This window comes from Granulicella tundricola MP5ACTX9 (genome assembly GCF_000178975.2).
Classification (GTDB): domain Bacteria; phylum Acidobacteriota; class Terriglobia; order Terriglobales; family Acidobacteriaceae; genus Edaphobacter; species Edaphobacter tundricola.
In genome coordinates this window covers 288358-343674 of sequence record NC_015064.1, presented here as the reverse complement: position 1 = coordinate 343674, position 55317 = coordinate 288358, and the positions used below count along the sequence as shown (strand labels likewise).

At 60.4% G+C, this 55317-nt stretch carries 59 protein-coding genes, 1 tRNA gene and 1 pseudogene (2 of these 61 cut by a window edge); 29 read left to right on the top strand and 32 right to left on the bottom strand.

Annotated features, from left to right (window positions below; all coding sequences use genetic code 11):
- Together rfbA and rfbB are read right to left on the bottom strand one after the other, a co-directional pair.
- Positions 1-317, bottom strand: the beginning of a protein-coding gene (gene rfbA, locus ACIX9_RS01390; RefSeq protein WP_013578680.1) for a glucose-1-phosphate thymidylyltransferase RfbA. The gene continues 559 nt to the left of window position 1, outside the view; 317 of the gene's 876 nt are visible here — the first part of the coding sequence; the start codon lies at positions 315-317; its stop codon lies beyond the left edge, outside the window.
- Positions 314-1414: a dTDP-glucose 4,6-dehydratase gene (rfbB, locus tag ACIX9_RS01385; protein ID WP_013578679.1), complete on the bottom strand. Its 1101-nt coding sequence runs from the start codon at positions 1412-1414 to the stop codon at positions 314-316. Before rfbB ends, rfbA begins: the two co-directional genes overlap by 4 nt.
- A 52-nt stretch (positions 1415-1466) precedes the next feature.
- Here rfbB and ACIX9_RS01380 point away from each other — a divergent pair, with 52 nt between their 5' ends.
- The gene (locus tag ACIX9_RS01380) at positions 1467-1727 is read left to right on the top strand and encodes a hypothetical protein (RefSeq protein ID WP_157477207.1); all 261 of its coding nucleotides are present in this window, start codon (positions 1467-1469) and stop codon (positions 1725-1727) included.
- Between the two features lie 177 nt (positions 1728-1904).
- Here the strand turns inward: ACIX9_RS01380 and ACIX9_RS01375 are convergent, their stop codons facing one another.
- The 7 genes and pseudogenes from ACIX9_RS01375 to ACIX9_RS01350 form a co-directional block, all read right to left on the bottom strand.
- Positions 1905-2207, bottom strand: coding sequence for a hypothetical protein (locus ACIX9_RS01375; RefSeq protein ID WP_198152134.1), 303 nt, complete (start codon positions 2205-2207; stop codon positions 1905-1907).
- Between the two features lie 392 nt (positions 2208-2599).
- A complete protein-coding gene (locus ACIX9_RS01370) occupies positions 2600-3559 on the bottom strand; it encodes an IS5 family transposase (protein ID WP_041597274.1) in 960 nt (319 codons plus the stop codon).
- A gap of 559 nt (positions 3560-4118) precedes the next feature.
- Positions 4119-4949: a hypothetical protein gene (locus ACIX9_RS01365; protein WP_013578676.1), complete on the bottom strand. Its 831-nt coding sequence runs from the start codon at positions 4947-4949 to the stop codon at positions 4119-4121.
- Positions 4940-5677, bottom strand: a complete 738-nt coding sequence (locus ACIX9_RS01360; protein ID WP_013578675.1) for a hypothetical protein — start codon at positions 5675-5677, stop codon at positions 4940-4942. Before ACIX9_RS01360 ends, ACIX9_RS01365 begins: the two co-directional genes overlap by 10 nt.
- A 24-nt stretch (positions 5678-5701) precedes the next feature.
- The gene (locus ACIX9_RS01355; RefSeq protein WP_013578674.1) at positions 5702-6418 is read right to left on the bottom strand and encodes a recombinase family protein; all 717 of its coding nucleotides are present in this window, start codon (positions 6416-6418) and stop codon (positions 5702-5704) included.
- Between the two features lie 419 nt (positions 6419-6837).
- Positions 6838-7020 (bottom strand): annotated as a pseudogene (locus ACIX9_RS24420) (SOS response-associated peptidase family protein); the annotation flags it as partial.
- Positions 7021-7271: 251 nt separating this feature from the next.
- A complete protein-coding gene (locus ACIX9_RS01350; protein WP_013578673.1) occupies positions 7272-7487 on the bottom strand; it encodes a helix-turn-helix domain-containing protein in 216 nt (71 codons plus the stop codon).
- Positions 7488-7579: 92 nt separating this feature from the next.
- Between ACIX9_RS01350 and ACIX9_RS01345 the strand changes: the two genes are divergently transcribed.
- The 4 genes from ACIX9_RS01345 (at position 7580) to ACIX9_RS01330 (ending at position 9408) form a co-directional block, all read left to right on the top strand.
- Positions 7580-8191 carry a hypothetical protein gene (locus ACIX9_RS01345; protein WP_198152133.1) on the top strand — a complete coding sequence of 204 codons (612 nt, stop codon included), beginning with the start codon at positions 7580-7582 and terminating at the stop codon, positions 8189-8191.
- 1 nt (position 8192) lies between these two features.
- Positions 8193-8660, top strand: a complete 468-nt coding sequence (locus tag ACIX9_RS25525) for a hypothetical protein (RefSeq protein ID WP_041596877.1) — start codon at positions 8193-8195, stop codon at positions 8658-8660.
- The gene (locus tag ACIX9_RS27605) at positions 8570-9322 is read left to right on the top strand and encodes a tyrosine-type recombinase/integrase (protein WP_083808359.1); all 753 of its coding nucleotides are present in this window, start codon (positions 8570-8572) and stop codon (positions 9320-9322) included. The genes ACIX9_RS25525 and ACIX9_RS27605 overlap by 91 nt, the downstream gene beginning before the upstream one ends.
- Before the next feature lie 9 nt (positions 9323-9331).
- Positions 9332-9408 (top strand) — tRNA-Ile (locus ACIX9_RS01330).
- Positions 9409-9573: 165 nt separating this feature from the next.
- On the opposite strand, the gene ACIX9_RS01325 is transcribed toward ACIX9_RS01330, so the two are convergent.
- The 3 genes from ACIX9_RS01325 to ACIX9_RS01315 form a co-directional block, all read right to left on the bottom strand.
- Positions 9574-9999, bottom strand: a complete 426-nt coding sequence (locus ACIX9_RS01325) for a hypothetical protein (RefSeq protein ID WP_013578671.1) — start codon at positions 9997-9999, stop codon at positions 9574-9576.
- A gap of 124 nt (positions 10000-10123) precedes the next feature.
- Positions 10124-11299 (bottom strand): PAAR domain-containing protein, encoded by a 1176-nt coding sequence (locus ACIX9_RS25355; RefSeq protein ID WP_013578670.1) that lies wholly within the window; start codon positions 11297-11299, stop codon positions 10124-10126.
- A 92-nt stretch (positions 11300-11391) separates the two neighbouring features.
- Positions 11392-11649 (bottom strand): surface exclusion protein PrgA, encoded by a 258-nt coding sequence (locus tag ACIX9_RS01315; protein ID WP_013578669.1) that lies wholly within the window; start codon positions 11647-11649, stop codon positions 11392-11394.
- A gap of 101 nt (positions 11650-11750) precedes the next feature.
- On the opposite strand from ACIX9_RS01315, the gene ACIX9_RS01310 reads away from it, so the two are divergent.
- The 10 genes from ACIX9_RS01310 (at position 11751) to ACIX9_RS01260 (ending at position 23879) form a co-directional block, all read left to right on the top strand.
- Positions 11751-13025 carry a Zn-dependent hydrolase gene (locus tag ACIX9_RS01310; protein ID WP_013578668.1) on the top strand — a complete coding sequence of 425 codons (1275 nt, stop codon included), beginning with the start codon at positions 11751-11753 and terminating at the stop codon, positions 13023-13025.
- A gap of 452 nt (positions 13026-13477) precedes the next feature.
- Positions 13478-14824, top strand: coding sequence for an NAD(P)-dependent oxidoreductase (locus ACIX9_RS01300; RefSeq protein ID WP_013578666.1), 1347 nt, complete (start codon positions 13478-13480; stop codon positions 14822-14824).
- Complete coding sequence (gene preA / locus ACIX9_RS01295; protein ID WP_013578665.1) at positions 14811-16280, top strand: NAD-dependent dihydropyrimidine dehydrogenase subunit PreA; 1470 nt, start codon at positions 14811-14813, stop codon at positions 16278-16280. The genes ACIX9_RS01300 and preA overlap by 14 nt, the downstream gene beginning before the upstream one ends.
- Positions 16281-16377: 97 nt before the next feature.
- Entirely contained in the window at positions 16378-17433 is a 1056-nt protein-coding gene (locus tag ACIX9_RS01290) for a LysM peptidoglycan-binding domain-containing protein (protein ID WP_013578664.1), read from the top strand.
- Positions 17434-17436: 3 nt separating this feature from the next.
- Positions 17437-17841 (top strand): hypothetical protein, encoded by a 405-nt coding sequence (locus ACIX9_RS01285; RefSeq protein WP_013578663.1) that lies wholly within the window; start codon positions 17437-17439, stop codon positions 17839-17841.
- Positions 17842-17895: 54 nt separating this feature from the next.
- Entirely contained in the window at positions 17896-19308 is a 1413-nt protein-coding gene (hydA, locus tag ACIX9_RS01280; RefSeq protein ID WP_041596875.1) for a dihydropyrimidinase, read from the top strand.
- Positions 19305-20759, top strand: a complete 1455-nt coding sequence (locus ACIX9_RS01275; protein ID WP_013578661.1) for an NCS1 family nucleobase:cation symporter-1 — start codon at positions 19305-19307, stop codon at positions 20757-20759. Before hydA ends, ACIX9_RS01275 begins: the two co-directional genes overlap by 4 nt.
- A gap of 2 nt (positions 20760-20761) precedes the next feature.
- A complete protein-coding gene (locus ACIX9_RS01270) occupies positions 20762-22183 on the top strand; it encodes an aminotransferase family protein (protein ID WP_013578660.1) in 1422 nt (473 codons plus the stop codon).
- A 231-nt stretch (positions 22184-22414) separates the two neighbouring features.
- The gene (locus tag ACIX9_RS01265) at positions 22415-23182 is read left to right on the top strand and encodes a hypothetical protein (RefSeq protein WP_013578659.1); all 768 of its coding nucleotides are present in this window, start codon (positions 22415-22417) and stop codon (positions 23180-23182) included.
- Between the two features lie 133 nt (positions 23183-23315).
- Complete coding sequence (locus ACIX9_RS01260) at positions 23316-23879, top strand: DinB family protein (RefSeq protein WP_013578658.1); 564 nt, start codon at positions 23316-23318, stop codon at positions 23877-23879.
- 33 nt (positions 23880-23912) lie between these two features.
- Here the strand turns inward: ACIX9_RS01260 and ACIX9_RS01255 are convergent, their stop codons facing one another.
- The 6 genes from ACIX9_RS01255 to ACIX9_RS01230 form a co-directional block, all read right to left on the bottom strand.
- Positions 23913-24542 carry a DsbA family protein gene (locus tag ACIX9_RS01255; RefSeq protein ID WP_232298765.1) on the bottom strand — a complete coding sequence of 210 codons (630 nt, stop codon included), beginning with the start codon at positions 24540-24542 and terminating at the stop codon, positions 23913-23915.
- Between the two features lie 90 nt (positions 24543-24632).
- Entirely contained in the window at positions 24633-26189 is a 1557-nt protein-coding gene (locus ACIX9_RS01250) for a CoA-acylating methylmalonate-semialdehyde dehydrogenase (protein ID WP_013578656.1), read from the bottom strand.
- 48 nt (positions 26190-26237) lie between these two features.
- The gene (locus ACIX9_RS01245; protein ID WP_013578655.1) at positions 26238-26741 is read right to left on the bottom strand and encodes a hypothetical protein; all 504 of its coding nucleotides are present in this window, start codon (positions 26739-26741) and stop codon (positions 26238-26240) included.
- Positions 26742-26812: 71 nt separating this feature from the next.
- The gene (locus tag ACIX9_RS01240; RefSeq protein ID WP_013578654.1) at positions 26813-27304 is read right to left on the bottom strand and encodes a YraN family protein; all 492 of its coding nucleotides are present in this window, start codon (positions 27302-27304) and stop codon (positions 26813-26815) included.
- The gene (locus ACIX9_RS01235; protein WP_013578653.1) at positions 27304-27804 is read right to left on the bottom strand and encodes a hypothetical protein; all 501 of its coding nucleotides are present in this window, start codon (positions 27802-27804) and stop codon (positions 27304-27306) included. Before ACIX9_RS01235 ends, ACIX9_RS01240 begins: the two co-directional genes overlap by 1 nt.
- A 5-nt stretch (positions 27805-27809) precedes the next feature.
- Positions 27810-28088 carry a hypothetical protein gene (locus tag ACIX9_RS01230; RefSeq protein WP_013578652.1) on the bottom strand — a complete coding sequence of 93 codons (279 nt, stop codon included), beginning with the start codon at positions 28086-28088 and terminating at the stop codon, positions 27810-27812.
- Between the two features lie 123 nt (positions 28089-28211).
- On the opposite strand from ACIX9_RS01230, the gene ACIX9_RS01225 reads away from it, so the two are divergent.
- Positions 28212-29876: a CTP synthase gene (locus tag ACIX9_RS01225; protein WP_013578651.1), complete on the top strand. Its 1665-nt coding sequence runs from the start codon at positions 28212-28214 to the stop codon at positions 29874-29876.
- A gap of 27 nt (positions 29877-29903) precedes the next feature.
- Here the strand turns inward: ACIX9_RS01225 and ACIX9_RS01220 are convergent, their stop codons facing one another.
- From ACIX9_RS01220 to ACIX9_RS01210, 3 genes are read right to left on the bottom strand one after another with little or no spacing between them, the layout of a single operon-like run.
- Positions 29904-30314 (bottom strand): TA system VapC family ribonuclease toxin, encoded by a 411-nt coding sequence (locus tag ACIX9_RS01220; protein ID WP_049789182.1) that lies wholly within the window; start codon positions 30312-30314, stop codon positions 29904-29906.
- Position 30315: 1 nt separating this feature from the next.
- A complete protein-coding gene (locus tag ACIX9_RS01215) occupies positions 30316-30549 on the bottom strand; it encodes a hypothetical protein (RefSeq protein WP_013578649.1) in 234 nt (77 codons plus the stop codon).
- 34 nt (positions 30550-30583) lie between these two features.
- Positions 30584-33073: a glycoside hydrolase family 31 protein gene (locus tag ACIX9_RS01210; RefSeq protein ID WP_013578648.1), complete on the bottom strand. Its 2490-nt coding sequence runs from the start codon at positions 33071-33073 to the stop codon at positions 30584-30586.
- 57 nt (positions 33074-33130) lie between these two features.
- On the opposite strand from ACIX9_RS01210, the gene ACIX9_RS01205 reads away from it, so the two are divergent.
- Both ACIX9_RS01205 and ACIX9_RS01195 read left to right on the top strand, forming a co-directional pair.
- Positions 33131-33451, top strand: coding sequence for a helix-turn-helix domain-containing protein (locus ACIX9_RS01205; protein ID WP_013578647.1), 321 nt, complete (start codon positions 33131-33133; stop codon positions 33449-33451).
- Between the two features lie 623 nt (positions 33452-34074).
- On the top strand, positions 34075-34560 hold the full coding sequence (locus ACIX9_RS01195; RefSeq protein WP_157477201.1) for a YybH family protein: 486 nt from the start codon (positions 34075-34077) through the stop codon (positions 34558-34560).
- Between the two features lie 19 nt (positions 34561-34579).
- Here ACIX9_RS01195 and ACIX9_RS01190 read toward each other — a convergent pair whose 3' ends face one another.
- Entirely contained in the window at positions 34580-35623 is a 1044-nt protein-coding gene (locus ACIX9_RS01190) for an acyltransferase family protein (protein ID WP_013578645.1), read from the bottom strand.
- A gap of 91 nt (positions 35624-35714) precedes the next feature.
- On the opposite strand from ACIX9_RS01190, the gene ACIX9_RS01185 reads away from it, so the two are divergent.
- The 3 genes from ACIX9_RS01185 to ACIX9_RS01175 all read left to right on the top strand — a co-directional run bounded on the left by ACIX9_RS01185 (position 35715) and on the right by ACIX9_RS01175 (position 37724).
- Positions 35715-36356, top strand: coding sequence for a hypothetical protein (locus ACIX9_RS01185; protein ID WP_013578644.1), 642 nt, complete (start codon positions 35715-35717; stop codon positions 36354-36356).
- A gap of 50 nt (positions 36357-36406) precedes the next feature.
- Positions 36407-37060: a DUF4230 domain-containing protein gene (locus ACIX9_RS01180; protein ID WP_013578643.1), complete on the top strand. Its 654-nt coding sequence runs from the start codon at positions 36407-36409 to the stop codon at positions 37058-37060.
- A 373-nt stretch (positions 37061-37433) separates the two neighbouring features.
- Positions 37434-37724: a hypothetical protein gene (locus tag ACIX9_RS01175; protein WP_013578642.1), complete on the top strand. Its 291-nt coding sequence runs from the start codon at positions 37434-37436 to the stop codon at positions 37722-37724.
- Between the two features lie 314 nt (positions 37725-38038).
- Here the strand turns inward: ACIX9_RS01175 and ACIX9_RS01170 are convergent, their stop codons facing one another.
- From ACIX9_RS01170 to ACIX9_RS01160, 3 genes are read right to left on the bottom strand one after another with little or no spacing between them, the layout of a single operon-like run.
- The gene (locus ACIX9_RS01170; RefSeq protein ID WP_157477197.1) at positions 38039-38188 is read right to left on the bottom strand and encodes a hypothetical protein; all 150 of its coding nucleotides are present in this window, start codon (positions 38186-38188) and stop codon (positions 38039-38041) included.
- Between the two features lie 35 nt (positions 38189-38223).
- A complete protein-coding gene (locus ACIX9_RS01165; RefSeq protein ID WP_013578640.1) occupies positions 38224-38577 on the bottom strand; it encodes a hypothetical protein in 354 nt (117 codons plus the stop codon).
- A 10-nt stretch (positions 38578-38587) separates the two neighbouring features.
- A complete protein-coding gene (locus ACIX9_RS01160) occupies positions 38588-39157 on the bottom strand; it encodes an RNA polymerase sigma factor (RefSeq protein ID WP_013578639.1) in 570 nt (189 codons plus the stop codon).
- A gap of 110 nt (positions 39158-39267) precedes the next feature.
- Between ACIX9_RS01160 and ACIX9_RS01155 the strand changes: the two genes are divergently transcribed.
- From ACIX9_RS01155 to ACIX9_RS01150, 3 genes are all read left to right on the top strand, one after another.
- On the top strand, positions 39268-40290 hold the full coding sequence (locus ACIX9_RS01155; RefSeq protein WP_013578638.1) for an ACP S-malonyltransferase: 1023 nt from the start codon (positions 39268-39270) through the stop codon (positions 40288-40290).
- A 28-nt stretch (positions 40291-40318) separates the two neighbouring features.
- Complete coding sequence (locus tag ACIX9_RS25520; protein ID WP_013578637.1) at positions 40319-40609, top strand: hypothetical protein; 291 nt, start codon at positions 40319-40321, stop codon at positions 40607-40609.
- A 130-nt stretch (positions 40610-40739) separates the two neighbouring features.
- Positions 40740-41225 carry a peroxiredoxin gene (locus tag ACIX9_RS01150; RefSeq protein ID WP_013578636.1) on the top strand — a complete coding sequence of 162 codons (486 nt, stop codon included), beginning with the start codon at positions 40740-40742 and terminating at the stop codon, positions 41223-41225.
- A gap of 444 nt (positions 41226-41669) precedes the next feature.
- On the opposite strand, the gene ACIX9_RS01145 is transcribed toward ACIX9_RS01150, so the two are convergent.
- Complete coding sequence (locus tag ACIX9_RS01145) at positions 41670-42500, bottom strand: hypothetical protein (RefSeq protein WP_013578635.1); 831 nt, start codon at positions 42498-42500, stop codon at positions 41670-41672.
- 82 nt (positions 42501-42582) lie between these two features.
- Here ACIX9_RS01145 and ACIX9_RS01140 point away from each other — a divergent pair, with 82 nt between their 5' ends.
- Complete coding sequence (locus ACIX9_RS01140; RefSeq protein WP_013578634.1) at positions 42583-43308, top strand: polysaccharide deacetylase family protein; 726 nt, start codon at positions 42583-42585, stop codon at positions 43306-43308.
- A 245-nt stretch (positions 43309-43553) separates the two neighbouring features.
- On the opposite strand, the gene ACIX9_RS01135 is transcribed toward ACIX9_RS01140, so the two are convergent.
- Positions 43554-45425, bottom strand: coding sequence for a M14 family metallopeptidase (locus ACIX9_RS01135; protein ID WP_232298764.1), 1872 nt, complete (start codon positions 45423-45425; stop codon positions 43554-43556).
- A gap of 211 nt (positions 45426-45636) precedes the next feature.
- Here ACIX9_RS01135 and ACIX9_RS01130 point away from each other — a divergent pair, with 211 nt between their 5' ends.
- From ACIX9_RS01130 to ACIX9_RS01120, 3 genes are read left to right on the top strand one after another with little or no spacing between them, the layout of a single operon-like run.
- Positions 45637-46776, top strand: a complete 1140-nt coding sequence (locus ACIX9_RS01130; protein ID WP_013578632.1) for a glycosyltransferase — start codon at positions 45637-45639, stop codon at positions 46774-46776.
- Positions 46773-47132 (top strand): hypothetical protein, encoded by a 360-nt coding sequence (locus ACIX9_RS01125; protein WP_013578631.1) that lies wholly within the window; start codon positions 46773-46775, stop codon positions 47130-47132. The genes ACIX9_RS01130 and ACIX9_RS01125 overlap by 4 nt, the downstream gene beginning before the upstream one ends.
- Before the next feature lie 4 nt (positions 47133-47136).
- On the top strand, positions 47137-48399 hold the full coding sequence (locus ACIX9_RS01120; protein WP_013578630.1) for a glutathionylspermidine synthase family protein: 1263 nt from the start codon (positions 47137-47139) through the stop codon (positions 48397-48399).
- A gap of 7 nt (positions 48400-48406) precedes the next feature.
- Here the strand turns inward: ACIX9_RS01120 and ACIX9_RS01115 are convergent, their stop codons facing one another.
- The 4 genes from ACIX9_RS01115 to ACIX9_RS01100 form a co-directional block, all read right to left on the bottom strand.
- Complete coding sequence (locus ACIX9_RS01115) at positions 48407-48937, bottom strand: hypothetical protein (RefSeq protein WP_013578629.1); 531 nt, start codon at positions 48935-48937, stop codon at positions 48407-48409.
- Between the two features lies 1 nt (position 48938).
- Complete coding sequence (locus ACIX9_RS01110; RefSeq protein WP_013578628.1) at positions 48939-49268, bottom strand: hypothetical protein; 330 nt, start codon at positions 49266-49268, stop codon at positions 48939-48941.
- A 173-nt stretch (positions 49269-49441) separates the two neighbouring features.
- Positions 49442-50554 carry a phenylalanine--tRNA ligase subunit alpha gene (gene pheS / locus ACIX9_RS01105; protein WP_013578627.1) on the bottom strand — a complete coding sequence of 371 codons (1113 nt, stop codon included), beginning with the start codon at positions 50552-50554 and terminating at the stop codon, positions 49442-49444.
- An 18-nt stretch (positions 50555-50572) separates the two neighbouring features.
- Positions 50573-51844 carry a class I SAM-dependent rRNA methyltransferase gene (locus ACIX9_RS01100; protein ID WP_013578626.1) on the bottom strand — a complete coding sequence of 424 codons (1272 nt, stop codon included), beginning with the start codon at positions 51842-51844 and terminating at the stop codon, positions 50573-50575.
- A gap of 59 nt (positions 51845-51903) precedes the next feature.
- On the opposite strand from ACIX9_RS01100, the gene ACIX9_RS01095 reads away from it, so the two are divergent.
- Positions 51904-53100: a BaiN/RdsA family NAD(P)/FAD-dependent oxidoreductase gene (locus ACIX9_RS01095; RefSeq protein WP_013578625.1), complete on the top strand. Its 1197-nt coding sequence runs from the start codon at positions 51904-51906 to the stop codon at positions 53098-53100.
- On the opposite strand, the gene ACIX9_RS01090 is transcribed toward ACIX9_RS01095, so the two are convergent.
- Positions 53101-55317, bottom strand: partial view of a choice-of-anchor D domain-containing protein gene (locus ACIX9_RS01090; protein WP_013578624.1) — the 3' portion only. 1998 nt of this gene lie beyond the right edge of the window; 2217 of the gene's 4215 nt are visible here — the last part of the coding sequence; its start codon lies off the right edge, out of view; it ends in the stop codon at positions 53101-53103.

Genomic DNA, 55317 nt, shown 5'->3' with positions numbered 1-55317 from the left:
AGGACGAGGCAGCAGCCCTCACCGGCGAGGAAGTCCTTGCCGATGAGGAAGGCCTGGGCGAGGCCATCGGGCGAGGGCTGGACGGCATAGGTGAGGGAGATGCCCCAGCGTTTGCCGTCGCCGAGCAACTGCTCGAAGCGCGGGGTGTCCTCCGGCGTGGAGATGATCAGGATCTCGCGGATGCCGGTGAGCATAAGGGCCGAGAGCGGGTAGTAGATCATGGGCTTGTCGTAGACCGGCAGGAGTTGCTTGGAGACGGACTGCGTGACCGGGTGAAGCCGCGTGCCGGAGCCTCCGGCGAGGATGATTCCCTTCATTTGCTGCCCTCTTCTGTCCGGCTGCCGTAGTTCTGCGCCATCCAGTTCTGGTATGCGCCGCTGGTGACGTTGTCGACCCAGGGGGAGTTTGCGAGGTACCACTCGACGGTCTTGCGGAGGCCGGTCTCAAAGCTTTCCTGGGCGTGCCAGTTGAGCTCGGATTCCAACTTGCGGGCGTCGATGGCGTAGCGGCGATCGTGGCCGGGGCGGTCCGTGACGTACCGGATCAACTGCGCGTGGGGGGCATGGGGCGAGTCTGGGCGAAGTTCGTCGAGGATCTCGCAGAGACGGTTCACGACCTGGAGGTTCGAGCGCTGGTTGCCGCCACCGACGTTGTAGGTTTCGCCTACGCGGCCGGTGGCGAGAACCGTGCGGAGGGCGGAGCAGTGATCGCGGACGTAGAGCCAGTCGCGGATCTGCTGGCCGTCGCCGTAGATGGGCAGCGGCTTGCCTTCAAGGGCATGCGTGATCATCAGCGGGATCAACTTCTCCGGGAAGTGGTACGGGCCGTAGTTGTTGGAGCAGTTGGTGATGATCGTGGGCAGGCCGTAGGTGTGGAACCAGGCGCGGACCAGGTGATCGCTGGCAGCCTTGGAGGCGGCATACGGGCTGTTGGGGGCGTAGGGCGTCTTTTCATGGAAGGCGGGGTCTTCGGGTGCGAGGGTGCCGTAGACCTCGTCCGTGGAGACGTGGAGGAAGCGGAAGTCTTCCTGCCGCTCAGGGGTGAGCGTCGCGTAGTAGTTCTTTGCGGCCTGCAGGAGGGTGAAGGTGCCGTCGATGTTGGTCTTGAGGAAGGCCTCCGGGCCGACGATGGAACGGTCGACGTGGCTTTCAGCGGCGAAGTGGACGATGGCTTTGGGCTGGTGCTCGGCAAAGAGCTTGGCGACGAGTGCGGCGTCGTTGATATCGCCCTGGACGAAGGTGTAGCCGGGGTTGCCGCGGAGGGATTCAAGATTGGCGGGGTTGCCGGCGTAGGTGAGCTTGTCGAGATTGATCAGGCGGGTGGCCTGGGCGGGCTGGGCGAACCAGTCGAGAACGAAGTTGGAGCCGATGAATCCGGCGCCACCGGTGACGAGAATGCTTTCGGGATCGATCAAATTACCTCTCTCAAACAGACTACCCACACTGAAGTAGTCTACAAAGTCTGAGATGCCAACCAGAGTTGGTGAGGCAACGGGTGAGGTGGATTCGGCCTCAGATTGGATGGATGCAGGAAAGGCTGGGGTTATGAGTGCGAACGATCAACCGGGTGGGGCGAAGGAGCCTTCGGGCTATAACGGCGATGCTTCAACGGCGGGGCCGGGCAAGACGGATGTGAAATCGGAAACGCCTGAGAATAAAGAGGGGCATCTGAATCCTTCCGCTCCGGAGGATGCGAACGTAACGCCGGGGTCGGCTGGGACGAAGTAGAATAGGGATTCGGCGGGCCTATAGCTCAATTGGTTAGAGCAGCGGACTCATAATCTCCCCGAGCGGTCTTGCCACCGCTTGCTTCAGGCATCATCTGCTTGCATTTAGCGGGTTTTCTCTAAGACAATATGGGCCAGTACAAGCTGATCTAAGCAGCCACTCCCTACAAAATTCCCATCATTTCGCTGACACACGGTCAACGGCGCTTAGTGCTGTCAACTTTGCGATTAGGAGTTTAATCAACCGGAGGTTGTATCCAGAGGATTGAAGTATCCAGAGAATTTCAAAGGCCTCTGCAATTCTGACGAACTTATTTTCAGTTTGAGAAGCCTTATTGGCATGGTCGATCATCCTCCCGGCTCTAAAGCCAACAATTTTTCGATCAAAGCGATCCTGCCCTCCGTTACCCTTGAACGCCTCCCCGATGTTTCCTGCTCCTCTTGAGCACACATAGAGTGCAGAACCGAGACCGATGCTCACAGATAAAGCAGTAGCGTTGAAAGGTCGATTAGTCAGGGCATAAGCGCACGTCATGCCGAATAGGAGTTCTGCCAAGCCATACGTCAGGGGCTGCTGTCTTTTCCAATAGGCCAGGGTAATGCCTAAACTGAACGTCAGGCATGTGACGAAAGCGGCGGTCTCATGACGATGCAGCGGAACCCAAACCTGAAAAAGCCTACTCTGCTGTATATGGGTATATTAGACCAGAATTGTCGCGAGCGCACCTAGGGAGCCTCTGCGCAGGCGGCCGATTTGACGATGTCGGTGTGTGACTTGAGTCGGCGGCCAAGTTTTTCTGCGGTTGGGCCGTGCTTTGCTTGTTCTGGCTGGGGTTTGTGCGGAGTCGAAGACTCATAGCCCGTCTCCCGGCGCTAGGCGGCGGTTCCCGCCAGGTGCTTGCGGTGGAGGTAGAGGTTGATGAGGGCGAAGTTGGCGCATAGCCGGTGATGGTTCTTGGCGATGCCTCTGTAGCGTACCTTGTCGAAGCCGAAGACGCGCTTCAGGATACGGAAGACGTGTTCTACTTTCGCTCTTACTTTTGATTTCGTCGTATTCTTCTTCTTTGCCGCTTCATCGACATAGTTCTTGAACCTGGTTCGCTTGCAGGTCATGTCCTGGGCCTTGGGCGCGGCCTGCCGGATGGCCTTGGTCTGGCCTTGATAGCCGCCGTCGCCCCACACCTTTCGCTCGTCGCCATGCAGCAAATCCGGCAGCATGTGAACGTCTGAAACGTTGGCCGCAGACGTCGCCACCGAATGCACGTGACCTTCTTTTGCATCAACGCCGATGTGCGCCTTCAGTCCGAAGTACCACTGCTTGCCCTTACGAGTCTGACGCATCGCCGGATCACGCTCTTTCTTCTCGTTCTTGGTCGAAGAAGGCGCATGAATAATGGTCGCATCCACGATCGTGCCGGTCTCGATGCGGATGCCCCTGGCCGCCAGATGCAGGTTCACCGCGTCGAGCATGGCACCGCCAAGGTCATGCTTTTCGAGCAGGTGGCGGAAGCGCAGCACTGTCGTTTCATCCGGTGCCGGAGCCACGCCCAGGTCAACACCAGCGAACCGCCGCAGCGTGAAGGACTCATAAAACGCCTCTTCGACGCCGGGGTCGGACAAGTTGAACCACTGTTGCATAAAGTACGTCCGAAGCATGATCGCAAGCCCGACAGGACGACGGCCGTTGCCGGCCTTCGGGTAGTGCGGTTCGACCAGAGCCTGTAACTCGGGCCACGGAACAACCACTTCCATCTCATCCAAAAACAGCTCCCGCCGAGACTTCCGCCCATACTTCTCAAAGATCGACTGGGACGCAAACGTCTGCTGCTTCATCGCCATCCACCCCTAACCATCAGATTAATCCATCAGGCCGCGGACGCAGAACTTGTGCAGAGTTTCCCTAGTCCCATCAGCAGCAAAGCCACCTCCGGCCACGGAAGCCTTAATCTGATCTCTCGGTTCGGGGACCACGGCATCCTGCTTATATTCAAAAAAAACAGTCCTTGGCGCGTTGGAATGACCCCAAGTAGGGAGCCAAGCCTAGGGGAAATAAGTGTTCTCCGATTTAGCAACGACCTCAGATACAGTTGAACAAAGTAAGTCAAATGCGCCCGACTCCCGGATCGTCAGATTTCTGCGGCTTCTTTTGGGTCATAGAGCAGCACTGTAACGGACTAGTTAGAGAGCCGTCTGATGTGCTTTGGGTTGCAATTGTTATGGCTTAGAGACTTCTGCCCTTTCAAGTCATGGCCCGCCGGTCGCCTCCCACAGTGAAAGCAGAAAACTTCTAGCCCTAATAGCAAAAGGGTGCGGTTTCACTATGCACTTGATGCCCTATCCTCTGGCAACCTTCCGGGCATGGCAGCCCTCATCTCTATGGCGTTCTGAATTCTTATCGACCCAAATAATGTTCCAAGAAGCCTTGCACCTGCCGGTCCGCATCTTCGGATGCTGCGTCGATCACGATGTCGGATTCGGTTTGGAACTGTTGAAAGGCGAAATCATGGGCATCTCTCAAATCTGCCTTCTTGTGCGAATTTCCGTTGAAGACTAAGGCGACGCGCTTAATGTTTTTGTTCTGCTCTGCTCCATAGAGCCTGTACTGCCAGAAAGTGTGGGTAATGCGGCCCGCTTGTTGAATTGCAATTTTTGCACTGTCAAGGTTGAGGTCGATACCATCTACCAACACGGTCTGCGCCAATCCCTTCAAAGCAAGTGCCACGGGGCGGACAGAGACCTTTGTGCGACCGAGAACCTCCCGGCCCGTGGCATTTGCGATCACTTCCGTTGAAGGCGGTAGTTCTCGGGCGGTGACGAATCTGTTCACATGCTCTACAAAAGATTCACGTCTCCGGGCGGCAGCATCTAGCGTGCTTCGATTGGCGACGTAGGCCTGATATAACGCAACTTTCGTTTCAGGGGCCACGGGAGTGGCTAGATATCGCGGTCGTGATGCGCTAAATAGTGGGGCGAATCGTTTGATGGAGACTTCGAAATTAGAGGTGTCGCGCAATAGAGTCATGCGTATCTCATTCATATACAAACGAAGGAGACCCGGTCTCCATTCTCTGGTGAGGCATTTCACTTTTGAAAAAGTTGGATCGAACAATAAATCATCACCGAACATGACTGCAACGCAGATGTTTTCCCCTACTTCGGGATCGGGTTGCATATAAAGGAGACGGTATTGAGCAGCAGTTTCGTGCATCGTGTCTATGCCCATACTTCCCTCGTCAATCTCTCAATGTTGGCTGCCCGTGCGGCGAGAACAAATGCGGTATCTTCGTGCCAAGGTACGCCGCCAAGCGCATCTGCAACTTCGGCGGAAATCTCTAGACATCGGTTTTCGTTCATCCCCCGGATTCGACTCATGATGCCTGGCGGTGGAAATAAAGGCTTTCGCTCACTCATCAGCCTGCCCAAATCTTCACTGGGCCAGAAATCTCTTGGTGCGCGCTGTGCCGCGAGCATGTTGGGATACTGACGCAACACTATGGATTTCTCAAAGTCGATGAAAACGAAATCGATCTTGCTGCCTCCATTCGGAGTACCGACAATGTTCCCCATGTTTCTATCGTAATTTGCTAACCAGACATCCACCACCGCCGCATCGTAAAGAGTTTCATGGTTCGTAACTAGGCGAGGGCTAGAAATGAACATGTCAATCGCAGCGCGCACTTGAGAGATTTTCCGTGTTCCCGCAAGCAGATTGCCTTGAAAACTGCACACACGCGCACAGGGAACAGGAAGTTCAACGGCATTTGCCAATATACATCCGGTGAGTTCAGCGAAAACTATCTCCAACTCAGGCCCCTTCACAAAATAACTGAGGCCGTCATACCCCGTCGCGCGTTCAGGCCGAGTGCTATGGATCAGTCCGCTATCTTCGCCCACAACTCCGTCAAGGCTCCGAAGTTCGGTCACGCCAAAATCGAATGGTTTCCAACTCACGCTGCGTTCTCCGTCTGTCAGGGCTTATCGAGGTTGGCGGGAGTGGTCTTGCCAGTTCGCCTCAGAACGCAATTCTCGCATGACTTGGGTGGCGCTCCACTTCCCTCCGCGAGCGGTCGATATACCCGCTGAATTTAGGCCCTCGGCGATTTCCCGCAGGGTCCGTAACCCTCCACGTTGCAATTCATTGATGACGGGAAGCAGATCCGCGCTTCGCTTTGAGGCCCTGTCTGCTCTCACAATTGCACTTCTTTGCGTTCCATGAGAAGCCATTGAAGCCATTCGCCCCAGATTCCCCCTCATACCGCCCAGTGTGACCCCACGCTCTTTTGCCACTTCAAGCGCGGCCTTAGTACGAGCCGAAATCATGGTGGCTTCGTGTTCGGCGACAGCGGCCAAAATATGCACGGTGAGGCGGTTGGCCTCGGGAAAGTCACAAGCGATGAAATCAACCCCTGTTTTCATGAGTGAAGAGATAAAGTGCACGTTGCGTGCCAGACGGTCCAATTTAGCAATTACTAAGGTCGCCTTATGAAGGCGACAGAGACGCAGGGCCTCAGCAATCGCGGGGCGGTCATTCCGCTTCCCACTCTCAACTTCCATCACCTCTTGAACTAGTGTCCAGCGTCCTCCGTTCAAGTAACGACTCACAGCCTCACGTTGCGCTTCCAAGCCCAAACCGCTTGCACCCTGGCGGGCTGTTGAAACTCTGAGGTAGGAGATGAATTTGCCATTTGCCATTGTCCGCGCTCCGTTACGTTTGCTTCTACCAACGTTGAAGTAAATGTAACACTCAGAGACAGGCGCTGCAAGCACTCACTTGCGCCGGTTTGTTTCGGTATCCATTCCTCGCGCGCGCGTACTGCGTAAGAAATGTCTACAAAGGTCAACATGGTTCAACAGGTCGCCCCTTATGCTGGAGTCCCGGAGAAAGGGGGAGGGTGGAGTCACCCCCGGCCCCCTCAAGTCACGGGAACCCGGCGGATTAGGTGGAGCGCGCGTCTCAAGCTATGTACGGTCTATAGAGAATGTGACACCTGAGAGCGTTATGGTGAGTCACAGACGCTAACGGCTCACCTGTGCGCGCATATGGACTCCAGAAATTCGCCCGCCAATCGTCGCATATTTCCTCGCGCGCGCGGACCTCTTCGCCAAACCAACTATGCGCTGTTCAGCATCTCAGGTCCATTATTCCTGACGTTCCCCACCAGCGGGTTCGCGGGTGCCATTTCCATATCCTCAGATTCGAACGGACGAAGCAGGTCCAAGGGGAGTTGCTCTGTCGGCTCTCTGGATAGCCAACGGTCGTAATCTCTCGCGTGCAAGATCACCGGCATACGGGTGTGAACGGTACGGGTCTATCCCACTCACTAGGAAAGCAGGATCACTCCCGCCTAACGACTCTCCCCGTTTATTCTGGAAAGAATTGTTCCTTGCAAGCGCGGATGCGCCCTTGTCCCTGATTTGGGCGGATGATAACTTCGACATAGACACCCCATGCAATGCGCCCGGCGGCAGCAACCGCCGGGTTTTTTACGTTTGGATACAAGTGATTCCGTCGGCCTATGCGACGGCGCGGAAGCCGTGGAAGACTTCAGGCGGCATCGCTCGCCTGCTCACGGACGCGCCCTGCGGATTTGCCGCCCTCGCCTTCGTTCGCAATGCGCTCCAGCTCCGACTCGCGAATCATCGTGCGACTCCCCAGCTTCGTCCTCTTCAACTTCCCGGAACTCAGCCATGCGTGAATGGTGTATTTGCTAAGACCGCCAAGCCTACGGGCGGCCTCGTCAATTGATAGAAGTGCGTCCATGTGTCTACCTCCCAAGCGAAATAACTACAAACCCAGTGTGGCGCAAACAAGCTCCACGCGGTATGCTTTCTAACACACGATGTAATACCTAAATGCGTGTGTTAGATATGCCCAAACGTACCACAAAAAAAACGAGTAAAAATGCTCCTCCGATGGCTCTCATTCGCTGGCTCAACGGCGCGAACGACGCGGGGATCGAAGCCTATTTGGGCAGGCCAACGGCGGCCTCGCGAAAACGTGTGATGACGCTCTTTCGTCAGTTGATCGAATGCTCTGGCCGCCTCAGTCGCTTCGATACGGACCATCCCAATTTCGATTTCTTCGATTCTCCGCCCCCCGAGATCACGGAGGAAATGGCTCGGATACAACTATCGATTCAGGAATTCGTTCAGGTGCCTTTTCTGGAAATCGCTTACGAAGACGATAAAGCGATACTCGCAATCTCCTACGCGTTGGGCGCGAACCGGGCCTTAGGGGAGCAGCTTGCGGTAAGGGATATTGTCGGTCTGTTAGAAACGAGGCGCCTGGAACTGATGCGCCAATGCGAATGCCACCTTTGGTTTTTTGCAAGGAAGAGCGATCAAAGGGCCTGTTCCCAAAATTGCAGGCACCGAGCTTACGAACAGACGGACGCCTTCAAAGCAAAGCGTCGCCTGTATATGCGGGATTACTACGCGCTCAAACAGAGTGGAAAGGTGAAATGAAATGGCGATCTTCAAACGAGGAAGTGTCTATTATTTTGAATTCGTTTACGGCGGTCGGCGGTATTGCCGCAGCACTAAAACGAAGAATTTCCGGGCCGCTGGAGATATTGAAAACGCATTCCGCACGGCTCTTGCAAAGGGTGACGTTGGGATTGTGGAACGCAAGAAAATGCCAACCTTTCAGGAGTTCTCGAAAACCTTCATGGACGCTATCCGGGTGCGGTCTGCCGATAAACCCGCAACGGTCGGGTTTTACGCGGATCGGACGGTTCGCCTTTTGAAATATCGCCCATTGCGTGAGGCGCGCCTTGATGCGATTGATGAGGCACTCATTGAACGCTATGTAACCGCCCGCCGCGCCGTTGTCTCACCCGCATCATGCAATCGGGAGTTGGCGACGCTGCGACGCGCCCTGAGGCTCGCAGAGGATTGGAAGGTAATCGTCAAGGCCCGAGGGTGCGACTGCTGAAAGGGGAGCGCATACGGACGTTTGTGCTGACCCATGAGCAGGAGGCTCGGTATCTGGAGGCGTGCCCTCTCCTATTGCGAGATGTTGCGTCCGTCATGTTGGATACGGGCTTGAGGATTGGGGAGTTGTTGAATCTGCGCTGGGAAGACATTCGCTTTGAACCGACCGGCGCGGCAAAATTCGGCTCTCTCAAGATTCGGGAGGGCAAGAGTCAAAATGCGAAACGGAGTCTTTCTCTAACGGCAAGGGCGTCCGCTGTTCTATTCGCCCGCCGCAAGGTGTCCGAATCGCCCTTTGCGTTCCCTGGCAAGTCCCCGACCGTCCCCATTCTGGTCACTAGCCTGAATCATCTTCACAGTCGCGTCAGGGGGCCTCTGGTGGACGGCAAACGGCATCAGGCCTTCCCGGCAGAGTTCGTCCTTCACGGATTGCGCCATACGTTCCTGACGCGCCTGGGGGAGGCGGGGACGGACGCATTTACAATTATGAGGCTGGCGGGACACTCCAGCGTCACGGTGTCCCAACGGTACGTCCATCCAACACTCGATAGCTGCGAAACGGCTTTTGAGAGGTTGGAAGCTCTGAACGGTCGGGCAAATGCGAAGTTGGAAGGGAAACAGTCCCTACAATCCTCCCATCACCCCCATCAGAAAACGGCGTAAGTTGTTGATGGGCCTATAGCTCAATTGGTTAGAGCAGCGGACTCATAATCCGTTGGTTCAAGGTTCAAGTCCTTGTGGGCCCACCACTGCACCACACATCACCACATTTCGACCACAAATCAACCACAAATTACTCTAGGGCGCGCTGGTGGGAGGTGCGTCTTTACTGGGTTTTGGTGATTTCGCACCATGTTTTTTCGCGTTTGGCCCTTCGCGTGCATTTTACTTTTGGGCACTTTTATTTGGCTAGGCTAATCGATGTTGCGCTGCAGAATCATCGTCTGAAGGGCGGCGGTGGGGGTCTTGATGTCTTCTGTGAGGGTGGCTACGAAGTTGACTTCAAGGCGCTCTGTGGAGCCGGCAAAACGGCAGGAGTAGAGGTACGGCGAGGCTCCGGGGTTGCCGGGGATCTGGCGCCAGTCCTTGCAGCCGGGCAGCGCGGCTGCGAGGTGAGTGGGGTGATCGACTGCGAAGTAGTACTCGATGAAGCTGGGCGCGGCGGAGGCATCCTTGCCCTCTGGGATACCTAGCGAGATCTGAAGGATGGTGGGGGTGTCGGGCTTGACGCGGTAGTCGTCCATGCCCTTCTCTTCCACGATGCCGAGTCTGGGCGCGAGGGCGGCGACGGTGACGTCCTTCTGCATGAGTGCCTCGGCGACTTGCTGGATACTGACCATCCTGGTTTCTCCTGATGTTGCTTTTGCTGAGGGGGGCTGAGTTGAGGCGGTTGCAGACTGCGGCGGGCCAGGCTGGCGGCAGGCGGCGCAGAGGAGCGCCAGCGAGGCCAGCGCAGCGACGCGGCTAATGATGGAGGAGTGAGCCAACGCTGTTTCCCGCGTGCCAGGCATCTGCCTCCTCTGGGAGAGCTCGGTACTGATTGTAGTTTGCCGTGTCCGTGGCAGCGGCCGACTGGTAGGCAGCATAAGCTGCCTGCTTCTGCGCGAGGGTGCTGGCGGGGTTGGCGTTGACGGCGTTGTAGTTGGCAAGGGCGGCGTTGTAAGCGGTGCGGTTGGGTCCTAGGGCGGTAAGGACCGTATTACGGTGTGCGGCGCCGGTCCCATAAACGCTGTTGAACATCTGTCCTGCGCAGGCGGCCATGGGGTCATTCTTGGCAAGAGGATGGGCGGCGGCAGCGGTGGCCGTGGAACCGAGCATCTGGGTGGACTGTCGAATCTGAGCTGCGGTCTTGCCTTCGCCGGCTTCCTTGCGGCCGATGAGGTACCACTGCTCGGCGTGGCGGCTCTCATGGTAGAGGGTGTTTCCAAGATCTTCGGTCTGCTGATTGGTGAGGTCCGGCGAGTTCATGAGGGCCGGATTCATGTCCAGACGCCAGTTCTGAAAGTTCATCTGGCCGTTGGTGCCGGGGCCCATGGTGGGGTTGGGCGAGATGCCGACGGTGGGGACACCGCTTTTGGCCAACTGCTTGTTGACCATATCCTTCATGTGCTGCTGTCGCTGGGCCGGGGTGAGAGTCTTCCAGTCCTTCTGGAGTTGCTTCATGTCCTTGGCGAAGGCCTTCTCATTGGCTGAGGCGGCGAGTCCTTTGCCTATGCAGGGAGACTGGAGCTTATGATTTTTTGCGTTGTGGGCGTACTTGCTCTGATTGGCGGAGTTGGGGTCCAAACCGGCACCGGCGAGGCCGGCGACGATTCCCCCGATGCCGCCCGCGCCAGGCGAGGGCGAGCCGATCTCGCCGATCATGACGGTGGGCTCGCCCAGGATGATGACGCCGCCATGAGCGGTCATATCTCCCATGCGGGCGGCGGGAAGAAAGTTGATGAAGACGCCGGCGGAGCCTTTAACGATGATGTCAGGCGGTCCGACGCAGACGAGCATGTCCGTGACACGGGCGGCGGGCAGAAAACCGATGAGCACGGTGGGCGCAGCGGGCGGAAGGATGGGGCCGCCGACGTGAGGAACGATTCCCGTCACCATGGGACAGGTATGCATGTCGGTGACGCGGGCTGCTGGCGGCATATACGGCTCAATCTCCCCGGGGGCGGCTTTGCCAGATCATGTTACTTGGATTCTCTGGGGAGGTCATCCGAAACGCTTCCGCTCTGCAAAATTTACTGCGGAGAGAGAGGAGCGGCTTCGCGATTTGCCTTGTCCTGGGCTTTATCGGCTTTCTTCTGCTGCTTGGTGTTGAGGGCCTTGCGCTGGGCCTTGTCAGCCTTGGCCTGTGACTTGTTGGCCTTTTCCTGCTGCTTGAGATCAGACTTGGTGATCTTGGTGTCCTGGGTATTGGATGGGACGGGGGTCTGGGCGAGGCCGGTAAGGGCGAGGGACGCGAAGAGCAGGGCCGTGGCGGTGGCGTGAAGCTTCATTTTGATTCTCCTGAAAGGTTGGATGAGGATGACGGCGCGGTTGTCGCCTGATTTATGCTTCAGGCCATGGTCCCGGATGAAACGGGGCTGGGAGGTTGGGCATGTCAGGAACGAAAGCGAATGCGGGCGTGGAGCCGGCGAGGGTATTGGCGGACCTGCGGGAGTTGAAGGCGCTGACCGGCGACGAGCATGGCGCGCAGCGGGTGGCCTGGACGCCGGTGTGGCTGAAGGCGCGCAGCTGGTTCGAAGGCAAGCTGGATGAGATTGCGAAGACGGCTCCGCGGCTGGAACGGCGCTATGACGCGGCGGGAAACCTTTGGGCGACGCTGCCGGGCGAATCCGCGCAGGCGCTGCTGATGGGGGGGCATCTGGACTCTGTGCCGAACGGTGGTTGGCTGGATGGGTGCCTGGGCGTGTTGACGGCGCTGGAGGTGCTACGGGGGATGGCGGAGGTGTACGAAGGGCGGCCCCCGATGACGATCCGCGTGGTGGATTGGGCGGATGAGGAGGGCGCTCGGTTTGGGCGGAGTCTGTTTGGGTCTTCTGCGTTTGCGGGCGCGCACTCGATTGCGGCGGACCGGGGGCGGACGGACCGGGAGGGCATGACGCTGGAGGCGGCGCTGAAGGCGTGCGGCTATGACGTGGAGCGGATTGGCGAGGCGGCGGTGGAGCAGAAGGATGCGGCGGCCTATCTGGAGTTGCATATTGAGCAGGGGCCGGTGCTGGAAGGGCTGGGACTGCCGCTGGCGGTGGTGCTGGGGACCAAAGGTGTCGAACGCCATGCGATTACGTTCCATGGGCAGGAGGCGCACTCCGGCTCTACGCCAATGACCGTGCGGCGTGATGCGCTGGCCGCGGCGGCGAAGCTGGCACTGGAAATTCGGCCGATTGCCCGGAAGCGTTCTCATGATTCGGTCGCGACGATGGGGAGCGTGAAGACGTTTCCGGGCATCGTGACGGCGGTGGTGGGGCGGTGCGAGACGACACTGGATATGCGGGATCTGTATCCGGAGATTCTGGCCGGGATGTTCGCGGATGCCAGGGCGGCGAGCGAGCGGTTTGCCGCCGAGGAGGGTTGCACGGTGGAGTGGCAACGGATCTGGTCGATCGAGCCGATTCCATTTGACCCGAAGTTGATTGAGCTGGCGACGGAGGCAGTGAAGGAGGTGGCGGGCGCGGCTCCGCTACTGCCTTCAGGCCCGCTGCATGATGCGGCAGAGGTCTCGCGTGCGGGGATTCCGACGGTGATGGTGTTTGTGCAGTCTCTGAACGGGCTGAGCCATAACAGCGCGGAGGATACGAAGGAGGAGCACCTGGCGATGGCGGTGAAGGCGTTTGGCGGCCTGGCTGCGCGGACGCTGGCGGAGTTTGCCTAAGTTGTGTTCGGGCTGACTATTTGTGGATCTTGAGCCGATACAGCTTTGCTTTGGGGAGACGCTCCGGTCCGCGACCCAACTCAGACTCTGGGGGGACGCGCGAACTGGCAATGAACGATCCAAGAATCAGCGCGAAGTGGAACGAGATTACGAGCCAAAAGCCCAATAGGATTAAGGTCACCTTTATAACGTGCATAGGCGAGTTCGGGAGATCGTTTGACGAACTTCCGCTTTCCTCCAACTCTGTCTGATGAAAAACTTAGTTTAGAAGGGGGGCTCCCGTATAAAGCAGCTCGATTAAGAGAAATTGTGACTGTTCCTGTTTCGGAACTGTGTTCAGAACTTCCCCTGAGAAATTGGATGGTGCATAATCATCTTTCCCGAGTGACATTTTGTGTCTCAACAGGGTTACGGGCGCCTCCGCCCAGCCTTTACGAGTACGAGGAGAATAGATGGCCGAGACCTTTATTTCGCAGGCTGTGACCCCGGAGGAGACGGTTGCGCGGTTTGCCGACCTTCATCCTTCGTTCGACCGCCAGGCCGCGCTGGCTGAGGCGAACCGCTGTCTGTTCTGCTTCGACGCGCCCTGCATGACGGCTTGTCCCACCCACATCGACGTGCCGAAGTTCATCAAGAAGATTGCCAGCGAGAACCTGGGCGGCTCAGCGCGGACGATCCTGGATGCGAACGTGATGGGCGCAAGCTGCAGCCGCGCGTGCCCTGTTGAGGTCCTGTGCGAAGGTGCGTGCGTGATGCACCGGTACAACAAGCAGCCGATTGAGATTGCGCGGCTGCAGCGGTTCGCGATGGACGCGTTTCATGCGCCGGGGACGAACCTGCCTTTCACGCCCGCTGCCGACACAGGATTGAAGGTCGCGCTGATCGGCGCCGGCCCTGCTTCACTTGCGTGTGCCGCGGAGCTTCGGAAGCATGGCGTGGCCGCGACCATCTTCGACGCGAGAGCGCTGCCGGGCGGATTGAATACGTACGGAATCGCCGAGTACAAGCTGCCGCTGGCGGAGAGTCTGCGGGAGATCGATATGATTGCGCGGCTGGGGGTGGCGTTCGAGTTTGGCATGACGGTCGATGCTGCCGGGATGGCGGCTTTAGAAGCTGAGTACGACGCTGTGTTTCTGGGGATGGGGCTGGGGGCGATTCATCGGCTTGGGGTGAGCGGCGAAGAGCTTGAGGGCGTCACCAATGCGCTGGATCTGATCGAAGGATATAAGGACGGGTCGATCACGACGGTGCCGGCGAGCGTGGCGGTGGTGGGCGCGGGCAATACGGCGATCGATGCTGCGATTGCGGCGGTCAGGCTGGGCGCTGAAGAGGTTCACATGATCTATCGGCGTGGGCCGGAGCAGATGTCGGCATTCGACTTTGAGTACGAACACGCCAAGCAGGAGGGTGTGCAGTTTCTATGGCACATGGCCCCGGCGGGGATCGAAGGGGACGGCAAGGTGGAGGGACTTCGGTTGGCTCTGCTGGAGAACGCCGAGGATGGCTCCCTGGTGCCGAGACCGGGTGGGGAGTTTACGTTGCCGGTGGATATGGTCGTGCTGGCAATTGGGCAGGCAACGCATACGTCATTCCTGGCCGGTGGCAGTGTGAAGCTGGAGCGGGGACGCGTGCTGATTGAACGTACGACCGGGCAGACGACGAATCCGAAGTTCTTTGCGGGCGGTGATTGTACGAATGGCGGGCGTGAAGTCGTGGATGCCGTTGCGGATGGGAAGAGGGCTGGGATGGGGATCGTTGCAATGCTGAAGAGCAAGGAGGCCGCCGCTGCCAACGCTTGAATGTAACTTCGCCGGTATCAAATGCCTGAACCCCTTCTGGCTGGCCTCCGCGCCGCCGACCAACTGCGGCGAGCAGATCATGCGGGCGTTCGACGCGGGCTGGGGCGGGGCGGTGTGGAAGACCATCGGTGAGCCGATCACGAATGTGAGCTCGCGTTACTCATCCATCGATTGGGCGGGGCAGAGGATGATGGGGTTCAACAATATCGAACTCATCAGCGACCGCCCCATTGCGACGAACCTGCGCGAGATCAGCGAGGTCAAGCGGCGGTATCCGAAGCATGTCGTCATCGCATCGTTGATGGTCGAAAGCAAGCGCGAGGTGTGGCATGACATGGTCGCACAGGCCGAGGATGCCGGTGCCGACGGGCTGGAGCTGAACTTCGGCTGTCCGCATGGGATGAGCGAACGCGGTATGGGATCCGCAGTAGGGCAGGTGCCGGAGTATGCCGAGCAGATCACGTACTGGGTGAAGGAACGTGCGCGCACGCCGGTCATCGTGAAGCTGACGCCGAACATCTCCGACATCCGTATGCCCGCGCGTGCTGCCAAGCGCGGCGGCGCAGATGCGTTGAGCGCAATCAACACGATCAACTCCATCACCGGCATCGATCTGGATACGTTTGAGCCTCGTCCGATGGTGGATGGGAAGAGTTCACATGGCGGGTACTGCGGGCCGGCGGTGAAGCCGATTGCGCTGAACATGGTCCAGCAGATCATGGCGGACAAAGATGCGATGCTGCCGCTCTCGGGCATCGGCGGGATTGGGACTTGGAAGGATGCGGCGGAGTTCATCCTGCTGGGCTGCGGCAACGTGCAGGTCTGTACGGCGGCGATGCACTATGGATACCGGATCGTCGAAGACATGGCCGATGGGTTGCTGGAGTGGATGGCGGCAAAGGGCTTTGAGACGATCGAGGACTTCCGTGGACTTTCGCTTCCGAATGTCCGCGAGTGGAAGCAGCTTAACCTGAACTACCGCATCGTGGCGAAGATCCATGCGGACAAGTGCATCGGCTGCCAGCTTTGCTATACGGCCTGCTGGGATGGAGCGCACCAGTGCATTCATCTGGATCGTGCGGAGGGTGGGGCGGAGATGGTGCCTGCAGGGACCGATCCTCGCCACACCCATCATGAGGCGAATCCGCATGGCAAGCCTACGCCGGCGATGGTGCTGGGCCTCTCCGCCAAGACCATTACAACGACTCCAATTCCGAAGCTGGACCTGTCCGGCGCGGGCGTGAACTCATCTGTAACACCGATTGCACGTATTCCAAGAGTGGATGAGGATGAGTGCGTGGGCTGCAATTTATGCAGCCTGGTGTGCCCGGTGGAGGACTGCATCACGATGGAACGGGTGGAGACTGGGCTGCCGTTTCAGAGCTGGGAAGAACGGAGCGCCGCGGGACTTGCACCTGCGGGTGGAAGCGAGGTCGGCATTGCTGAAGGACACTAAAAAGCGAGCCATCCGCGCGAATGCCGTGCACGTTGGCGTCCCCACATCTTTCTGTCGACGGGGTTGGCGTATGATGCGAAGCGGATGGTGAACGGCCATGAGCGAGACGACGTTTCCTAGATTTAAACGCTACCGGGTCAAGCGCGGCGACACGCTGTGGAAGATCGCCAACCATGCGTATGGTCATGGGGATCTTTGGCCTGGAATCAGCTACGCGAACCATCTGAAGCGTGGCAAGCCGATTGCAATTGGCCTGGATCTGATCATCCCTCCCGCCGGCTCGGCACGGCACCGGGCGGCGAGCAAGCCTGAGAGTCAGCCGACAGCGTCAGTGACCCCGGTCACGAAGACTCTTACACCACCCCTGCCTCCGCCCCCCCCCTCGCCCATGCCGGTTCACGATCACGCGACGGAGAAGCTGAATGAAGCGACTCGGAGCGGCCCCTTTGAGCATGCGAGGCCGGTGTTGTTTCCGGCGTTCAAGTATGAGCTGGCCGGCGTTATCGCGCAGACCGAGACGCCGGTCGCGGAGCTGAAGCTGAGCCTGAAGGGTGAAGTGACGCTGCAGAAGGAAGGCGTCATCACGGGCGGATTGACGTTGACGAAAGAAGGAATGGAGTCCGAGTACAAGAAGGAAGCGGACGGAGTCTTCAAGGACCTGTTTACGAAGAGCACGGCGAGCGTCAAGGACGGCAAGGCGGAGGTCGCGCTGGCGGTAGGCTCGACGATACGGTCCGGGGATAAGGTACTGGCGACGACGGAGTTCGCGCTGGTGCCGCCGAACGGCTTCAAGTACACGTACCAGGGACAGAAGATCAAGGGCACCTACCACGGGTTCGAGTTTGAAGGTGTGGTGGGCTATGAGCTTGAGGTGAAGGTCAAGGGTGGGCTGCCGCCGGAGCCGAAGAAGTTTGAGATTCATGTGCCGGTGTGGACCAAGGTTCTGGGTATCGCGATGGTGATTGGAGCCGCCATCTGCTATCTTGCGGGCGGGGTGGTGGTGGTCGCTGATGCAGTGAAGGACTTTTTCACGGCAGGCGCGGGTCTGGTCGAGACACCACTCTCTTATGCGGCGGCGCTGGCGCTGTTCGCGTCAGGAGCCGCGATGTGGCATCACGGAAGCGCAAAGGTTTCAGGAAAAGAAGGGATTTAGCGGTTGAAGAGATTACCCATTCTGGTTGCGGTTGCGATCCTGCTGGAAGCCTGCTGCTTTTTTTTCGCAGCCCGCTTGATGACCGCCATGTATCTCAAGGGCCATGCCACATGGGGGCAGGCGATGACGGCCGGCAGCGGCGACTGGATCAAGGGTGGACTGCTGGTCGCGGCGGCGCTGCTGTACTGGCGCGTGGCGAAGGCTCGCCCATGGCTGGCGGTACTCTCTATGGCCGGGATGGTGTACGGGGTGTACGGGTTCCTGTCTATGCGCGGCATGGTGCAGTCCTGGAACGTCTTCAGCGGGGACCTGGTTGTAGTGGGGGCGATGAGTTTTGTTTTATTGATCGTGATTGGCGTGCTGGCTGTACTGGACTTTGCTGTGAATCGCCGCACGACCAGACGCTGATACAGGCGCGCGGCTCTGATGAAGGACGGTTGTCGTCATGGATGTGAAGGAGAGATGGCTTTGAGTGTACTGATTCAGCATGGGACCGTAGTCAACGCCGGCGGCAGCGTGAAGGCGGATGTACTGATCGAGGGCGAGCGGATCGTCGCGGTCGCGGCTGGGCTCGATCCGGCCGGGCATACGGTGGTGGATGCGACGGGGTTACTGGTGATGCCGGGTGGGATCGACGTCCATACGCATCTGGATATGCCGTTTGGCGGAACGACGTCCGCGGACGATTACTTTACCGGGACTCGCGCGGCAGCGGTGGGTGGGACCACGACGGTGTTCGACTTCGCGCTGCAGTCGCACGGGCATACGCTGGGCGATGCGCTGACGGTCTGGCGTGGGAAGGCTGCGGGAAAGGCGTGTATCGACTACGGGCTGCATATGGCGATCACGGACCTGAACCCGCATGGAGGCTCCGAGCACGAAACGCTGCGTGAGATGGACGCGATGGTGGCTGAAGGCATCACGACCTTCAAGCTGTTCATGGCGTATCCGAATGTGCTGATGATCGACGACGGGCTGATGTTCCGCGTCATGCAGCATGCGGCGGAGTTGAAGGCGCTGTGCCTGATCCACGCGGAGAATGGTGCGGCGATCGACGTGATCGTGGCGCAGGCGCTGGCCGAAGGCAAGACGGCCCCGCACTTCCATGCGCTGACCCGCAGCACACAGGCGGAGGCGGAGGCGACGCACCGTGCGATTGCCCTGGCGGAGATGGCCGGGGCTTCGGTGTATATCGTTCATCTGTCCAACACGGACAGCCTGCGGGAGCTGAAGGCGGCGCAGGCGCGTGGTCTGAAGGCGCTGGCGGAGACGTGTACGCAGTACCTGGTGCTCTCGCTCGAGGAGCAGATGCCGGGCAAGAGTTTCGACGAGGCGAAGTACGTGTTTACGCCGCCGCTGCGCTCGAAGACGAACCACGCGCCGTTGTGGGAGGCACTGGCGGATGGGTCTTTGAGTGTGGTTTCGACCGATCACTGTCCTTTCAGGTTTGAAGACCAGAAGGCGCTGGGCAAGGACGACTTTACGAAGATTCCCAACGGTGGGCCGGGGATCGAGAACCGCCTGCAACTGCTGTGGCACTACGGTGTGAACGCAGGCTTACTGACGCCGGAGCGCTTTGTGGAACTGACCTCGTCTGCGCCCGCAAAGATCTTCGGACTGCCGCAGAAGGGGCAGATCGCGGCAGGGTTCGATGCGGATGTGCTGCTGTGGAATCCGAACGCGGAGTACACGATCAGCGCGGCCACGCAGGCGATGAACACGGACTACAGCATGTTCGAAGGCTGGACCGTGAAGGGCAATGCCAGCAAGGTTTACTCGCGCGGCAAGCTGATTGTGGATGAGGGCCGCTTCGTAGGCGAAGCAGGATACGGGCGCTTCCTGCGGACCGAGGCGAACGCCGGAGGAATGGCTTGATCGCCGCTCCCACCACGCGTGGTTCCACTGAGATAAGCGATCCGGACCCGCGGCTTTATAACGCTGACCTTGCGCCGACAAGCGTCGAAGACCGCACCTGGGGCACGTACAACTACATTGCGTTGTGGTTCTCCATGTCGATGGAGGTCACGACGTACATGCTGGCGGCGGGGTTGATCGCAGGCGGCATGAACTGGTGGCAGGCGGTGCTGACGATCCTGCTGGGCAACCTCATCGTGCTGATTCCGATGCTGCTCAACGCGCACGCCGGAGCGAAGTATGGCATTCCCTTCCCTGTCATTGTGCGTGCGCCGTTTGGGCCTCGGGGCGCGAACGTTCCGGCGCTGCTGCGTGCGATCGTGGCGTGCGGTTGGTTCGGGATTCAGTGCTGGATCGGCGGCGGTGCCATTGCCGCCATGGTCGGCGTGCTGGCACCTTCCACTGCCGGCTCTCAGCCGATCCTGTGGGCTTGCTTCCTCGGCTTCTGGCTGCTGAACATGATCGTCGTCTATCGGGGCGTGGAATCCATCCGCCATCTGCAGAGCTTCTCAGCGCCGTTCATGGCGATCATGTCGCTCGCTCTGCTGGCTTTTCTGTATCACCGCGCCGGCGGGCTGGGGCCGATGCTGGCTGCGCCCTCGCAGTTCCATACGACACGCAGCTTTCTGGCCTTCTTTCTGCCGGCGCTGACGGGTATGGTGGGGTACTGGGCGACGCTCTCGCTGAACATCCCGGACTTCACGCGCTATGCCAAGTCGCAGGACGCGCAGATCTTCGGGCAGGCCTTTGGGCTACCAGTGGCGATGACGCTTTACGCGTCGCTGGGCATCGCCTGCACCTCCGCGTCGGCCGTCGTCTTCGGCCATCCCATCTGGTCGCCGGTTGAGCTGCTGGGCAAGTTTCATCAGCCGGTGGTGGCCTTCTTCGCGCTGATCGGCCTGTTGGTCGCGACGTTGAACGTGAACATCGGGGCCAACGTCGTCGGACCTTCCAACGACTTCGCCAACCTAGCCCCGAGCCGCATTTCGTTCCGCACCGGCGGCCTGATCACCGGCGTGCTGGGCCTCGCGATCATGCCTTGGAAGCTGATGAGTTCTTCCTCCAACTTCACAAGCTGGCTGGTGGGCTACTCCGGGCTCCTGGGCCCGGTGGCGGGCATCATGGTCGCAGACTATTTTCTGCTGCGGCATCGGCGGCTATCGCTGGATGATCTCTACCGCCGCAACGGGGCCTACGAGTACTCCAGCGGCATCAATCCGCGAGCGCTGATCGCACTGGTGGCGGGCGTTGCATTGGCGCTGGTGGGGCTCGTGGTGCCCGCGCTGCACTGGCTTTATAGCGGCGCGTGGTTCGTCGGTTTCTTTGTCTCGGCGGGCGTCTACCTTGCGCTGATGACCTCCGTTGGTGCAACCTCAACCTTGCAGCAGTCACTTGAGCTCGAAAGGCCGTAACCATGAGCACACCCGGCAGTACCCTCACCTCGCAGGAAGTCGTCGATATCGTCCGCACCACCAACTACGGCACCTGGCGCTTCCAGAAAAGCTGGAATCCGCTGCATATCGTCGATGCCAAGGACTGCACGATCACCGACGGCAACGGCAAGCAATATCTCGACTTCTCCTCGCAGCTCATGTGCTCGAACCTGGGGCACAAGAATCCTGCCGTCATCGCGAGCATCGCCGCACAGGCCGAGGAGCTTGCGTATGCGATGCCGGGCTATGCGACCACCTGCCGTGCAGAGCTCTCAAAGCTGCTGCTGGAGATCCTGCCGCCCTCGCTGAACAAGTTCTTCTTCACCACCTCCGGCACGGACGCGAACGAGGCCGCCTTCAAGATCGCCCGCATGTATACGGGCAAGACCAAGATCATCGCGCGCTACCGTAGCTATCACGGCTCGACCGCCGGCAGCATTGCCGCTACGGGCGATCCGCGCCGCTGGGCCATGGAGCCGCGCGGCAAGCAGCAGGGCGTGATCTTTGCGCCGGAGGTCAACTGCTATCGCTGTCCCATCAAGCACACGTATCCTGCCTGCGGGATCGCCTGCGCCGACTACCTGGAACACATGATCCGCAACGAGTCTGACGTAGCGGCCGTGCTGGTCGAGCCGATCGTCGGCACCAACGGCGTGCTCGTGCCGCCGGAGGAGTACATGCCGAAGCTCCGCAAGATCTGCGACGAGTACGGTGTGCTGCTGATTGCAGATGAGGTCATGACCGGCTGGGGGCGCACCGGCAAGTGGTTCGCCATGGAGCACTGGGGCGTGGTGCCGGATATCCTCACCACCGCCAAGGGCATCACCAGCGCGTACGTGCCGCTCGGGCTGTGCGCCACAAGCGAGAAGATCGGCGCGTTCTTCCAGGATCATTACTTCTCCCACGGCCACACCTATGAGGCGCATCCCATGACGCTCGCGCCTGCGGTCGCGACCATCAACGAGATGCGGCGGCTCAACCTTGTCGACCGCTCCGCGGAGCTTGCTCCGTACGTCGAAGCCAAGCTGCGGGAGTTGAAGGCGAAGCATCCCTCCGTGGGCGATGTCCGTGGCAAGGGTCTCTTCTGGGCCGTCGAACTGGTGAAGAATCAGACGACCAAGGAGCCCTTCAACACCTACTCGGACAAGGTGTCGGGCACGCCGCTGCTGGTCGATCAGATCGCCGGCAAATGCATGGCGGACGGCGTCATCATCCAGGCGTGGGTCTCGCACTTTGTCGTTGCGCCGCCGTTGATCGTGACCAGGGAAGAGATCGACCGCGGGATTGCAACGCTGGATAAACACCTGGCCCTTGCGGATGCGCTGGTTGAACCGGATCGTGCCCGGGAGGTGAGCTTCGACTTCAACCTGGTGACCTCGACGAGCGCGACCTCCGACAGCTAGACCAGACAGCTAGACAGAAACACACGGCAGCCTGCCGCTGGAATCTCCCCGATTCCGGCGGCGGCCCGGCTTTTCCCAATCTTCCCGCCCTCCGGGAAACCTGTGAAAACACACGTCTTTTGGCTTGCAACGAACAAAATTCGGCGTAGGATAATCGCGTCCCCAGAAAAACGAGCCTTTGCACGCTCAGCAGTATGGATGATTACCTTCAATTTCCAGGAGCATTTTGCTATGACCCGCACCCTTTCCCTCCTCACGGCCACCTGCCTCTCCGCCTTTGCCCTTGCCGCCTCCGGCCAGGCGCCCGCTGCCGGCCCCGCGGACGGCATCACCATGGAGATGATGCCCATCACCGCCGACCAGATCTCGCAGTGCCGGGGCCAGGCCACCTCACAGCTTGCGTCCGAGCAGGACACCCTGCATAAGCGCGAGCACGGCCAGGACAACGATAAGATGAAGCAGGGCGCGGTCACCGGCATCACCGGTGCGGCCACCAGCGCCATCTCCCGCAAGAGCGGCTACGGCTGGTGGGGCGGCAACAACAACGGCGCGCAGACTGCCGCAGCCACCGGTGCAACCCAGCGCACGGACCGTAACAGCGATAACGTAGCCAGCACCACGGCCATCGGCCAGCAGGTGGGCACGGACGCTTACTCGCAGTGCGTCGCCGGCATCAAGGGACCGGAGTACGTCCACTTCCGCCAGACCGGGCAGATCACGGCCTTCACGGGCTCGGCTCCTACGGCGGCACCTTCGCCGGCGATCGCCGCTGCTGCTCCTGTCGCTCCGCCTCCCATGGCCAAAGCTCCGGTCCAGGACACCGGTGACGGCAAGCACTTCATCCTGACGGCACCCGGTCAGACTGACGCGCGTGAGGTCACGCTCGTCACCGGCAGCAAGAACTCGTACATCGAAGAGACGACCGGCGACAAGTACATCGTGATGCCGGACGGCTCGGTGACGCGTATCGCCAAGCGTGCGGCGGCGAAGAAGTCGTAGCGTTGCGCTCTGCACTGACGGCTCACCTGGAGATGTTTTTTCGGGTGAGCCGTTTGTGCTTTCAAGCCGGAAGTATCGCTTGTTCCATCATCCCGGTACGGATACTCTCAGAGTTGTAAGCGAAAGGTCACTCATGAATCGCACGCTGCTCGCCCTTACCTCCGCCGCCGCCCTTGCCTTGCCCGCCTTGGCGCTGCCCGCTTCAGCCCAGCAGATGTCCATGCCGATGCCCGCGCCGCCGGTCACCACCGGTCCCGCCAGCGAGGTGCTGGCGACCTACAACCGCGTGAAGGATAACGTCATCAAGGCTGCGGAGAAGATGCCCGCCGCCGACTACGACTACAAGCCCACAGCCGATATCCGCACCTACGCGCGCGTCGTGAATCACGTCACCGAGGCGCAGTTCCACACCTGCACCACGCTGAACGGCGGCAAGTTCGATCCGGCGTCCGTTCCCACCGAAGCAGTTGGAAAAGACGCCATCGTCGCGGGCCTCAAAGCCTCGTTCGCCGAGTGCGACAAGGCCTACGGCGCACTGACCGATGCCAACATCTCCGAGATGCTGACGCAAGGCAAAGGCAAGCGCTCCCGCATCGGCATGGCCTGGGGCAATGTCTCGCATGACAACGAACAGTACGCGGAGCTATCCACCTACCTGCGGCTGAAGAACATCGCCCCACCGACGAGCGAGAAGTAATCTTCGTCACCGGCTCACTGAGGCGTTTGGGTCTCAGTGAGCCGAGGTCTTCTTCGCCGCGGCAGCATGTGCCGGAGCCGACTTGGTCTGCGCCACCGCTGCTTCGGTCGCACGCTGCAGGTTACCGGGATCGAAGTTGAGCGAGGCCGTGCCGGAGATCACCTGGTAGTGGTCCTTCGTGACCACCACAATCGTCGGGGTGTACTCGACGTTCAGCCTGCGGCCAAGGTCGTAGTCGGCCTTCACCTCAGCAGCCAGCTTGCCGCCCGGATCCATCACGAACGGCGGGTTCTGCCCGTGGGCCTTCAGCCATTTGTCCGTGTACGCATGCAGGTCCTCGCGGTTTGAGATCTGCATCTGCGAGGCGAAGACGTCGCTGCGGAACTGGTCCGCCAGCTTCGGATTGATCTTGTCCTGGATGTAGCGGGCAGCAACAGCGCCGTCGAAGGTCCAGATGTGCCCTTCAAGCGGAAAGTCATACCGCACCAGCGTCGCGCCGGTGCTCTTCTGCACCTCCTGCTCGTACGGATGAGCCTTGGCGCAGGCCGGGCAGCCCAGATCCTCAAACACGATGATCGCAACCTTGCTCCCGGCCGGTGGGCGCAGGATGGACGTATCGCGGAAGTTGTCACGCGGCGACTGCCCCGAAAACTGGGCGTGCATCAGTGGGGTTGATAGAGCTAAGGCAAACAGACCGGCAACAACACGCTTCCGCAGCAGCATTCATTTCTCCAGAACTTGCAAAGTTGAGCGTTAGCCGAGCGTCGGCATGGTCGTATCGACGCCTGCGCGAATGCCTGTGGGCCAGCGGCTCGTGATCGTCTTGATCCGCGTGTAAAAACGCACACCCTCAGGGCCATAGACGGAGTGATCGCCAAACAGTGAGCGTTTCCAGCCGCCGAAGCTATGAAACGCCATCGGCACCGGGATGGGCACGTTGATCCCAACCATGCCGCACTGCACGCGATTGGCGAAGTCCCGCGCCGTATCGCCGTCACGCGTAAAGATAGACGTGCCATTGCCGAACTCGTGCTCGTTGATCAGGCCCAGTGCCGTCTCGAAGTTGTTGGCCCGCACGATCCCCAGCACCGGCCCAAAGATCTCCTCGCGATAGATTTTCATCTCCGGCTTGACATGGTCGAACAGGCACGCGCCCAGGAAGAAGCCGTCACCCGCCGGCAGCGCCGTCTCACGTCCGTCCACCAGCAACTCCGCGCCTTCGCTCTGCCCCGTCGCCAGATAACCCGAGACCTTCTCCAGATGAACCTTCGTGACCAGCGGCCCAAGATCGACCGCGTGCCCAGGCTTGTCGTCCGCACCATCGCCAATCTTCAGGCTAGCAATCCGCGACTCCAGCTTTCCGATCAGCGCATCCGCCGTCTGCGCCCCCACCGTCACGGCAACCGAGATCGCCATGCAGCGCTCGCCGGCCGAGCCATACGCCGCACCCACCAGAGCGTCCGCAGCCTGGTCCAGATCCGCATCCGGCATCACGATCATGTGATTCTTCGCGCCGCCCAGCGCCTGCACTCGCTTGCCCGTCTTCGTGCCTTCGCGGTAGACGTACTCCGCAATCGGCGTGGACCCCACAAAGCTCACCGCCTGAATCTGCTTATGCTGCAGGATCGCGTCGACCGCAGACTTATCCCCATGAACGACGTTGAATACGCCATCCGGCAGTCCGGCCTCCTTCAGCATCTCCGCCAGCAGCAGCGAGACGCTGGGATCGCGCTCGCTCGGCTTCAGCACGAAGGTATTGCCGCACGCTATCGCAATGGGGAACATCCACATGGGCACCATGGCCGGGAAGTTGAACGGCGTAATCCCCGCCACGACCCCCAGCGGCTGCCGCATGCTCCAGCTATCGATCCCCGGCCCAACCTGCTCGGTGTACTCACCCTTGAGGAGCTGCGGGATGCCGGTGGCGAACTCGACGACCTCAAGCCCGCGCGTACACTCTCCGCGAGCGTCGGAGTTGACCTTGCCGTGCTCGCTGGTCAGCAACGCCGCGACCTCATCCAGACGCCGCTCGAAGATCTCCCGGAACCGGAACAAGACTCGCGCCCGCCGCAGCGGAGGCTGAGCCGACCACGACGGAAACGCAGCCACAGCAGCCTGCACAGCAGCATCGACCTCAGCATCGGTGGCCAGCGGCACATGCGCCTGCACGCGCCCGCTGGCCGGATTGTAGACATCGCCAAACCGGCCCGAAGTTCCTGCAACCGCCGTGCCGCCAATCCAGTGCGTCAGCTTCCGCACAGCCTGCTCCGCCTCAGCCGCACCGCTCACAGAAGAAACCAAAGTCGCCATCGCACCATCCCCCTTGAAGTACCGGAGTGCCAGTCTACTACCAGCGCCCTAGTATTCGAGCTGGTGGAACGCCGGCCAGGTCAGCGTACCGTCCTTGCGGACGTAGTACATGAAGAGCTTCTTGTTCTGGGTCTTGGCAGAGTTCACCCGCACGGCGACGATAATCCCGGAACCAAAGTTCCCCGTACCATCCGTCTTCGAGATGTCGACATGGTGCGAAATGATCGGACCATCCGCAGGACTGTCCTTTGTCCAGTCCTCGGTAAAGCGGTCGATGCCGTAATCCTTATGCTGATCCGGATGCTGCTTCCAGTCGGCGTCGTTGGTGTAGATCCCAAAGGCCTTGTCGTAGTTATTGGCCTCCAGCGCGTCGAAGAACGTGCTCACCCGATGCTCCGCCGGCAGGTTGGAGAAGAACCAGCCATGCCCCACCAGAAATCCGCCCACGCCGATGATGATGATCAAAGCCACCAGTAAGCCGCTACCGATGATCGTCGCCTTGATCGTGCGTTCTTTCCGCTCGTTATACGCCGGCGCGTTCAGCAAAGTCATTGTCGTCCACCGTCCTCTGAGTACTTAGACACCAGAAACCCTGAAAACGGCCACTTGGTGCAAGCAAGGATTTAGAACTGAAACCCAACCTCTTCATCCGAGACGAACGCAAACGCATCTCGCACCAACTCACACTCCACCGTTTGCCCCAGCAGATAGACCGAAACCACGTCGAACCGCAGCGCCAAATCCTTGCGATCCTCCCTCGGCAGCGTTCGCCGATACGCCCGCGCCATTCTCCGCAGCATCGCCTTCTTCTGCTCGTCGACACTGGCCTCCGCCGGCGCAAGGTCCCGTGCCGTGCGGGCCTTGACCTCAACAAAACAAAGCGTCTCCCCATCCCAGCCGATCAGGTCGAGATCCCCCCGCAGCTCCGGGCTACGCCACCGCCGCTCCACAAACTGGTATCCCAGCCGCCGCAGATAGAACATAGCCTCAAACTCACCCCGCTCGCCCACCGCCAGATGCCGCGCCACCTTGGGCCCTCGTCGCCGCCTCGCAGCCACCCCCTGCAGCCGCAACAGAGCCCAGCGCTGCACATCCAATCGCCAGTTCAGCAGCATCACCGTCCCCACGTGCGGTGAAAAAGCAACGCCGCACAGAAGACGTTAGCTTCGGCTGTTCGGCGCACATTACGCCAGTCTGCAAACGCATCTTGGGCAGTGTCAACGACGTTCAAAACATCGATTCGTGTATATGTGCGGGTCAGATCATAGTCCGCCGCATGACGCTGCTCTTGCAGATTGACAAAGGTTCCGGCGACGGACTGCAGGCGAAGAGAAAAGCCCTGTGGTCGAAGAGTCAGCAGCACGCTCGTTGGCTGAGCCGTGATTGATTTGCATGCTTGCTTCATATCACCGTGAACAAATGCACGCCCAATTTGCTGAGTCAGACCGTTCGGCGACCCCGGACTCAAGCGTTTCGCTGCATCCTGAACCAGCAGGTGAAACAAAGCATAGTAGGCAGTGGAAACCGAACGGCGCAAACTTGCCTGACGCGGGCGGCTCTCTCCCCAGTTGGCCAGGTCGCGCGCCTGAAGCAGAAGATCGTCCGCAAGCGCCAAGTCATTTACCTCGCGTCTTCAAAGCGAAAGAAAGGGAACTTGCCGAGACCGAGGTCCAGAATTGCCTTCCGAAGCGTTTTGGTCATCACCGTAAGCTCTCGGATGGACTTGGGTGAGGTCGGACGACGTTTCGAAACGCCGAAGTAAATCGTCAGCGACGGATCCCCCGTCCAGTCGTTCATCTGCTCGATCCGCTTGAACTTCACCCCGTCCGGCAGCGTCAACTCCGCAATCTTCTCCCGCACCAGGATTTCCTCGTCGAGTTGTGCCAGCGCCGTTCCCATGCCGACACTATACGCCTGCCGCCACCATTTTCAGCCCCCCGTTGCCTCTGCCCCCCACACTCTGAGATACTTAACCGTGCCAACCAAGCACAATCCAAAACACCAAATAAAGAGGTCGCGGACATGTCTGCAAAGTACATCTTTGTAACCGGCGGCGTCGTGTCTTCGCTCGGCAAGGGTCTCGCGGCAGCCTCCATCGGCTGCCTGCTTGAGGCGCGCGGCATCAAGGTCAACCTGATGAAGTTCGACCCCTACCTCAACGTCGATCCAGGCACCATGAGCCCCTTCCAGCACGGCGAGGTCTTCGTCACAGACGACGGCGCAGAGACCGACCTCGACCTGGGCCACTACGAACGCTTCACCCACGCCAAACTCACGCGTGACAATAACCTCACCACCGGCCGCATCTACGAGCAGATCATCACCAAGGAGCGTCGCGGCGACTATCTCGGAAAGACCGTGCAGGTCATCCCGCACGTCACCAACGAGATCAAGAACGCCATGCGCAAGGTCGCCGCGGACTGTGAGGTCGCGATCGTCGAGATCGGCGGAACCGTCGGCGATATCGAATCCCTCCCCTTCCTCGAAGCGATACGACAGATGAGGCAAGAGCTCGGCCGGGAGAATACCTGCTTCGCCCATATGACGTTGATCCCCTGGATCGCCGCCGCGCAGGAGCTCAAAACCAAGCCCACCCAGCACTCCGTCAAGGAGATGCTCTCCATCGGCATCCAGCCGGATATCCTCCTCTGCCGCTCAGACCGCGCCGTCCCCCGCGAGATGCGCTCCAAGATCGCAGCCTTCTGCAACGTGGAAGAGAAGGCCGTCATCATCGCACGCGACGTCCCCTCTATTTACGAAGTCCCGCTGAACCTGGCCGAGCAGAATGTCGACACGCTCGCCCTCAACTACCTCCGTATCGACTCCAAAGCCCCCGACCTCACCAAGTGGCAGGACATCGTCCAGCGCGCCTATAACCCGCAGGACGTCGTCAGCATCGCCATCGTGGGCAAGTATGTCGAGTACGAAGACTCCTACAAGTCCCTCAAGGAATCGCTCGTCCACGGCGCTCTCTCCCACAACCTCAAGCTGCAGGTCACCTGGATTGAGGCCGAGGGTCTCGAAGCCCACAACTACCCGGAGCAGCTCGCCGGCTTTGACGGCATTCTCGTCCCCGGCGGCTTCGGCAAACGCGGCATCGAAGGCATGCTGAATGCCATCCGCTACGCACGCGAGAACACAATCCCTTACTTCGGCATTTGTCTCGGCATGCAGACCGCATGCATCGAGTACGCCCGCAACGTCTGCGGCCTCACCGGCGCAAACTCCGGCGAGTTCGACCCCGCCACCCCCCACCGCATCATCTACAAACTGCGCGAACTCACCGGCGTGGAAGAGATGGGCGGCACCATGCGTCTGGGAGCGTGGGCCTGCGTGCTCGAGCCTGATTCGCTCGCCCACAAGGCCTACGGCACCTCAGAGATCTCGGAGCGCCACCGCCACCGTTACGAGTTCAACCGCGAGTACGAGGCTGTCCTCACCGGCGCCGGCCTGCGCCTCACCGGCACCACTCCGGACTCCACCTACGTTGAAATCGTGGAGATTCCGGGCCACCCGTTCTTCCTCGGCTGCCAGTTCCACCCGGAGTTCAAGTCCAAGCCGCTGGAGCCGCATCCGCTCTTCCGCGACTTCGTCGGAGCCAGCTACAAGCATCGCCAGGAAAACGCCACCAGCCTCATCCATGAAGGCCACACCCCGCACGAAGCAGTCCCCGCCGCCAAGGCCTAGCAACAACCGGGTGCGATCTTGCGACCGCTACAAGCGGAGCAGGAGCGCACCCGGAACGCTCTTTGCCAGAGCCTTATCGAAGGTCACCAGCTTCAGACCCGCAAGCTGCGCAAACGTCGCGAAGTAAGCATCGGCCCATAGTTTGTTCGAGGCTTCGTCGCGAAAGGTACGTTCGCGGAACTCCTGCTCGATACCTGCCGGTTCATCCATAAAGCGGTTGCGGCTGTCTTCGAGGAAGGAATCGTAGGTCATCCAAGCCTGTGCCTGAGTCAGCACGTCCCCACCCATCGCACCGCCGGTCGTCAACGTCCTTAGCAACCCAAGCTGCGAGATGCGACAAAAGTAGAGCGCACTCCGCGGCCCCACCGAGTCGATCCACTCAGACGCCACGCGATGATGCGTATGCCGCTCATGCGCCAGCGCCACCCACACATTCACATCAGGGAAATGGGATGTACTCGTAGACACCTTCCTCGCCGAGCTTCAACGCTCCCGGCTCCTTGGAAGAAAGCAGCGGATATCGTCCCTTGACCTTCGCAGAGACAGCTTCAGCCTTAGCCGGCGCACTCGCGACGCTGCGCAAAATAATCTGCTTCACCGAAGTCCCCTCCCGCGCAGCCCTGGCCTTCAACTCACGATAGATCGGGTCCGGAATATCGATCGTCGTCCTCATGCTCTCCAACCTACCATATTTATGGCAGCTGGCTCTACCGCAACTCCACCCTCCCCGCCGCCCCATTTGCCGGAACCGTCACCCCCCAGCGCCCATCCACCTGCGTCATCTTCAAGCCCTTGCCGTTGAATGTAGCCTCATTCTTCCCCGGAGTCCAACCCACAACCTCAACCCGATACTCCTTCCACCAGGGCTTCCACTTCCCTTCCTGCTTCGCCACCTCGAAGGTCAGCCCCCCATCCGCACCCACAGCGCAGCTAAACTTCACCCGCGCAAACTCCCCGCGTTTGAAATCGAAGCTATGCCCGTCATCCGCATACACCTCACCCGAGCAGCTCTCGCCCGGCGTATTCAGCCCCGCAGCCAGCGGATAGACCCTCAATGTCAGCGGCCCATTCGGAACCTCGGCGGTGTTCTGCGTCAGCGGCGCAATCGGCAGAATCGTCCCCCCGCGCACATACACCGGCAGCTCTTCGAGCTTCGGCGTCACCAGCAGCGGCTTCTGTGCGATCACCTTATCCCGCTGCTCCAGATCCAACGTCCCCACAGCCCCCGCCCTGGTCGTCTGCTCGCCCGTCCAGTAGTCGTACCAGGTCCCCGGCGGCAGATGAATCGTATACGGCGCAACCTCCTCGGGCGAGGGATTCGGCGCAACCAGCAGCCTTTCCCCCACCATGAACTCCCCACCACCCGTCGTCAGATCGTACGGACTCCCATCCGCCGTCGCCCGCGGAAACTCCAGAAACAGCGGTCGATTGAACGGCACGCCATCCCGGCTCGTCTCCTCCGCCACCGTATACAGGTACGGCATCAGCTTATAACGCTCCTCGATGAACCGCCGCCGGATCGCCTCCTGCTCCGGCCCATCCACCCACACCTCATGCATCCGAGTCCCCTTCGCCGAGTGGTCCCGGTCGATCGGCTGAAACGCCGAGATCTCCAACCACTTCGTCAGCAGATCAGCCGGCGGCGACCCCGCAAATCCGCCCACATCCGCCCCGGCCAGAGAAAACCCACTCAGCCCCAGGTTCACCAGTTGCGGCACCGTCATCCGCAGATGGTTCCACGTCGCACTGTTGTCTCCCGTCCAGGTCGTGGCATACCTTTGCCCCCCTGCATAGCTCGCACGCGTCATCACAAACGGACGCTCATTCGGCCGCAGCGCAAGCTGCCCCTCAAACGTCGCACGCGAGTTCTCCATCCCATACACGTTATGGATCTCCAGGTGCGTCGCCGTCCTCGGCTTGAAGCCCGGCTCGTCAATCCGGTGCTGCACCGTATCCGGCATCGTCTTTCCCGGCCCGTCGAACACCGCCGGCTCGTTCATATCGTTCCAGAAACCCGCCACCCCATCCGCCACAAATCCCTTATACAGCGTGCCCCACCACTGCCGAGTCTGCTTCCGCGTGAAATCCGGAAACACCGCCGGCCCCGGCCAAACCACCCCCACATACGTCGACCCGTCCGGATTCTTCACAAAGTGGTCGCCCGCCGTGCCCGACTCATACGGCGCATACCCCACCCCCGCCTGCTTCGCCACATGCAGGTCCGTAATCACCACCAGCTTGAACCTCTCGTCCGCCAGATCCTTGACCATGCCTTTGAAGTTCGGATAGCCCTGCTCATCCACGGTGAACGGCCAGTTCTTGTGCTGGAAGTCGATGTCCAGCCAAAGCACATCGCTCGGAATCCTGTCCTTCCTCAGCCTGTCCGCCACCTCCCGCAACTGGCTCTCCGGAAAGTATGAGTACCGCGACTGCTGAAAGCCCAGCGCCCACATCGGCGGCAGCGGCGTCGGCCCCGTCAGCCACGCCCACGTCTTCACCACCTCCTTCGCCTCAGGCCCATACATCAGGTAGTAGTCCAGCGGCCCGTCGAGAGACCCAAACGTATACCGTTTCTCATCCGCGCGGCCAAAGTCGAAGCTCGTCCGCCACGTATTGTCCAGGAACACCCCCAGCGTGCGCCCCTTGTTCACATCCATGAAGAACGGCACACTCTTGTAGATCGGATCGGTCGATTCCTGCCACCCAAACGAGTCCGTGTTCCACATCGTGAACGCCTGTCCCCCACGGTCTAAAGGCCCCGGCTTATCTCCCAGCCCAAAGAAATGATCGTCGAACCCCCGCTGCTTGCTCACCGTAAACCGGTTCCCCTCCCAGGCCACCGGAGCCGCATCCTTCTGCAGCACGTTGCCTTGCAGATCGCTAACGGTCAGCATCAACCGCTCATCCACACTGATCCGCAGGTCCTTGGTCGCAAAGCCCTTCGCCTCCGCCGTCACGGGCACCTTCCCATGCCCGATCACCGCCCACGAAGCATCCTCCGGTCTCGCATCCCCCTTCCACATCCGCACCCGAATCACATCGTCGCGCAGCGCATTGACCTGCAGCCTAACCCCACCCGCCCGCGCCAAAAGCCCAGAAGCATCCGGCGTAATGTCCTGCCCCGCTGCCCCCACAACCAGCAAGCCAGCCAAACCAAACCCACAAAACACACTCTGCAAAACCTTAGCTTTAGACATGATTCCTCGCGGATCAAGTCTAAACTGTCAATAGAAGTGCGGATAAGAGAACTCAGAATGGCGTTGACCAGAGACTTTCGAGAGACGATCCGCGAACGCGCACAAAGCGAACCGGCGTTTCGCCAGGCATTGCTGCGTGAAGGTTTGCAACTCATCTATGACGGCGATCTTGCCACCGGGCGCAGCATCCTCCGCAACTACATCAATGCCACCGTCGGCTTCACCGAACTATCAAAAATGACTCAAATCTCGTCCCCAAGCCTGCAACGCATGTTTGGTCCAAACGGCAATCCTACTGTTGAAAATTTGTTTGGCGTCATCGGCCATCTCCAACGCCATGAACGCGTCAGCGTCGAACTACAAATGCACACCTACTGATCGCGCATTGAGACCGTTCGGGAGAAAAAGTGGCTGAACTAAACCTAAAAGAAGGTAAGCACTTTGAGGCGAGACAAAAGCCATTTGCTGAGTTTGAGCTGTCTTCCGCCGACGAGTGCATCGCGCGCCTTGTTTATGCACCCAGCCCAAAGGTGGAGGAGCTTGGTGGCTGCTCCTTCCGATGCAGATACGGATCGAGCATCTGGGAACTGCAGTTCTTTCGAACATCCGTTCTCGGGAGAGAGTCATACCGAGTGCTATGCGAAGGGCAACTTGTCGCAAGCACTGGTACTTGGAAATCGTTTCAACCCACTGAGATTAAATATGCTGATGGTTCCATCTGGCTGGGCCGTCGGCGTATGTTGTTCGGAACCTTTGTTGATGATCTCGCTGGGCAGAGGATCGCTCACAGTTGGCCAAGACCGGGTCTTCTTTTGGCAGGAGGCAACATTTGGATAGATTCCCTTGAAGCAGAGGACCGCATGTTCGCGCTGTTGTTGATCCTCTTACATCTCACGGCTCACGGTCGGGAATAGACCTCCGTCAGATTCCATAAAAAATGGTTTATTAACGGCTCAACAGTGAACGACAACCTTCCTCGGCTGGTCCTCAAGGAGTTCACAGTGCGTCTTAAAGCAATATTTCTCGCCGCAATCCTGACCACAGCCCTCCCTTGGGCCACCGCCCAGCAACCCACCCCCGACGAAGCCGCAATCCGCTCCGTCCTAGCCCACGAAGCAGAAGGCTGGAACAAGTTCGACCCCCACGAAGTAGCCTCCGTCTTCACCGCCGACGCCATCTGGCAGAACCCATTCGGCGTCCGCCTACACGGCCGCGCAGAGATTGAAAAGTTCCTCACCGATCTCCTAGCCCGCCCCGGCTACCGCGCCGGCACCAGCACCGTCCCCACCAAGATCCTCGACCTCCGCCTCACCTCACCCACCACCGCCGCGGTCTGGAGCGACGAAAAGATCGAAGGCCTGGTCAACGACATCAGCGGCAACCCCATGCAGCCCCGTCACTCGTACTACCTGAACGTCATGGTCAAACAGAACGGCGAATGGAAGATCAGCGACGCCATCATCATGGATATCGTCCACCTGAAGTAAGCGGCGAGACTACCCCTTACTACCCCCGCGGAGCCGTAATCGCCTTCTCATCCTGCTCCGCCTCCCGCCTCACCCGGCTCTTAGCCTTCCAGAAAAGAATCGGCTGCTCGTACCACCGCCAGCTCGCGGCAGAAAACAGCAAAGTCCCAGCCAGCGCCACACCCGCAGACTCATACCGATTCCCAATCCATCTCTCCGAAAGCTTCAGCGCCGGCACATGGATCAGGTAGAACATATAGCTGATCCGCCCCAGATACCGCAGCGGAGACCACCGCAGCAGCCCGACGCCACGCCCACTCAGCGCCCACAGGATCACCCCCAGGCTCGCCAGCAGCGTCAGTTCATACACCCACACGTTCGCCGCGCGAGTATTCGCCGTCGTCGTGAACCACGGGTACCGCGAGAGCGCCCCAAACACCCCCAGCGCCGCCACCGTCATCGCCAGACCCCAGGCCCCAAACCGCTCCACTAAATCACGCCGCCGCCGCCAGACCACCGCCAGCAACGCACCCACCGCCATCAGATCCATCCGGAACGGCGTCAGCATATAGATCTGCCAGTGCTCCGCAAAGTGGGGCGTAAACACCCAACGTAAAAGCGGCGCCAGCACCACCAGCCCGCCCGCCGCCCACGCAATCGCCGTCTCATCCAGGAAGTACACGACGAACGGCCAAACCATATAAAACTGCTCCTCAACGGAGAGCGACCACAGCACTGCCAGCGGCTCCAGGTTGGCCGCGTGGAAGCTCACCAGCGCATTCATCAGGAAGAAGAACAGGTACCAGTGCCTGATCCACTCCACGCCAAAGAAGATCGACACCACGATCAACAGCACCACGTACGGCGGCAGAATCCTGCGCGCGCGCCGCTCGTAGAAGTGGCTGAAGTAGCTCCCCAGCGGCTTTTCCTTCGCGCCGATCAGGATGCCCGTAATCAAAAACCCGGAGAGGATGAAGAACAGGTCGACCCCAGCCCACAGCATCTTGACTTGGAACGCATGATGCAGAAACACGGCCCCAATCGCCAGCGCACGCACGCCGTCGAGCTGATCGATCCGCTTCAAACCCGCGCTCCGCCGCCAACTGCCATACCTAAATTATTGCATCCACTCGCCCTCCCCGCCCGCACCCCGCCTCAGGACTAAACTCAAACCCATGAAGCCCGCCCAACGCTTCCTCATCCTTCTGGCCGCCGTCCTGCTCCTCCCCGCGCTCTCCGCCCGCGCCGTCGAGGTCCGCATCTCCGCACAGGCGCTGGAGCGCACCCTCAACCACCAGCTCTTCAAGACCCCCGGCCCCCCAGGCCTGCCCAACCGCTACTACCTCCGCGGCAAGCCCACCGGAGGCTGCTCCGTCTTCGCCGATAACCCCCAGATCTCCTTCATCAACAATGCGCCAGACGACCCCTCCAGCGTCCCCCGCATGGTCGTCAAGATCCACACCCACGCCAACTTCGGAGCCTCCATCCGCGGTCACTGCATCGGCGTCTGGATCAACATCGAGTCAGAAGTCTCCTTCATCCCCGAGGCCGAAGACGAGTCTGTCGGCTTCCACGACGCCCGCATCGAACACCTCTCCGGCAGCAAGGAACTCGACGCCCTCCTGCTCCCCTTCCTCTCCAAAAAGATGCCGTCCGAGATGAAGGTCAACGCCGCCAATCTCCTCCGCACTCTCCTCGTCCGCTCCCCGGACTCCACCGGCTACGTCCTTACCCTGGACGCCCTCAACCTCCACTCCATGAAGATCGAATCCCAAACCCTTGTCGTAGACCTCGACGCCACCATAAAAGTCGACTAGGCCTTTGTTCTTAACTAGGCCCTAGTCACTGGGCCCTGTACTTTAACAGCATGACCACCCAGTACGACTCCGGCCGCCGAGGCTCCACCTCGTTCTTCACCTTCGTCTTCGCCCTGATCCTCGGCGCGGCGGCTCTGGTCTTCTTCCTCCGCCAGGCCACCACTGGCCTCTCCGGCCGCATCGCCACCATGATCTCCGGCCGCACCACCGCCTTCGACACCTCCGTCCCCGTCGTCGTCGAGAAGATCCAGCGCCTCAGCCGCCTGGAAACCGTCGTTTACTCCGTCGATACGGTCGTAGAAGGCGCGCACGCCAGCCCCATCCTGCCGGACATCCTCGCCGGCGACCGCATCCTCCTTGTCGTCCACGGCCAATCCATCGCCGGCATCGATCTCTCCAAGCTCAAGCCCGAAGACGTCCGCATCGACGCCAACAATCCGCGCTCCATCCACGTCAACCTCCCCGCGTCGGAGGTCTTCATCACCTCTCTGGATAACGTCCACACCCGCGTCTACTCCCGCACCACCGGCCTCCTGGTCCCGGTCGACCAGAACCTCGAGTCCGACACCCGCGCCAAGGCCCAGCAGCAACTCCAGGCCGGAGCCCTCTCCGACGGCATCCTCGACGCCGCCCGCAAGAACGCCCGCGCCACCATCACCACCCTCCTCTACGGCCTGGGCTTCCAGCAGGTAGAGGTCACGTAGCCCTCGCAAATCGCCCCAAACAGGAAGGAAAGATGGAGGAGATGGAAAGGGAAGGCGGAAGGAGACGGAAAGGGAAGGCGGAAGGAGATGGAATGGAGACGGAAGGAGATGGAAAGGAAAGAAAGCCGTCATTCTGAGCGAAGCTCAGAACCTCCGTATTGGCTTTGGCCTTTGCACTTGCAGTTGCCTTTGCCTCTAACCCGCATGAGCCGTTGCCTGCTCTTATCCCGCTTTTATCCTTTCTATCCCCGTTACGCCTTGCTTTTAGCCATCCCACCCCTGCAACAATTCCCATCACCCGTACCCGCCACGATTCATCCCCCATCAGCCCCATTGCCAAACGTCCCCGCACCTGCGTTATCATCGCCCTACTATGTTGTCGCTCCTTACATCCCGACTCTTCGCCAGCAAGATCGAAGACATTCCCGCAGTGATCGCGGAAACCGCCACTGAAGCCCTCGAAGCCGCGCTCCCTGAATCGCAGGAGACTGCGCTCCTCCGGACCCTCGGCTGGGTCTCCGCCGGCATGGGCGCCGTAGCCCTCGGCCTCTTCGTCGGACGAGAGCTTCGCCAACGCTACAAGTTCAACCGCCGCACCCCCTACGACTTCTACGCCCACTCCGGCGACGAGCTCCAGGACATGGAGTTTGGCGTAGGCATCTAGCCCGCTTCAGGGCAAAGAAAAAGCTCCACAGCACTCGAAGCTTCGAGCGCCGTGGAGCTTTTTGATTCTGAGAACCAGCCTTGTAAGCAATAAAGACCCCACAAAACCCCGAGAACCACCCGCGTTCCTGAACCTGAGGACCGCCAGCATTCCTAACGCCGAAGCTTGCTCTGAAGCCTGAGGACCGCCGCCACTCCAAGCGCTGAAGGCGCGACAACATAACAGCCTAGGCCGAAGGCCTAGGTAACGGCGCACCATAAGCCCAAGGGCTGAAGGCCCGGCACATAGGCACCCGAACAAACCCCAACCAACGCCTAATCCTCCCGGCGCAACCGCTGATTCGTCAGCAACAACTCAGACACCAACAACTTCAACCGCGTATTCTCCTGCTGCAACTCCACCATAAGATCGCTCAACGAGACCTCCGCACTGGCCTCCAACGGAACAAAAGGTGTCGGATTCATACCGGCAAACTCCTGAATTTCATAAGAAAAGGAGGTCATACCGCAGCCTCTTCCTTCGCCGACTCGCGAGGCTCACACCAGCCGCCACGCCGTCCACGCATCCCAGCCTTGAACCGCTCCCGCTCCTCCGGCGTCATCTTCTCCCAGCGCTCGCCCATCCCGCGCCGCCATCCGCGCCCGCCGCCGTGGCCATGCCGGTGGAACCCGCCGAACAACACCTTGCTCAGCACCAGCAGCCCCAGCGCCTGCACAAACGTCAACGTCCGCAGCCCGAAGATGGCCGGCATCAGCCAGTTCCAAAGCTGCATCACCACCAGCCCAAACACCGCCGCGCACACAACAACCATCACCAGAATCTTTACAGCCTTCCACAACCGATAGCCCTTCATACGTCTCTCCTTACGAATCCAAAAACTCTTCCCTGATCTCCCGCAGCCGCTCCCGCAGATGCAGCACCGCATACCGCTTCCGAGACAGCAGCGTATTCACACTTACGCCCGTCTCCTCCGCCAACTCCTTGAAGCTCCTGCCCATCAGTTCATGCGCGATGAACACCTCGCGCTGCTCCTCCGGCAGCTCCTCCAGCGCATCGTCCAGGCTCTCAAACAGCAGGTTCCGCGCATACACCGCATCCGGTCCGTCGCTCTCGGACGGCAGCGAATCCAGCAGAACCTCGGACTCCTCGCCCTTGTACTCCGCCTCATTCAAAGAGTCCGGCCTCTGCCTCCGAAACAGATCCGTAATCCTGTTCCGCGCCACGCGATAAAGCCACGCCGTCACCTGCTCCACCGGCTTCATCAGCCGATACGTCTGCACCAGCTCATAGAACACGTCCTGCAGCACATCTTCCGCATCGCCGTCGTCGAAGACCCGTTTGCCGATGAAGCTGCGCAGCCGCGATTCATCCCGCCGCAACGTCTCGGCAATGAAATCGTCCTGCTCGGCAAGGCTCAACTCTGAACTCGACATCGTGTTCCTCAGTCTCTACAGGTGTTAACGTTTCATCGCGCTGAATATTGTACGAACCCCCAAAATACTTCCCCATACCCACTCATTTACCATCGAATGCGAGGTAACTGATGTTGAAACCAGCCTTTCTCTTCCCCGGCCAGGGCTCCCAGACAGTGGGCATGGGCCGCGAGCTTTACGACAACTTCCCCTCCGCCAAAGCAGTCTTCAAGGAAGCAGACGAGGTCCTCGGCTTCCATCTCTCGCACCTCATCTTTGAAGGCCCCGCAGAGACCCTCCAGCTCACCGAGCACACCCAGCCCGCCATCCTCACCGTCTCCGTCGCCGCCCTCCGCGTCCTCACAGAGTCCCTTCAAATCACCCCCATCGCCGCAGCCGGTCACTCCCTCGGCGAGTACTCCGCACAGGTCGCCGCCGGCTCCATCACCTTCGCCGACGCCGTCCGCACCGTCCGTGCCCGCGGCCGCTTCATGCAGCAGGCCGTCCCTCCCGGTGCAGGCTCCATGGCCGCCATCCTCGGCCTCTCCGCGGAGCAGGTCAACGACCTCTGCGCCCAGGCCTCCGAAGACGCCAGCGCCCCATCCCCCATCGACACCACACCCTCAGAGTCCGCCACCCCCCGCGCCGAAGCCGCACGTTCCATCGTCTCCCCCGCAAACCTCAACTCACCCGAGCAGATCGTCATCTCCGGCGCCACCGCAGCCGTCGAGCGCGCCGTAGAACTAGCCAAGACAGCCGGCGCAAAAAAGACCGTCATCCTCAAGGTCTCCGCGCCCTTCCACTGCGGCCTCATGCAGCCCGCCCAGGATCAACTAGCGTCCGTCCTTGAAGCTATCGACTTCGCCGACCCCGCCTTCCCCGTAGCCTGCAACGTAGACGCCCGCCTCCTCACCCGCCGCGCAGACGTCCGCGACTGCCTCATCCGCCAGGTCACAGGCTCCGTCCGCTGGGTCGAATGCCTCCAACTCCTCGTAGCGCAAGAACCCACGCACCTCATAGAGATCGGCCCCGGCAAAGTCCTGACCGGCCTAACCCGCCAGATCCTAGGCCGCAACGTCGAGACCCCCATCAGCCTCAACATAGAAGACCAGGCCAGCCTCGATAAAACCTTAGCTGCACTTGCCGGGTCTTAGACTTCCCGTACATTAGCGAGGTGTAGCCATGAAGATCCTGCTTCGAAAGTTACGCTGGATAGATCTTGGCCTTGCTGTTCTTCTCGCCACAATCTCGGTGCCGTTCATATTTCGCTCTGTAATGAATCACAGAATGGAGCTTTACGTTCGCATATATCCACACGACGGACAAGACAGCTTGGGTGCCTTCTTCGATGCGCTCACGGCATCCGCATTTTCATGGATCGGGATCATCATTCTGCTACTTGGTTTGCGATGGCTCTATGTCACGCTGCGCCCCGAGAATTTACCCCTACAAACTGACATTTCATCTAAATAGATAAGAATAAAAGAGAAAGAAGCATCCCTCACGTAGTAGGAAACAAGGGTCTATAGGTTCCCCCTCTTATCCCGCTTTATCATTTTTATCCTCGTTACGCCTTGCTTCACCAAGCTCACGGAGACCACCAATGCCAGCCCCCACCCAGCCCAACGACATCGTAGAAAACTTCACCCTCCCCGACCAGGACAACACCCCCATCACCCTCTCCGACTACGCCACCCACCCCGTAGTCCTCTTCTTCTACCCCCGCGCCGACACCCCCGGCTGCACCATCGAAGCCTGCTCCTTCCGCGACGCCATCTCCGACATCCAGGCCACCGGCGCAGTCGTCCTCGGCATCTCCCGCGACACCGTCAAAGCCCAGAAAAAATTCGCCGAGAAGTTCCACCTCAAGTACCCGCTCCTCGCCGACGCAGACGAGAAGGTCTGCGACTACTTCGAGGTCATCAAGCCCAAGAACATGTACGGCAAGCTCGTCAAAGGCGTAGCCCGCAACACCTACCTCATCGCCCCCGCCGACAAAGAAGGCCACCAGCGCCTCCTCAAAGTCTGGGAGAAGGTCAAGCCGGAGGGCCACGCCGAAGAGGTCCTCACCTACCTCAAATCCCTCTAACTTCCCAAAACGGGATCACATCTCAAGCCACCCAATATTCCACCACGAACCCTCCAACCGCGATGAGATACTAAGCCGCCTCTACAGAACTGACTCGCACAGGGACCGCACCATGAGAACAGTTTCGCCCTGAAAAGCGAAACGCCTCGGGGTTGGCGCCCCGAGGCGATTTCTCTGTAGAGGAGGTGATGGCCCATGAGACCTGTAAGGGTCAAATGGAAGAAGCTAACGTTAGAGATTCCATCAGAACTAACGTTAGTACTACTGGTCAAACCATGGTTGCTGTGGCTTTTGCTAAGGCACTTCTAAACCATAACCGTCCTGATCTGGCGTCAGTCCAGGTCAGGACTTCTTGTATCTACCAATAGTTGATGCCCTCCACCCACCCCTGTCAAGCATTTTCAGCCATCCACCCTACACCAATCCCGCCATCATTCCCGCTCCTCAAAGCTTCCCGGCCCGCCCCGCAATCTTCCCATTCCCCGTCCGCCTGTCCGAATCCCACGCATCCCCCGCCCCCAGCACCTTGAACTGCAGCGAAGCCCCCGCCTGCACCATCGCCTCCGTCCCCTTCTCCGGATTCGCATCCGCCACCTCGGTCTTCCCGCGCTGCCCGTCGAACTCCACCACGTTCGTCGTCACCGCCACATTCCCCACCCGCACCACCTGCAGAGACAACGCCCCCGCACTCGCAATCTGCCCCGCCGCCGCCACTGCGAGCACCGTCGCCCTCACCGGCGTCCCCTTTGCCAGCATCGTGCCATTAGACAGCTTCACCGGAGCTAGCAGCACCCCATCCACCATCGCCCCATTCTTATCGCTGTCGGAGCTCACTGCCCGGTTCAGCCGCAGGCTCAACCCCGCGCCCTGCGGAATCCACACCGCTCTCGGCGGAGCCGGTACCGGACTCCCCACGGCGCTCACGTCTTTCGGGTCCGTCGCACCCGGCGTATCGATCGGAATCTCCCCCACCGAACCCTTATCCCCGTCCGCCTTCACATCCGGCGTCGCCAACTCCGGCGTCTGCACCGGAGCCCCCGAAACTCCACCCGGCCCCGCAACCCCCGCCACCGGAGACGTCCCATGCGTCAACGTGTTCGTCCGGCCATTGCTCGGGGACACCACAGGCGGCGTCATCGACGTGGAAGGACCGGTAGGCGTCTGCACCGGTGCCCCCGGCGTCTGAGCAGCCGGCACACCTTGAGCCCCTCCCACCCCCATCGCCAAACTCAACCCCATCATCGCCACAATCCGTTCCGCCATCCGAGCCGTCATCTCTATGTCCTCCTTCACTTGGATGCATCACAACGGGCCCCGTAAAAAGCATTTACGCTGAAATCAACCATGCCCGGATGCCATGCCCAGCTCTGATTCCCTGCTCCAACTCTCTGCCGCCATTCTCTCCGCCTCCGGCCTGGCCATCGGCGCGGCAGCCTATGCCATGCTCTACCCGCAGTCCCAGCTCTGCGGCCCCGTCCTCATCGCCCCGCCCCAGCCCCAGCAGATCGCTCTCACCTTCGACGACGGCCCAAACCCCGCCGCCACTCCCCAGCTCCTCGAAGCCCTCGCCGCCCACAACATCCGAGCCACCTTCTTCCTCATCGGCGCCCACGTCCTGCGCGAGCCGGCCCTCACCCGCGCCATCGCCGCCGCCGGCCACATCATCGGCAACCACACCATGAACCACCCCTGGCTGCACCTCCTCCCCGAATCCCGCATCCGCACCGAAATCTCAGATTGCAACCGAGCCCTCGAAGACACCCTCGGCCGCCGCGTCCGTCTCTTCCGTCCCCCGCACGGCGCACGCCGCCCCGCCGTCCTCCGCATCGCACGAGAGCACAATCTCGACACCGTCAACTGGAACATCATCGTCAAGGACTGGCTCCCCACCACCCCAGAGGTCCTGCTGGCCCGCATGGAAAAGGGCATCCTCCGCAACCGCACCCAGGGCCACGCCTCCAACATCGTCCTCCACGACGGAGGCCACGCCCAACCCCGCCTCCCCACCGTAGAAGCCGTAACCCAACTCCTCAACCGCCACCAGGGTGCCACCTACACCACCCCAGAAGCCTGGCTAGCCTGAGTAACTGAGTCGTAGTTAGCGAAAGACGGTCTCTAACTCCTTTCTTTGCTTGTCATTCCGCAGCGAAGCGGAGGAACCTGCCGTTGCCGTTGCTTGATCCTCGCTCATAAACCCACCTTATTCGTTCTGCAGGCGTACGAGAAAACACAAGCATCAGAGAGCGCCACGTCAAAATCCACCTTGATCGCTTTTATCAATTTTTATCCCCTTAATCTTTTCGCCGAGGACCGCCACCGAACCCAGGGTCACCGCCCCAGCGGCACCCCCGCCAAAGAATCCAGCCTCCCCACCGGATAAGCTCCCACCCCATTCGCCTTCCCAAACTCACTCCGCTGATAAAAGAAATCCAACCGAGCAGCAGCACTCTTGGCAAACACAGGATCGGCAGCAACCTTAGCCTCAAACTCCGCCTTCAGCTTCGGATCGGCAGCCATCATCTCCCTTGCCAGCCGTTCCACAACATAAGCCTCCCCATACTCCTTCTGCTCGAAGATTGAATCAAACAACCCCCACTGCAGCGCAGAATCAGGCCCCGCAGGCTCCAGCCACGACATCGCCACGGGAGCCAGCCTCTGATCGATCTTCACCACGGCAGACCCCGCCGGAAACGTCCTCGTCTCCTTCACCGTCACGCACTCCCCATACTTACCCGGGTTCCTTGAAGCCTCGCCATTGAACGTAGGGTGCCGCCCCTCAAACGGAGGCTCCTGCCACTGCATCCCGGAACACTTGTACGTATCGACCGCAGCCGTCCAAGCCGCAGTAGTCCGCTCCATCGCAACCCCGTGCGCCGCCAGCCGGTCGATCACATCCACCCACTGACGCGGCACGATATAAGCCACCGGAGCCACAGCCGAGGCCTCCACCTTGTACCCCACCTGCTGCGGGATCGTCATCGTCTCCTCCACATGGCTGTACTGCACCCAGTCCCCACCCGAGACCTCGCTCTTCGCCGTCTTGTACGCATACCCCTTGAACGCAATCGGCTCCGTCTTACCTGACGCGCCAATCGCCAGCGGATAAACCTTCCCCGCCCAGCGTGTGTTCTCCTCATCCGCCGCCGCGTTCAGCGCCAGCAGCTTGTCCGCGTCGCGGTTGACGATCTCCAGCAGCCCCACCAGCGCCTCGTAGTTCCCCTCCACGCGCACCTTGTAGTCCTTCAGCATATGCAGCTCAATCAACATCGCCGGACGCCCCGTCAGCGTAACGTAGCCCGTCGAGAAGCGCGGCGGATCGTCATAGATCGCAATCCCCTTGCGCAGGTCCTTCTCATCCAGCAGTTCGACGTACGTATCCAGCCCCACATGCCCATGCCCGTCGATGTACCGCACGATCTCCGGACCAACCTTATCCGCCCACGCCGCCGTCGCCTTCGGCACATTCGGTCCATCGTCGATCGAGAACGTCACGTCATACTGAAAGTCCGCCCCGTCCGTCACATGGTCGTCGACGAAGAAGTCCGGATTCCAACGCTGATACATCCCCATAAACGCCTTGGCCTCCGGCGTATCCGCCTTCAGGTAGTCACGGTTCAGATTCAGGTTCGTCCCATTCCCACGCCAACCCATCTGCGCCGGCCCATCCTGGTTGATGCGGTTGAACGCCCCACGCCGCTCATGCCCATCCGCGTTATACATCGGGATAAACACGAACACAGCCCGCTCCAGCAGCTTCGCCTTGGTCTTTAAAATGACCATATCCCGCAGCAACGCCAGGCAGCTATCCTTCCCATCCATCTCCCCCGCATGGATCGAGTTCTGCACCAGCACAATCGGCCTCTTCGCCGCATGGATCGCCGCCGGATCGAACAACCCATCCTTCGACACCACCACCACATCCAGTTCCCTGCCCTCACCCGTCTTCCCAAACCCCTCGATCTTCACCTGACCCGGTGCAGCCCCCTGCACCCGACGCAGGTAGCCCATGGTCTCGTCGTAGTCCGGCGTCGTCGCATAGCAGCCCTTCTCAGAGGGCGTAAGCCACTCCTGCTGCCCCGCGGTCCAATGACACCCCGTAGGACCCGCAGGCCGCCCCAGCAAGCTCTCATGCGCCACAGTCTGCCCCCCCGCAACCCCGGAAATCACCCCAAGCCCCAAACCCATCCAGCTCATCTTCATCCCTCAAACCTATCAAACGTCGGGCACCCCCACCTCCCGATTTCGTGACGTGGACCTGCAGGGCTCTCCAAAACGTCTAGACAATATGAGGCGGAAATTCGTGGTGCGTTTATGGTGAGTACGTGGTGATTTGTGGTGCGTTTTTGCCACGTTTTCTGGTCACCCAAGCGAGTTAATCCAGCCGGAAACAACACCCTGTAAGCTGGTGACCATGCGCCCTCCCCGCGTAGCTTACTTCCCCGACTCCTTCCATGAGGTCAACGGAGTCGCCCACACCTCGCGCAACTTCGAGGCCTACGCCCGCCGCCACAACCTGCCCTTCCTCTGCGTCCGCGCAGGCAATAAACCATCTGGAATCAACGGTTCCGTCCAAACCCTGGAGCTCCCGCGCTCCCGCGCCGCCGTCGGAGTAGAGAAAGATCTCTCCTTCGACCCCCTCTTCTGGCGTCACGAAAAGGCCATCGCGGATCTCCTCCACGCCTTCAAACCGGACATAATCCACCTCACCGGCCCCTCGGAACTAGGCATCTTCGCCGCTTACTTCGCCTGGAAGTTGAACCTTCCATTAGCCGCAAGCTGGCACACCAACGTCCATGAGTACGCTGCACGCCGCCTCCCGCACCTAAGCCCTAAAACCTCGCAAGTGGTTGAAAATAAAACACTTGGCATTATGGGCTGGTTCTACCGCCGCGCCCAGCTCCTCTTCGCCCCCAACCGCGACCTCTGCCAAATGCTTGAAAGCAAAGCACATAAGCTATGCCACCTGATGGAACGTGGCGTGGAAACCCAGATTTTCTCTCCCGCAAAACGCAAACGCAAAGATGCTAAACCATTGATTCTAGGCTATGTAGGCCGTCTTTCCATTGAGAAGAACGTAGCACTCTTACCACGTATCCAGCATGAATTAAATGCCGCCGGAATAGAAACAAAATTCCTCATCATAGGCCAGGGCGACCTCGAATCCGGCCTTCGCAAAGACCTCCAAAGTGTTTATTTTGCAGGGGTTTTACGCGGAGAAGCGCTCGCCGAGGCCTACGCAAATATGGACCTCTTCATCTTCCCCTCGCACACCGATACCTTCGGGAACGTGGTTTTGGAAGCGCTTGCCAGCGGCGTACCGGCCATCGTAACCCCCGACGGCGGCCCGAAATATATCGTCAAGCCCAACATAACAGGCATGATAGCGGCTGACGAGGACTTTGCTGCCACCATCCTTGAGCTCCTGCGTGACCCCAACCGCATGGCGGAGATGGGCCGGAACGCTCATGAGTACGCCCTAAGTTGCAGTTGGGATGCTGTCTTCGACCGCGTTTATGCGGCCTATGCTGATACGCTAATCCCAACAAAATGAGACGTTCCGTTCAGGTCGCCGCCCCTCTCCTTGCCTCCGCTGCCCTTACCCTGCTGACCGCCTGCCGCAAGCCGGAGATGCAGCGCTGCGTCGATGAAAACAATAGGGTTGTCGCTGACAATCTATGCAGCAACCCTACGTCCGGCACGCCGTCCGCCGTGTATCACCCCGGTATGGGCTACATTCCGATGTATCGCTACTACTACGGCGGCGGAGGGGGATACAGCCTCGGAAGTGGCGCGTTTGGAGGCGGTTACAGCACCCTTTCAGGCCATTCGTACGCTAACTCCACAGGTACCATCCGCGGAGGATTCGGCTCAAGCTTCTCCGGTGGCCACGGCGGTAGCGGAGAATAGGTGCATGAAGCGTATCCAGCTCACCCCTCGCCCTGACTGGCAGCAAAAGGTTGAATCCGCAGGTCTTACCTTTCATTCCCCCGCCGCTATGGCCCCCCAGCCCTACTGGGAGGAGTCCGCAGCCTACGAGTTCACCGCCGCCGAGATTGACACGCTTGAGGCCGCCGGCAACGAACTGCAGACGATGTGCCTGGCCGCCGCACAGCATGTCATCGATAAGCAACGGTACAACGAGCTGGCGATCCCTCCCGCAGCTATCCCGCTGATTGAATGGGCGTGGAACCAAGAGCCTCCCGCGCTTTATGGACGCTTCGATATCTCCTGGGCCGGTGCGCAGTCCGGCCAGCCGCCCAAGCTGCTGGAATACAACGCCGATACCCCTACTTCGCTGGTCGAAGCTGCCGTCATCCAGTGGTCTTGGCTCGAAGACATGACCGGGAACCTGCCGGTTTTCGCCAAACCAGATCAGTTCAACTCCATCCACGACCGCATCATCGCCAAGTGGAAGGACGTAAAGGACTACCTGACTGAGCCCGTGTACTTTGCCGGCCTCCAGGCGGACGCACCCGACCCCGCAACCGCGCTCGATTACGCCGAAGATTACCTGACCGTGACCTATCTGCAGGACACGGCGAACCAGGCTGGCCTGGATACTCGCGCCATTGCTTTGCAGGACATCGGCTGGAACCAGGAACGCTTGGCGTTCGTGGATACCGACCCGGCGGAGAACCAGATCTCCTCTCTTTTCAAGCTTTATCCGTGGGAATCAATGGTGGTTGAGGAGTTCGGGCCGGCGGCGCTTTCGACCTATCACCAGGTGACTTGGATCGAGCCGATCTGGAAGATGCTGCTCTCTAACAAAGGAATTCTGCCGATTTTATGGGAGCTCTATCCCAACCACCCCTTGCTGCTGGAGGCTCACTTCGAGGCGAGCGCGTCAGCATGGACTACTGTCGGTGCGCCGCGCACCGGTAGCGATATGACCAGCTACGTCCGCAAGCCGCTGCACTCCCGCGAAGGTGCAAACATCCAGATCGTCAGGCCGAACGCCCAGCTTGTCGAGACATCAGGGCCTTACGGCGATGGACCTTTCATCCGCCAGGCGATCGCACCGGACGCTATCTTCCCTGGCCGCGGCGGGGCTCCCCGCTATCCTGTGCTGGGTCTATGGATGATCGATCAGGATTGCTCCGGGCTTGGTATACGCGAGAGCGGAGGGCCGATCACGGATAACTTGAGTTCGTTTATCCCGCATTTCTTCGTCTAAAGCGACCCTATTGGGCGGCGTGGACACGGGTCTCTTCACAGACCACGGTTACGCCCTCCGCCTGGGTGGCACAGCCCTGCGGGGTGAGGCCGGGTGAGTTGGCGGTCGAAGCGTAGGTGTTGAAGCGAACCCGAAGGTGGGTGGAATCGAGCCACTGGGCCTCTGGATCGGGAGTTTTGGCGTTGGGCTTATACTCTGCTGGCCCAGCGTAGACCCGATGGGCGTATGGGTTCCACGGGTGGCGGATGGAGATCTCAGCCTGATCGACGCCGGTGCCGTTGTTCACCGTGTAGGTCGTGATGGCAATCAACCGGCCGTCCGGCGAGATCTGTTGGGGCAGATGGCGGGTGTAGTTGAGCGCGAAGAAGATGAGGGCCGTCGCAATCAGCAGTGGAATGGCTGCCAAAGAGCCTGCGAGAATACGCATGGCAAGACGGACTGCTTTGGAGGCGATTCGGCTTGAACTACGGAACGCAATCATCCCGAGCATAGCGACGATCAGCGCGGCGACTACGGGCAAGAGCTCAGAGAGATCCATGTCAGACGGGCCGCTCCAGTTGAATGTTGGCGCAGTGGAGGAAGATCGCCTCGTTTTCCAGGTCTTCCAGGCTGTAGCGGATGCGCTCCAGGCCGTCTTCGCGAAGATCTTCGATGTGAAGGCCGAGGAACCGTTTGAAGTCTTCGCCGTTGGGGTTGAGTTCAAGGTTCTGAACGTCAGAGCAATGCAGAGTCAGATGGCCGCCCTTGGAGTTGGCGAGAGTCATGGTCAGGTCAAAGCCGATGCGGGCCGAGTCCGATTCCAGGTTGAAGAGAGTCAGATCGGTATAGCCGCGGAGGGTTTCATTGTGGGCTTCTGCGGATGGGGTCATGTCTGGGCTCCAGGATGGACGGGCACGGCCCGGGGCTAAAGCCCTAATTTGTTGAAGCCGTAATCGTGGGGCTAAAGCCCCACTCTAATCCGAACGGCAACGGCAGAAACAACAGCAAGTGCAAATACAGGGGTTCTTCGCTGCGCTCAGAATGACGTGAAGTTGTGGTTCGTTTAGGAGAACTGCTCCAGGAAGCGCATATCTCCGGAGTAGAACTGGCCAATATCGGAGACGCCGTGGAGGATCATCGCGATGCGCTCTACTCCCATGCCGAAGGCGAAGCCGCTGATACGGGCGGGATCGTATGGGCTGGGGTCAAGGCCCAGGCGGCGGCGTTCTTCTGTGACAGCCTGGAAGACGGCGGGGTCAACCATGCCGCAGCCCAGAAGCTCAATCCAGCCGGAGTGCTTGCACTTGCGGCAGCCTTTGCCGCCGCAGAAGATGCAGGAGATCTGGACGTCTGCCGAAGGCTCAGTGAAGGGGAAGAAGCTGGGGAAGAAACGGGTTTTGACTGCGGAGCCGAAGAGGGCACGCATGGCGTGATCGAGAGTGCCCTTCAGGTCTGAGAAGGTGACGTTGGTATCGACGCAGAGACCTTCTACCTGGTGGAAGATGGGCGAGTGCGTGGCATCTGCGGCGTCGTTGCGGTGGACCTTTCCGGGAATCACGATGCGCAGCGGGGGAGCCTGAGAGACCATGGTCCGGATCTGCACCGGACTGGTGTGCGTGCGCATCAGGAGGCGGTCGCGGGAGGGCTTGGACTGCTGATGTGCGACCTGCAGGGTGTCCTGGGTGTCTCGGGCGGGATGATTTTCAGGGAAGTTCAGGGCTTCAAAGTTGTAGAAGTCAGACTCCACCTGTGGGCCTAACTGCGTGCTGTAGCCGAGATGATGGAAGACCTCCACGACGCGGTCCATGGCGGTGAGGAGCGGGTGCGGGATGCCGGGCGTGCGGGTCAGGCCGGGGAGAGAGATGTCCAGGCCCTGGGCTGCCGCGATCTTCGCCGCGGGGGCTTCGAGGGACTGCTCGATCTGCTGCTTGAGCTGGTTGAAGCGGATTCCGAGGGGCTTGCGAGCTTCCGCGGGAGCCTGCTTGAGCCAGGCCTCCGAGATGAGCTTAAGACGGCCCTGTTTGCGGCCGAGCCAGAGGAGGCGGAAGGCCTCGGCGTCTGCTCCGGCGGCGGTGGTGCGGACCTCTTCGGCGAGGACCGCGAAGGACTGGTCGAGCGTGGGCTCGTCGTAGGCGGGGAGTGTTGGGATGGAGGTTGGGTCAGTCTGATTGGTCATACGAGGCTCTTCTTCAGTTTAGTCGACTCGGGCGACGAGGCACTTGAGGTAGCTGGTTTCAGGCAGGGTCAGGACGGCCGGGTGATCCGGCGCGGCTCCGCGGGTCTCCAGAAGCTGGACGCGACGGTGGCTGTCCGCGGCTGCCGAGGCGACGACGGCGGTGAACTCCTCCAGCGGGACATGATGCGAGCAGGAGCAGGTGACAAGGGTGCCGCCGGGGTTGAGCATCTTGAGGGCGCGGAGGTTCAACTCCTTATAGCCGCGAAGGGCTCCTTCAAGGGCTCGCTGGGATTTTGCGAAGGCCGGAGGGTCTAGGACGATGGTGTCGAAGCGCTCGCCGGTGGACTCGTACTCCCGGAGAAGGTCGAAGGCGTCGGCCTCCATCCAGTCTGTGCGGGCTTTGAGGTGGGGGTTGAGGGCGAGGTTGGCGTCGGCTACCTCAAGGGCGGCGCGGCTGGTGTCTACGCCGGTGACACGGTCGCAGGTTTGAGCGAGGTGCAGAGCGAAGCCTCCCTGGTAGGTGCAGACGTCCAGGGCTCGGCCATGCGCGTAACGGGCGGCGGCGGCGTAGTTGAGGCGCTGATCGAGGAAGGCGCCGGTCTTCTGGCCGGAGGTGACGTCAAAGGCGAAGTGCAGGCCGTTGATGGTGAAGATGGTGGCTTCTTTGGCTTCGCCGGCGGAGAAGATGGGCTCAGTGGGAGCGGGGGCGATCTGCTCGATCTCACGGACGCGAGGGTCGGGGCGCTCGAGGATCGTGGAGGGGTGGAGTTCGGCGGCGAGGACTTCGCCTATCAGGGCTCGGAGATCCGGCTTGGCGGTGGATTGGGTGAGGAGCTGGAGGACGATGAGATCGTTGTAGCGATCGGCGACGATGCCGGGGAGGTTATCGGCCTCGGCAAAGATGAGGCGGTGGGCGTTGTTGTCCGCCGTCACCGGGGAGAGCTGGTTGCGCAGGGACAGGGCGGCCTGGATGCGGGTGCGCGTCTCTGCGAGATAGGCCTCGCGAGTGAGGGCGGCGAGCGGCGAGACTACGCGCAGGGTGATCTGAGAGGCAGAGCTGTAGAGTGCGGAGCCTAGCGGGATTCCACGGGTGTCCAGGATCGTCACGAGAGCGCCGGGATCGACGGAGGTGGTGCCGGGTGCGGGGAGGAGCTGCTCGACGTCTGTGCGGTAGACCCAGAGGTGGCCGGCGCGAATTTTGTCAGAGGCGCGGCGGGTGATGATGGCTGCGGGGCCTTGCGGATGAGGGGTGCCTACGCGGATAGGGCGGAGGTCTTGCGGTTTTGCCATCCTTCCATCTTCGCACCTGACGGCCGCATCGTCCTTCCGGCGACCTAGAATGGGTTGATATGCGGGATTTCGATGTAGTGGTGCTGGGCGCGGGAGCGGCCGGGCTGATGTGCGCGGCGGAGGCTGGCCGGCGCGGGCGGAGGGTGCTCGTAGTGGATCATGCGGACAAGGTGGGGAAGAAGATTCTGATCTCGGGTGGTGGGCGGTGTAATTTCACGAATCTGGGGTGCCGGGCGGAGAACTTCATCTCGGAGAATCCGCATTTTGTACGGAGCGCGTTGGCTCGGTTTACGGCTGCGGATTTTGTGGCGATGGTGGAACGGCACGGGATCAAGTATCACGAGAAGACGCTGGGACAGCTCTTTTGCGATGCGAGTTCGCGGGAGATTGTGGCCATGCTCGAGAAAGAGTGTGGCGAGGCTCGGGTGACGATTTGGACCTCCACCAGCGTTGCCAAACTGGGACGCCGGGAGGATGGGCGATTTCTGGTGGAGACGTCGCAGGGTGCTGTTCTGGCGGAGGCCGTTGTTGTGGGGACGGGAGGGCTTTCCATTCCGCAGATGGGCGCGACCAGCTTTGGTTATGAGGTTGCGCGAGAGTTTGGGTTGCGGGTGACCACGTGCCGGCCGGGGTTGGTGCCGTTTACGCTGCGCCCGGAGGATCGTGAGAGGTGGTGCGATCTTTCTGGTGTTTCAGCGATGGCTGAGGCTAAGGCGACCGACAAGAAGGCTCCGGGCTTTCGGGAGAAGATACTGGTGACTCACAAGGGTTTGAGTGGGCCGGTGGTTCTGCAGATCTCTTCTTATTGGAAGGAAGGCGAGGCAGTTGAACTCGATCTTGCGATGGGAGAGAAGGTGTTTGGGGGGCTTCTGCAGAAGAATGCGCGGAGAGATGTTGCAGCGGTTTTTGCGGCGGTGAAGACTGTTCTGCCGGGCCGGTGGGCGGAGCGCTGGGTTGCGGTCAATGCTCCCGAGCTGGGGGATGGGAGACGGGATTTCACCAACGCAGAGATCGCAGAGATGGAACGGACGATGCATGAGTGGCGTGTGCTGCCAGCGGGAACAGAGGGTTATGCGAAGGCGGAGGTGACGACAGGGGGCGTCGATACGGCGGAACTCGACGCGAAGACGATGGAGGCGAAGAAAGTTCCAGGGCTCTATTTTGTGGGTGAGGTGGTGGACGTGACGGGGTGGCTCGGGGGGTATAACTTCCAGTGGGCTTGGGCTTCCGGCTTCTGTGCGGGGCAGGTGGCTTAGCTACTGGATAGTGAGAGTCAGGTTCGCCGTGCGGACAAGGCCGGCGCTACTAGCGGAGACGACCAGGGTATAGGTTCCGGATGGGGTGGGAGTGGCAGGGGTGGTGGGGTTGGTTGTGACAGCGCTGGGAACGGTGCGGCCTGTGGCACAGCCGGCGATCGTCACCAGGAGCAGAGACAGCAGGATGACGCGGCGGCGCTTGCGCAGGAACATGCCGCAAGGGATCAGGACAGCGAGCCAGACCGGGTTCGCTGTCCAGGGGAAGACGGGTGGAGCAACGGCGGCGAATAGACCGGTCGCCACGGTCGCTGTGATGGTCGAGGTAGAGCCCAGTGCCGGATTGGGTGGGTTGACCGTGCAGGTGGCATGAGCGGGAACGCCGGCGCAGGTGAAGAGCACGCTCCCCGGCACACCGGCGACGGAGGAGAGCAGCAACGGGTAGGTTGCGGTCTGGCCGCTAATGATGGTCTGGGCGGAGGGGCTGCCGGCGATGAGGGTGAAGTCCACGCCCGAACCTGAGAGCGCAAGCGTCTGAGGAGAGTTGGGTGCGTTGGATGTAACCGTGAGGAGACCTGTGCGTGGGCCGGGGGCTGTCGGCGCAAAGGCGACCTGGAAGGCGCAGACGGCAGACGGCGCAACGGTGGCGGTGCAGGTGTTGGAGTTGGCCGGAATGGTGAAGTCACCGGTGACGTTGATGCTCGCTAATGAGAGGGGCACGCCGCCGTTGTTGGTGAGGGTGACTGTCTGAGAGGCGGATGCGGCGGCGACCGGAGTTGGAGCGAAGACCAGCGGAGTGATGGGGGCTAGGGAGACGCCGGGTGGCGCGAGCCCTGATCCTGAGAGAGTCACCGTCTGAGATCGGAATTGATCGGAGAGGACGAGCGTTCCGGATCGCTGGCCGAGCGATTTGGGCGTGAAGACCACCGTGAGCGAACAACTGGAATGCGGATTGAGGGAGTTGCCGCATGAGTTCACGACCGAGAAGTCACCCGAGGTGATCTGCGCGGCGATCAGGGTAAGAGGCACGTCTCCGGAGTTAAGAAGTGTGAGGCCTTGGGCGAGGCTGGAGGAATTGAGCTGCTGTGGAGAAAAAATAAGGCTGAGGGGTGTCAGGGTGTCTGTGGCAGGTGATGTTCCGACGCCGGTAAGTGAAGCCGTCTGGGTGCCAGCGTCATCCGTGACCGTGAGGGCTCCGGTGCGTGTGCCTGGGGCGGTGGGGGTGAAGGTCACGGAGACGGTGCAGCCGGTCTGTGGACCCAGCGATTTTGTGCAGGTGTTGGCGCTGATCACGAAATCGCCTGTGATGACGGGAGACTGAAGGCTTGCGATCGTCCCGCCAGTGTTGGAGATGGTGATGTTCTGCACCGGGCTGCTGGCGGCAACGGTGGTCGATGGGAAGGTAAGTACGGTGGGTGTAAGGACAATTGCTGCCGCCGGGGTTGCGGTTCCGGATAGGGTCACCGTGGCCTGCCCTCCGGGCGCGTTGCCGTAAACGGTCAGGAGGCCGGTCCTGGCGCCTGCGGCGGTGGGTAAAAACGTGACCTGAATGGAGCAGGTGGCTTGCTGCGCGATCGGCGTTGAGGTGCAGTTATCCGTCTCAAGGAAGTCTCCGGTGGGAACGATGCTTGAGATCGTGAGCGGAGCGTTACCCGTGTTGGTGACGGTGACGGTTTGAGCTGCGCTGGTGCTGCCTACCTGCTGACTGGCGAAGACAAGAGAAGTGGGATTTACCGCCAGCCCTGGGGCGGCTGGGCTGATGGCCGTGAGCAGAGGAACCTGCCAGATGCCGCGGCCGTAGGTCGCGGCACGTAGTTCGCCGATGCGGCCGTCGCCAGTCGGCATACTAACCGCGGCCTGAAGCTGGATGACGGGCGCGTTAGGGAGGACGGTTCCGTAGACGCTCCAGCAGTTTGCCGAGGTACAAGTTGTGACCTGCGTGGTGACATAGACGCCGGTATCGAGCGCGACGTAGATCGTATTGGCATCGTTCGGATCGACGACGACACTGTTTGCGGGTGCGTTCGGAAGGTTTGAAGAGATGTTGAACCAGTGAGACCCAGCGTCGGTCGACTGGTAGAGATGTGTGACGCTCAGATTGTTGCCCGCGAACCCCATGATGGTGGCATAGACGGTATGCCCGGTTGTGTCATGAGGGTCCACGGCGATGGATGAGACATCAAACTGGCCAGGATTGAAGATGCCGGAGCCGGAGGGATC

Excerpts from the sequence above, each read along its gene's own strand:
- ACIX9_RS01125 (WP_013578631.1), top strand. The coding sequence starts at position 46,773 with ATGAGACGTTCCGTTCAGGTCGCCGCCCCTCTCCTTGCCTCCGCTGCC.
- ACIX9_RS01175 (WP_013578642.1), top strand. The coding sequence starts at position 37,434 with ATGTTGTCGCTCCTTACATCCCGACTCTTCGCCAGCAAGATCGAAGAC.
- ACIX9_RS01290 (WP_013578664.1), top strand. The coding sequence starts at position 16,378 with ATGAGCGAGACGACGTTTCCTAGATTTAAACGCTACCGGGTCAAGCGC.
- ACIX9_RS01300 (WP_013578666.1), top strand. The coding sequence starts at position 13,478 with ATGGCCGAGACCTTTATTTCGCAGGCTGTGACCCCGGAGGAGACGGTT.
- ACIX9_RS01255 (WP_232298765.1), bottom strand. The coding sequence starts at position 24,542 with ATGCACGCCCAGTTTTCGGGGCAGTCGCCGCGTGACAACTTCCGCGAT.
- ACIX9_RS01380 (WP_157477207.1), top strand. The coding sequence starts at position 1,467 with ATGCCAACCAGAGTTGGTGAGGCAACGGGTGAGGTGGATTCGGCCTCA.
- ACIX9_RS25355 (WP_013578670.1), bottom strand. The coding sequence starts at position 11,299 with ATGCCGCCAGCAGCCCGCGTCACCGACATGCATACCTGTCCCATGGTG.
- ACIX9_RS25525 (WP_041596877.1), top strand. The coding sequence starts at position 8,193 with ATGGCGATCTTCAAACGAGGAAGTGTCTATTATTTTGAATTCGTTTAC.
- ACIX9_RS01310 (WP_013578668.1), top strand. The coding sequence starts at position 11,751 with ATGTCAGGAACGAAAGCGAATGCGGGCGTGGAGCCGGCGAGGGTATTG.
- ACIX9_RS01370 (WP_041597274.1), bottom strand. The coding sequence starts at position 3,559 with ATGAAGCAGCAGACGTTTGCGTCCCAGTCGATCTTTGAGAAGTATGGG.
- ACIX9_RS01170 (WP_157477197.1), bottom strand. The coding sequence starts at position 38,188 with ATGAATCCGACACCTTTTGTTCCGTTGGAGGCCAGTGCGGAGGTCTCG.
- ACIX9_RS01115 (WP_013578629.1), bottom strand. The coding sequence starts at position 48,937 with ATGGATCTCTCTGAGCTCTTGCCCGTAGTCGCCGCGCTGATCGTCGCT.
- ACIX9_RS01155 (WP_013578638.1), top strand. The coding sequence starts at position 39,268 with ATGTTGAAACCAGCCTTTCTCTTCCCCGGCCAGGGCTCCCAGACAGTG.
- ACIX9_RS01165 (WP_013578640.1), bottom strand. The coding sequence starts at position 38,577 with ATGAAGGGCTATCGGTTGTGGAAGGCTGTAAAGATTCTGGTGATGGTT.
- ACIX9_RS01205 (WP_013578647.1), top strand. The coding sequence starts at position 33,131 with ATGGCGTTGACCAGAGACTTTCGAGAGACGATCCGCGAACGCGCACAA.
- ACIX9_RS01245 (WP_013578655.1), bottom strand. The coding sequence starts at position 26,741 with ATGACTTTGCTGAACGCGCCGGCGTATAACGAGCGGAAAGAACGCACG.
- hydA (WP_041596875.1), top strand. The coding sequence starts at position 17,896 with ATGGCTTTGAGTGTACTGATTCAGCATGGGACCGTAGTCAACGCCGGC.
- ACIX9_RS01100 (WP_013578626.1), bottom strand. The coding sequence starts at position 51,844 with ATGGCAAAACCGCAAGACCTCCGCCCTATCCGCGTAGGCACCCCTCAT.
- ACIX9_RS01345 (WP_198152133.1), top strand. The coding sequence starts at position 7,580 with ATGCGTGTGTTAGATATGCCCAAACGTACCACAAAAAAAACGAGTAAA.
- ACIX9_RS01150 (WP_013578636.1), top strand. The coding sequence starts at position 40,740 with ATGCCAGCCCCCACCCAGCCCAACGACATCGTAGAAAACTTCACCCTC.
- ACIX9_RS01180 (WP_013578643.1), top strand. The coding sequence starts at position 36,407 with ATGACCACCCAGTACGACTCCGGCCGCCGAGGCTCCACCTCGTTCTTC.
- ACIX9_RS01185 (WP_013578644.1), top strand. The coding sequence starts at position 35,715 with ATGAAGCCCGCCCAACGCTTCCTCATCCTTCTGGCCGCCGTCCTGCTC.
- ACIX9_RS01265 (WP_013578659.1), top strand. The coding sequence starts at position 22,415 with ATGACCCGCACCCTTTCCCTCCTCACGGCCACCTGCCTCTCCGCCTTT.
- ACIX9_RS01130 (WP_013578632.1), top strand. The coding sequence starts at position 45,637 with ATGCGCCCTCCCCGCGTAGCTTACTTCCCCGACTCCTTCCATGAGGTC.
- ACIX9_RS01270 (WP_013578660.1), top strand. The coding sequence starts at position 20,762 with ATGAGCACACCCGGCAGTACCCTCACCTCGCAGGAAGTCGTCGATATC.
- ACIX9_RS01230 (WP_013578652.1), bottom strand. The coding sequence starts at position 28,088 with ATGGGAACGGCGCTGGCACAACTCGACGAGGAAATCCTGGTGCGGGAG.
- ACIX9_RS01210 (WP_013578648.1), bottom strand. The coding sequence starts at position 33,073 with ATGTCTAAAGCTAAGGTTTTGCAGAGTGTGTTTTGTGGGTTTGGTTTG.
- ACIX9_RS01355 (WP_013578674.1), bottom strand. The coding sequence starts at position 6,418 with ATGGCAAATGGCAAATTCATCTCCTACCTCAGAGTTTCAACAGCCCGC.
- ACIX9_RS01250 (WP_013578656.1), bottom strand. The coding sequence starts at position 26,189 with ATGGCGACTTTGGTTTCTTCTGTGAGCGGTGCGGCTGAGGCGGAGCAG.
- ACIX9_RS01325 (WP_013578671.1), bottom strand. The coding sequence starts at position 9,999 with ATGGTCAGTATCCAGCAAGTCGCCGAGGCACTCATGCAGAAGGACGTC.
- ACIX9_RS01225 (WP_013578651.1), top strand. The coding sequence starts at position 28,212 with ATGTCTGCAAAGTACATCTTTGTAACCGGCGGCGTCGTGTCTTCGCTC.
- ACIX9_RS01160 (WP_013578639.1), bottom strand. The coding sequence starts at position 39,157 with ATGTCGAGTTCAGAGTTGAGCCTTGCCGAGCAGGACGATTTCATTGCC.
- ACIX9_RS01095 (WP_013578625.1), top strand. The coding sequence starts at position 51,904 with ATGCGGGATTTCGATGTAGTGGTGCTGGGCGCGGGAGCGGCCGGGCTG.
- ACIX9_RS01350 (WP_013578673.1), bottom strand. The coding sequence starts at position 7,487 with ATGGACGCACTTCTATCAATTGACGAGGCCGCCCGTAGGCTTGGCGGT.
- ACIX9_RS01140 (WP_013578634.1), top strand. The coding sequence starts at position 42,583 with ATGCCCAGCTCTGATTCCCTGCTCCAACTCTCTGCCGCCATTCTCTCC.
- ACIX9_RS25520 (WP_013578637.1), top strand. The coding sequence starts at position 40,319 with ATGAAGATCCTGCTTCGAAAGTTACGCTGGATAGATCTTGGCCTTGCT.
- ACIX9_RS01260 (WP_013578658.1), top strand. The coding sequence starts at position 23,316 with ATGAATCGCACGCTGCTCGCCCTTACCTCCGCCGCCGCCCTTGCCTTG.
- ACIX9_RS01240 (WP_013578654.1), bottom strand. The coding sequence starts at position 27,304 with ATGCTGCTGAACTGGCGATTGGATGTGCAGCGCTGGGCTCTGTTGCGG.
- ACIX9_RS01215 (WP_013578649.1), bottom strand. The coding sequence starts at position 30,549 with ATGAGGACGACGATCGATATTCCGGACCCGATCTATCGTGAGTTGAAG.
- ACIX9_RS01110 (WP_013578628.1), bottom strand. The coding sequence starts at position 49,268 with ATGACCCCATCCGCAGAAGCCCACAATGAAACCCTCCGCGGCTATACC.
- pheS (WP_013578627.1), bottom strand. The coding sequence starts at position 50,554 with ATGACCAATCAGACTGACCCAACCTCCATCCCAACACTCCCCGCCTAC.
- ACIX9_RS01135 (WP_232298764.1), bottom strand. The coding sequence starts at position 45,425 with ATGAAGATGAGCTGGATGGGTTTGGGGCTTGGGGTGATTTCCGGGGTT.
- ACIX9_RS27605 (WP_083808359.1), top strand. The coding sequence starts at position 8,570 with ATGCAATCGGGAGTTGGCGACGCTGCGACGCGCCCTGAGGCTCGCAGA.
- ACIX9_RS01365 (WP_013578676.1), bottom strand. The coding sequence starts at position 4,949 with ATGGGCATAGACACGATGCACGAAACTGCTGCTCAATACCGTCTCCTT.
- ACIX9_RS01145 (WP_013578635.1), bottom strand. The coding sequence starts at position 42,500 with ATGACGGCTCGGATGGCGGAACGGATTGTGGCGATGATGGGGTTGAGT.
- ACIX9_RS01315 (WP_013578669.1), bottom strand. The coding sequence starts at position 11,649 with ATGAAGCTTCACGCCACCGCCACGGCCCTGCTCTTCGCGTCCCTCGCC.
- ACIX9_RS01120 (WP_013578630.1), top strand. The coding sequence starts at position 47,137 with ATGAAGCGTATCCAGCTCACCCCTCGCCCTGACTGGCAGCAAAAGGTT.